Consider the following 56,540-nt stretch of genomic DNA (forward strand, 5'->3'; position numbering starts at 1 on the left):
GCTCCGAAGAACCACCGCGCGCCATCATCGAGCACCCACATCTGTCGGCTGTTAGTTTTTAAAGAACATCCGCTAAAAGCTGCTGCTTTTTCGCGTCCCCGTCGTTTGGAGAGGCCGAATTATGCGGGGGTCCATAGGGCCTGTCAAGAACTTATTTCGCGGAGCCTTAAAAAATTGCGGCGCCACTTTCTTAGGCAAATCACACTCTTCTCGCATTCGCGAAACGCAGACAAAAAACGCGCGGGACAACCGCGCGTTTTTTCAACAAATGTACTGCCGATACCGCAAGCAAGCCGACTCAAGCTGCCCGCATACAGAGCATCAATCACGAGCCGACGTAACCCGGAGGCGGATTCACGTTGCTCCTAGCGACACTCGCATTGTTCGACACAACATAAAGAGGGGCTTCCGTTAGATTCAGCTTCAACGTACCGTCCGTGTAATTCATGGTCATCGGGTTACCCATCATGTCGACCACCTTGACAGTACCACTCGTACCGGGTGCATCCACGACGAGGTTGTACGCGACGCTATACGTCGAACTGAAGCCGGCACTCGCATTCCACGCGCTATTGTTGTGCGTCCACAAAGCGGTGATTACCGAACCATTGTTGAGCTGCTGGAACGAGTACGCATAGACACCCGACGGCGTATTCTTCACGGGACCAAGCGTATTGGTGCCATCGAGGATACGCGTCATCGCGCTCATCACCATGGCAGCCGGCTTCGGACTGATGTTGGTCGCACCGAACGAGCCTTGAGCATTCGACAGATCGAAGAACGTGCCGTATCCCACTTCATCCGGATAGTCCGCGCCGTAAAACACGTACGAAACGTCCGCGCCTTCGCCGAGCAGGATGATGTGCGTGCGTGCCACCACTGCGCCCTGCGCAAATAGAACGTTACCCGTCGGGTAGTTCGCGCCATATGACGAGCCGAGGTCATAGCTGATGCCGACTTCCGTCTGATACAGCTTCATGCCCGAGCGGTACTGGTTGAGCATCGTCGTGCGCAGCGTGCGTATCGAGTTGTTCAGCGCATTCGCGGCCGTTGCCGGATCAGGATCGGTCGCGAGACGCTCAGGCGGATGCGAGGGAGAAGTGCCCGCATCGTAGTAACCATGTGTTGCGACACCGTCGATGTACTTGCCAAATCCAAGCGACGCGATACGTTGCAGCCGTTCGTTCGTGAGACTCGGGAACGCATCCGTCGGTCCCATTACGAATGCATTCGGATCGGTCGAGTGAATGCCCTGATAGACCGACTGGTACAGCGACACGAAATTGGCATCCGTATCCGTCCAGAACTGATTTGGCTCCCACGTCACCTGATAGAAATTCGCAGACTGCTTCGGGAAGTACTTTTGCCGGATCGCGTTCGATTCGGTGCCGACACGGCTCATGTAGTTCTGCAGATACGACATGTCTTTCGGCAGCGTCGTGAAGTCCTGGAATGCACCCGTCGAAGATGCCCAGCCAGGCAGGCCATCGAGACGAATAAGGCGCATCACATTGCCCGTCGTATAGAACGAATCCAGATTGCTGGCCGACGGATTGAAAGTATTCGGACCGTTCGGCTCCATCGTCGACATCTGACGGTCATCGATGATTTGCGTAATGCCGAGGCCGGCGAGCACCGCTGCGCGATCGTTCTCACCTTGCATGCCGAAGCGGTGCTGCTCCTGCTTCATATACGTGACGGCGGGCACGACGCTCGACAGATCGGGGATCACGCCGAACGTTGAAATGCCCGTGGGGCGCGTACCCGCTTGCGGCAGAGCACCACCGGCCGTCTTCAGGCTCGCAGACACTGCGAAATAACCCGCGAGCGTCGACTTGCATGTGAGTGTCGTTTGCGACGCGCTGCCCGGCACATCGAAGCTCCCGCTTGCCGCAACCCGGCCCGTCGTATCGGTAATCGACCAGTTGAGGGTATCAGCATTGCCCGCGTTCGTTGTGAATGCGAGCGGAAAGTTCGCTCCCGACGCGAACATGCGTGTGCCGTCGCTGCTCGGCGTGTCCGCGAAAATCTGCGTGCCGCCCGCTGCTGCGCTCGCCTTTACAGGCGAGGCGCAACTGATGCTCCCCGCCGTGTTGCCGTTGACCGTCGCATTGGCGGCCGACGTCCCCGGCTGCTGGGAAACGCTGTTCGTCGATGCACTCGTCGAGCCCGTGCTTGTGGAAGATGCGTTGGTGGAAATCGGCTCGTTGCTGCCGCCCCCGCCGCCGCAGCCCGCGAGAACGATTGCTATCGAAGAGGAAACAAGAAGGGAATTGACTTTCATGAAATGCGGATGGGCAATCGAAATCCGTCCGAAAACGACTGGCAAAAATGCCCGAATTCAGACATTGGATTTCAAGGTTGGCTTTCTTGCACGCCGAGTCGTTCTTACTCCGTCGACTATGGGTGCGACGCGGTGCCGGTAATTTCGAGCGACGCATTTCCTGCATGCCCGCCGCTTCTTTCCGCGCGAGTGAGGCCGTGCTCAACCGATTGCAACGAGATGTAACTGCAAGATGGAATCCGGATATTGCAGATGCTCAGGTGTCACGAAGGACATATTGCACGGCATTTCAGTCAGAACGTCCGCCCACCCTGCTCCTGAAGTGTCACATCAAACCCCGTGACATCCGACTCCATTTTGCAAGGCCGAATGCTACCGAATGGAAGCGCTTACGTCTGCCGAAACCAGGTAACACTTTGTAACGTATGAAGATTTACGGATATCGATGTGCATGTATCCGCAAAGAGATGATAAGGGACACATTAATGCGCTTTCGCCGCGACGACGACGCGAACTTACCTAATGCATCCGGACACTTATTCAATGGCTCGCGTACTGGCGCAAAACCACTAGCGAATTAATCGCCATTTAATTTTGATTTTTTAAAGTCCAGACATCATCTCGCGACTTCATTTCGATGGCATTTTCTATTGCCTGCCTGGGTCGCTTGAATCTTCATATCTATCCGACAGTAGAAAACCGCGCAATTCATTGCGACGACCGCATGACTTCATTCCTTCCCGCGCAAACAACATTTTTTGAAACCAATAGCGCACTTCCATTGACCTATTGATCAAGCTGACACATATTGCTGACAGACCATTGCGATCACGCGCGAGATGTATCGCGCCGTGACCTGGCCACATCCTGCACACAATGGTTGCCAACGAGAAGAATGTGCGATGCCGTCTGCAATGCCGGCATGGGAGTCCACCATGGACACGATTCGCAAGCGTCCTGCAATGCCGCACGAGCAATGCGACAAGGCGCCGGAGACGAACCTTGTGGTGCAGCGCGATCTTCCTGCGCGCCCACTCGACCTGCTATTTCCCCTCGACGCTTCAGCGCCTGACAATCCCGCATCGCCGTCGACCGACGAAGCGCGCGCACTGAACTCCACGCCTTCGCCACTGTTCCGGCGGATCGCACCGAGACCGCGCCGCATCGCTGCGCCCGCGTCGGCGGGAACGCCGGACTGGAGTCTGAGCGCTGGTGCAGCCGTTGTGCTGCTCGGCTTTGCAATCGCGTTCGGGACATACGTTACGTTGACGCAACGAGACGCGATGCAAAGCCGTTTGCGTCGCATCGTGAGCCAGAATGAATTGCGGGCAGCTTTACATCGCGATCGCCCGACGATCGGGGAACGCACCCAGGAACTCGCGCGTACGCTGCGCGAGCAAATCGAAGCGCTGCGCAGTCTCGATGTCGCGGACGCTGCCGCGATTGCAGGCACGGCAGCCATCCCGCCCGCCAACGCGCACAGCAGCACGCTCGCAAGTAGCGCGCCGAGCCTGCCGTCCCGATCGACACCGCCTGCCTCGAATAAAACATCCGCAAGCCAGATCGCCGCGAAACCGCTTGCGCCTCCGTTGCCCCAATCTGCGCCGCCCGCGCATCAGGTTGCAAGCACCGAGCCGCCGCGCGCGCGTGCCGTCGCGACAACAACACCACACGGTCACAAGGTGAGCGCAAAGCCCTCGAAGTCCGCTAATCCCGACGCTGATCCGGAGTGCGGGACACGCGCGCCGTGTGTCGAGACGACGGCGCAAAGCGCGCGCAAGCCCGTCAAGACGACTCCCGCAGCGCCGCAGCAGGACGTCAAGGCACACACTGCCGCCGTGCGAAACGTCGCTGCAAAGGCGCCCGCCACACCTGTGCCGCACACGGCGCCTCCTCCCACCGTGCAGGCCTTTGTGCAGCCCGATATCGTGCCCGCCGCGCCTCCCGTCAGCGACAGCAGACAGCTCTATCGCCAGCACTAGATCTTGTCGGGCGCGGCCGCTCATCGGCGCGGTCGACAAGCAATTGCACACATCTGGCGGAAATAGACGAAGCGATGTCGTCCCATCCCGCGCCGACGCTCTTAACATGGAAGGATTGGCCGCGCCGCGAAGAAGAAGAGCGCGCCATGCCACTATGCGGGGGCGCTCATTCGGGCGCGAGGAGACTGGCATGCAGCCATTGCATTCAGTATCGCGCGATCATGCGCGCCTTCATTCGTCGCAACCGCCCTTCTCCACGTTCTCCTGCCTTGGCAAGACGACTGCTGCGCTGACACTCGCGCTCCTGTGCACCGCGTGCGGCAATGGCTCGTCGAACGGCGACAGCACGAACAGCTCCAGCACAACCGGCAGTTCGGGATCGGGTTCGAGTTCCGGTTCTGGATCGGGCTCTGGCTCAGGTCCGGGTTCAGGCTCAGGCTCCGGCTCTGCGTCCGGTGCAGGCAACGGCACATCGGGATCTGCCTCCGGCGCTGGCAACAGCACGACGGGTAGCACGACAACATCATCGTCCGCCGTCGCGCTCGCCACCGACGTGCTGATGCATCACAACGATCTCGCGCGCACCGGGCAAATGCTCGCCGAAACGACACTCACGCCATCCAGCGTCAATTCGGCGTCGTTCGGCAAGATCGCCTTTCTCGCGGCCGATGGCAAGGTCGATGGTCAACCGCTGTCGGTGACGAGCCTGTCGATCAATGGAACGACTCACAACGTGATCTATGTCGTCAGCGAACACAACAGCGTCTATGCGTACGACGCGGACAACCAGGCGCTACTGTGGCAAGTGTCGTTGACGGGTGCGAACGAGACATCCAGTGACGATCGCGGCTGCGGCGACATCACGCCCGAAATCGGCATTACGTCGACGCCCGTCATCGATCGCAGCCGCGGACAGCACGGTGCGCTCTATGCTGTCGCGATGACGAAGGATGCGAGCGGCGGCATTCATCATCGCCTGCATGCGCTCGATCTGGCCAATGGCGCAGAACTGTTCGGCGGCCCGAGCGAAATCGCCGCGACTTATCCGGGCACGGGCGGCAACAGTGTCAACGGCGTGCTCACGTTCGATCCGTCGCTGCATACCGAGCGCGCGGCGCTCACGCTCGTCAACGGGAACATCTATATGGGGTGGACGGCGCATTGCATGTCAGGCCCATACACGGGCTGGATCATGAGCTACAGCGCCGACACCTTGAAGCAGACGGGGGTCGTCAACATCGCGCCGAACGGACATCAGGGCTCGGTCTGGATGGCCGGTTCCGGCATGGCGTCGGATGGCGCGTCGATCTATGTGGTCGACGGCAACGGCACGTTCGGCACGAACCTCGATGCGAACGGATTCCCCGTCGATAGCAACTACGGCGACTCGTTCATGAAGCTCTCGACAAGTCCGCTCAAAGTCACCGACTACTTCGCGCCGCTCGACGTCGTGCAGCTCGCGAACAACGACAACGACTTCGGCTCCGGCGGCGCGATGCTGCTGCCCGACCAGAAGACAGCCGACGGCACGGTCAAGCATCTCGCCGTAGCGGCAGGCAAGGACAACAAGATCTACGTCGTAGATCGCGACTCGATGGGCAAGTTCAGCCCCACGTCGAACAACATCTGGCAAGTGCTCACGGGCACGCTGGCGGGCGGCATATGGGGCTCGCCTGCCTATTTCAACGGCACCGTGTACTACGGCGGCCTGAACGACAGCATCAAGGCGCTGCCCATCACGAATGCGATGCTCGCGGCGACTGCCGCGTCGAAGAGCCCGACGACATTCGCCTATCCGGGCACCGTCCCGGCAATTTCGGCGAACGGAACGACGAACGCCATTCTGTGGGCCGCCGAAAACGGCACCACGGGCGCACTGCATGCCTACGACGCCACCAATCTCGCCCGCGAACTCTATAACAGCAACCAGGCCGGCACGCGCGACCAGTGGGGCGCAGGCAACAAGTTCATCACGCCGATGATCTCGCGCGGCAAGGTCTATGTCGGCGCGACGAACGGCGTCGCCGTGTTCGGGCTACGGCAATGATCACACTGTGACGTAGATCGCGCTGCAGCACGGAAATTGGCGACGAATGGCGTGCTTCTGGCGTGCCTCGCCGCTGCAACGCGATATGCTGGAATAGCAACCTTCCGGCTTGCGATGGCCTGACGGCCGTTTGCCATGGCTCACAACGTGGCTTCGCGCGCGTTTCGCGCCGCGAATCCGCGCCGACAAGATCAATACTTCGCCAGGGAGTCCGCTAGCCCATGAGACGCTTCACCCATGCAGCCATTGCGCTGCTGTTCATCAGTGGCGCATCCGTCGCGCAGCAGCCGATGACCGTTCCCGGACGCAGTCAGAGCCCGGGGCAACAGACCATCGATTCGGCACTGTGCTACGCAGACGCAAACAAGACGACGCACGTGAACATGGCGCGCGAGTCGCAACGTCCGCCGCCGCCCAACCAGGCCGCGCAGACACCGCCGCGTCCCATCGTCGCGCCTGCACCCGTCAACCCGCCGCTGCCTGCCGCCATGGGGGCATCGGGCGCATCCGCTGCGGTGGCCGCTTCGGCTGCGTCCACGCCCGTCGTTGCGAGTGGCGCGACGGCCGCAAGCGGCGCCCGCGTCGCGAATGCGGCAAGCGCGGCAAGCGGCGCGCCGCCCACGACGGTCGCGGCGGCGTCGGGTGCATCGGGCGCCGCAGCGGCATCCGGCGCGGAAGCCGCATCGGGCGCCAGCACGCCGATGCCGGCATCGCCATCGCTGGCCGAGATGCCGCCGCCACCGCCGCCCGAACCGCCGATGGTCCGCTATTGGGCCGCTTACTCGAAGTGCATGCAGCAGCGCGGCTACTACACGCGCTAGCGCGTGCCGACAGAGCAGACGCGACCTCAGCGATTCGACAAAACGCAGACATCACGCATGCGAGCAGAACGCATGCGTGCCGTTCGCATTTCCCCATCGACGGGCCGCGCATTTCATCCTCATGCAGCAATCGCTTTACGCATCGTCGAACGATGCGATGCGCACGCGGCATCGGGGAGCGCGGTTAAAAAACGGGCATTGACCTAGACTTATAGGTTCCCGATAACACGCGAACTCAACGGACGAAATCATGAAAGGGATATTGATCGAGAAGCAGGACAGCGGCAGCCACGCGTCCGTCACGACAATCGACGAAGCGAATCTGCCTTCCGGCGACGTGACCGTGCGCGTCGAATGGTCGACGCTCAACTACAAGGACGCGCTCGCGATCACGGGACGTTCGCCTGTCGTGCGCAGCTTTCCGATGGTGCCGGGGATCGACTTCGCGGGCGTCGTCGAGTCGAGCGAGCATGCATACTGGAAAGCCGGCGATCAGGTGATCCTGAACGGCTATGGTGTCGGCGAAAAGCATTGGGGCGGCCTCGCGCAACGCGCGCGCGTGAACGGCGACTGGCTCGTGCGCACGCCCGCTCCGCTGACGTCGCGCGATGCGATGGCCGTCGGCACGGCAGGCTACACCGCGATGCTGTGCGTACTCGCGCTCGAACGTCATGGCGTGACGCCCGATCAGGGCAAGGTGCTCGTCACGGGTGCGGCGGGCGGCGTCGGCAGCGTCGCGATCATGCTGCTCGCGAAGCGCGGCTATCAGGTGATCGCGTCGACGGGCCGGCCGAATGAAGCGGCCTATCTGCACGAACTGGGCGCGCAGGAGATCATCGATCGCGCGGAACTGTCGTCGCCCGGCAAACCGCTCGCGAAGGAACGCTGGGTCGCGGCGATCGATGCCGTCGGCAGTCACACGCTCGCGAATGCGTGCGCCGGCACCGCGTATGGCGGCATCGTCGCGGCATGCGGGCTCGCGCAAGGCATGGACTTCCCCGCGAGCGTCGCGCCCTTCATTCTGCGCGGGGTGACGCTCGCGGGCATCGACAGCGTGATGGCGCCGCGCGCGCGCCGCGTCGACGCATGGCAACGCATCGCACAGGACCTGAACACCGAGCGCCTTGCATCGATGGTCAATGAGATCGGGCTCGACGAAGCGCTCGCGGCCGCGTCCGATGTGCTCGACGGCAAGGTGCGCGGGCGCCTCGTGGTCGACGTCAATCGATAGTGCGTGAAGTGTCGTAATCCGGCGTTACTTTTCTCGCAGCGCTGTAGCACCTGTGTCGTCCGTGCGCCCCTAGACTGAAGCCGTACTCAGTCACGCGCAACGATGCGCAGGGAGCAAAAAATGAAAAAGGTGATGCTTGGTGCAGCTATCGGTCTAACGATGCTGGCGGCTTCGGCGGCCGCTTCCGCGCATGTCGATGTCGCCGTCGGCCTGGGCGTACCGGGCGTGGTCGTACCGGCTCAACCCGTGTACGCTGCGCCCGCCCCCGTCGCAGTCGGCTATGTCGATGACGACTGGCGCGCGCGTCGCGCCTGGCGTGAGCATGAATGGCGCGAACATGAATGGCGTCGTCATGAAGCGTGGCGGGAGCACGAATGGCGCGAGCATCAACGCGAGCGCTGGGGCGGCTACTGATCGCGCACGCTCAACAGCGTCATGCGCTGCCGCCTCGCTCGCGGTCGATTCACGATCGACGGCAGCGAGGCGGCGTTTTTTAAAGCGTCTGATGTTCTATCCGATGCAAAAGGGTGAGCACAGTCCGCGTCACACGCCGGGCTTCCACGGCCATGACGGATACAAACGCCCGTTGCTCTCGACGCTCTCGCGTTGCTGCTCGCCCGGCTCTTCCGCCCGCTCGACGTCGGCTGTATCTGCGGAATCGGCAGAGGGCATGTCTGCGTTTGCGGACTCGACTGTCTGCGCAGTCGGCTCCGCATGCGCGGGCAATGCATCACCGAACCATTCGACTTCGCGCTTCATCGCATCGAGATAAGCACGCCAGCCCGCCGCATCGTCCGCAAACAGGTTGTCGCGCACGGCAAGCGCGAGTTGCGCGTAATCGACCTGCTCTTCGAGCAGTTGCGCAGGCCACGCGGCAAACGATGCAGTCGCCTGCTTCGCGAAGTGCGCTGCCTTCGTCGCCGGCGAGATGGCTGCGAGCCATGCGTGTGCAGCAAGATCCGCGTGAGCGTCCAACAGATCGCGCACCGTGTCGCGCGTCGCATCCGCGGCCAGCGCCGCATCGATTGCATGCAGCGCGTCGCCGAGATGCAGCAGCAGCGCGCGTCGTTCAAAAGCGTCTTTCATCGAAACATGTCCGTGCGTAAGTCCATCACGCCATTTTAGAGGGTGCGGGACGCAAAACCAGCATGGCGCGCAAGCAGCACGTCATGAGCGAACGCCGAAAAAGCCCTGCCACAACGAATCGAAAAGACTCGCCGCGCGCGCTTCGTGCGAAGGCTTATCGTGCTTCGCGGTAGCCGATTGACTTTGCGATGGCGAGCGCGCGGCCTGTTTGGCCTGCTCGGACGGAATATCGGCGTCGGCCGCGTTCGACGTGTGGTCCGCATTGGCGAACGAGTCCGCATGCGCTGTTTGCCCGTCGTGCTCCGCGCGCCGCGACACCTGTAGCGCCCACACGCTGTCGGCGATACGCTGCGCCACGTCGGCATTGCAATTGCGGCCGAGCAGCACGCCGAACAGCACGTCGCGGTTATGGCCTTCGTCGGCAAAGCGCATCGCGATGCCGACCATCTTCGCGTACTCCGCCTGCGCGGCGGCTTGCGCCTTGCGCACGCGCTCCGCTTCCTTTTCCTGCTGACGCTTGTGCAGCGCCTCCCAGCGCCGCATTTCCTGCTCGTAGACCGCGTCGTAGACCTTGCGCTGGTTTTCGTCGGAGAGAAGCGCATACGCGTCCTTGATCTCCTGGAACGTCGCGCGCGCGGCGTCTTCGTGGCCGACGTTGCGATCGGGATGCCACTTCATCGCGGCCTTCCGGTACGCCCGTTTGATCTCTTCCAGGGTGGCGTCTTGAGACACGCCAAGCTTCGCGTAAAGGGTTGCCATGTCGCGTTGGATTCACGGTTTGCAGTGGACGGTCGCGTTCATCGTAGCACGCGACGATCCAGCCCGAAGTCGGCGCGCGGCATCGGGCTGCATCGGGCTGCATCGCGCTTTCATGCGCCGGCATACTGATTGCGCGCGCATCGATGACGGATGCGCGTGCGAATGTGCGCCAACACACATTGTGGGCGGCTCATGAGCGCGCGCCGTCATATGTTCGACACACGCGTCACGCACCATCGGCCCTCGGTAATGAAGAAGTAACAAACCTTGCGTCCGGGTTGCATCCCCCCGCTTTCTCCGTTCGCACTCCCGGCACTGCCCTCGTCACGTTGCTCCTTTCAAGGAACATTTCCGTGCTGCGCTCACGACTCTTCGCCCGCACCATGCTCGGTGCCATCGCATCGCTCGCGGCGCTTGCCGCTGCCCCCGCCGCTCACGCCACTGTCGATCTGATCGCGATCGGCAAACTGGACGGCAATCTCCTCGACAAGTCGAAAGACACGGCAGGCACGCTCGAAAACGGCGTGCCCGGCAATCTGCTCGGTGGCATCGGCTCGGGCATCGGCTATGCAGGCTGTCACACGTTCCTCGCCGTACCGGATCGCGGGCCGAATGCGATTTCGTACAACGCGGCCATCGACGACACCGCGTCGTACATCAACCGCTTCCAGACGTTGCGCCTGCATCTGAAGGAAGCGCCGAAGGGTTCGTCGCTGCCGTTCACGCTGACGCCGAAGCTCCTCGACACGACGCTGCTGCACACGTCCGATCATCTCGTCTATGGCACAGGCGCCGCGTACAGCGTGCCGAACGGCGCACCGAAACTCAACAGCCAGAACCATACGAACTACTTCACGGGACGCTCGGACAACTTCGATCCCGCGCACCTGTCGACGTATCCGCTCGACGCGCGCTTCGATCCCGAAAGCATCCGCGTCGCGAACGATGGCGACAGCGTGTTCATCTCCGACGAGTACGGCCCCTACGTGTACCGCTTCGACCGCAAGAGCGGCCGCCGCATCGCGACGTACAAGCTGCCCGAGACGTTCGCCGTATCGACGCTCTCGCCCGTCGGCAACGACGAGATCAGCTTGAACGCGTCGGGCCGCGTGGCCAACAAGGGCATGGAAGGCCTCGCGATTTCGCCGGACGGCACGACGCTCTTCGGCGCGATGCAAAGCCCGCTGATTCAGGACGGCGGCACGAACGGCGCATATACACGCATCGTGAAGATCGATATCCGCACGGGTCGTACGACGCAGTACGCGTACCCCCTCACGAACATCGGCACGACGGCCAAGCCGAAGTACCCGACGATCAGTGACGTCCTCGCGATCAACGATCATGAACTGCTGATGGACGAGCGCGACGGCAAGGGCCTCGGCGACGATTCGACGGCTGCGTTCAAGCAGGTCTTCCGCATCGACCTGACGGGCGCGCAGGACGTGAGCCAGGCGAGCGGCCAGAGCGGCCTCGCGCCCTATGCGCTGAAGAAGACGCTGTTCCTCGATGTCGTTGCAGCGCTCACGTCGCATGGCTACGAGCCGACCGACATTCCCGCGAAGCTCGAAGGCCTCGCGTTCGGCCCGGACGTGACCGTAGGCGGCGTGAAGAAGCACACGCTCTTCATCGCGAACGACAACGACTTCCTTGCGACCGTCACCGACACGAACCATCCGTCGGGTATCGCGAATCCGAACCAGTTCTTCGTGTTCGCCATCGATCGCGCCGATCTGCCCCATTATGTCGCGCAGCACCTGCCGGGCGTATCGAACGACGACCACGGCCACGGTGACGTGTGCGGCCGCGATGACGATGACGACCATGGTCATGATCACGACCATGACGGCCACGGTCATTGACCACTGACATCATGATCCGGGTTCCTGCGTCCCCTGACGGACGTTGAGATGGGCCGGCCGCAGCGATCCGCGTGCCGGCTCTCTTTTTGCCCTCGACAAAGCGAGCCTCTGCACGCGTCGCTTCGCGCGTATAGAATCGACGCATGAAGAAGCCCGCGTCCCCAGGCTCGTCGTCAGTCGTCGTTGCAGCGTCCGAGTCCGAACTGCCGCTCTGTGCGCCGAGCGTCGCCTCGGTTGCGCTGGCCGGGTCGATTGCGCTGATCGCATGGTGCGCGTTTGCCGCGCAAACCGACATCACCGTGCACCGGATGCTCATGCGCGGCTTCGGCGTGATCGACGGCATCGAGCGGCTCACCAGCTATCTGACCAATCTGACGATCTTCACGTGCGCGCTCTGCTTTACGTGCGTCGGATTCTTCGAGCAGCGCGGCCGCGTGCCCGTCATGCCCTTCGTCCGCTTCTTCCGCAAGCCGACAGTCGTGACGGCCGTGACCGTGTATATCGTGTTCGTCGGCATCGCGTACAACGTGTTGCTGCGCCATAGCTGGACGCCGTCAGGCTGGCGCGTGCTGCTCAACGAAAGCCTGCACACGATCGTGCCCGTGCTCGCCGCGGTGTACTGGCTGCTGTTCGTGCCGCGCTTTCTTCTGACGCTGCGCCATCTGCTGTGGTGGCTCGTCTATCCGCTCGGCTATCTCGCGCTGACGATGCTGCGCGGCGCGTTCTCCGACTTCTATCCGTATCCGTTCATCGATGTGGGCGAGCTCGGCTACGAACGCGTGATGATCAACGCGAGCCTGCTCGTGCTCGCGTTCCTGATGCTGATGGCCGTGTTCGTCGCCATCAATTATCGGCGGCCCATGCCGTCGATATCGCTTGCACACCTTCCTCACCCAGCAGAGAACCATCATGACAACGACCCGGCGTGAGTTCATCGTAGCGGCCAGCCTGTGCGCTGCGTTCGCCGCAAGCCGCGACGCCCGCGCGGAGGACAAACTGAGCGAATCCGATCCGGCTGCAAAGGCCGTCGGCTATGTCACCGTCGCAGCGAAAGTCGACAAGGCGCGCTTTCCGAACTACAAGGCAGGACAGACCTGCAGCAACTGCTCGCTCTTTCAAGGCAACCCGACGGATGCATGGGGCGGCTGCACGCTCTTCGGCGCGAAACAGGTGGCAGGCGGCGGCTGGTGTAGTTCCTATACCAACATGTAGCCGACATGTAGTGATGTTGTAGCGCCGCTTTGTCGCGTGAGACTGCACGCGTCGCGCGCGTCCCGTTCGGTTAGTATTCGCACGTACGTGCGGTTGTACGCATAAGCGGCCCGTTCGTCGATGGCATTCCGCCCGACATCGGCAGCACGATAACGTTGCAACTTCATAGAAAGATCTGCCGATGCCAGCGTCCGTCACGTCATGTCGTCCGTTGCGCCGTTTTCGGGTTTATGCATCGCATGGGATGTTCTGGTTCGGGTCGAGCGCGATCAGCGTCATGTTCAGCCTCGCGCTCTTCGTTGCGCCCGGTCTCGCGACGCCTGCCCACGCGCAAGGCTCCGTCACGCTCTACGGTCTGATCGACACCAGCATCGAAGTGACGAATCCCGGCAGCGGCTACGTCGCGCGCATGGACTCCGGTGCCTGGCGCGGTACGCGTGTAGGGCTGCGCGGCAGCGAGCCGCTCGGCAATGGCAACAGCCTGATTTTCACGCTCGAGAACGGCTTCGATTCATCGAGCGGCGAGTCCTCCGTGCCGGGCAGCATCTTCAACCGGCAGGCATGGATCGGCGCGCACGGTGCATGGGGTGAGTTGCGCCTCGGGCGCCAGTACTCGCCGATCTATATCCCGTTCAAAGGGCAACTCGATGCATTCGGCGCGGGCACGATCGCGTCGGGGCTGAACAACCTGTCGAAAATCACGCCGTACACGGACAACGCGCTCGCCTACCTTTCGCCGACCATCTGGGGATTCAGTGCGACAGGCATGTATGCGCTGCGCGATCCCGGCGACGGCAATGGCATCGGCGGGTATTACGTGACGGCCGACTGGGCGCTCGGCCCCGTGAAGCTCCTTTACGCGCATCAGCAGACGCACGGGAGCGGCGCGCTGCGCGCCAATTTCGCGGGTGCTTCGTACCAGTGGGGGGTGTTGACCGGATACGTCGCGTACTTCAACGGCGATGGCGGCACGCCCCGTTATCACGACGATGGCCTGTCGCTGTCCGCGTTGTGGCAGATCACACCGCAGGCCAGCGCGTCGCTCGGCTATGCGCATGCGCGCGATCACAGCGGCGGCAACAACGATGCTGACCAGTTCAGCTTCATGTTCGACTATCAGGTGTCGAAGGCGCTGTCGCTGTATCTGAGCGCCGCCGACCTGGAGAATCGCGGCGAGGGCACATTCACGCTGCGCGGCGTCAATGTGGTGGGACTGCCCGTTGCCTATCCGGGCGCACCGGTACGCGGAGTGCAGGTCGGGATGATCGAGCGGTTCTAGCGCGGTGCAGTATCTTGCATTGAACTGTCGTGCCTTCTGCCATCGCGCCTTTTGCCGCAACTCGCGGTAGATGGCACATGCATTGCGGATTTCGTCGGTGTATCGAACTGCACCTATGAGAACTGCACGATGAACCTGCACCAGACTGCTTTTCCTTTTTTCGTTTATCCGGTCAACCAGCGGCTGCATACGCCGACGCCACCCGACGTCGATCCCGATCCGGCGCCGGACGACGATCCCGATCCCGGCCCTGACTCGCCGCCCGTTCCCGAGCGCGATCCCGACCGCATGCCACCCGCCGAGGAGCCGCCCGCGGGTGATCCTCCCAAACACGAGCCGCCGATGCGCGCCGTCCGCACAAAGCCTCGCGGGGCCCGAGCCACTCGGACGGCATGCGCCGCCGCGCGTCAAAGCTGCGGATCGAGCAGCGACACGACGCGATCGACGACTTTTTCCATCCACGGCCGCCGCTTCCAGTCGTCGAGCGTCACGCGCTTCGACTTCGCGAGATCGTCAGCGAAGATCTGTGTCTGACGACGTGCGAACGCTTCATCGTAGAGATTGAGATTCGCCTCGTCGTTGAGCTTGAACGAGCGCGAATCGAAATTCGTCGAGCCGACCGACACCAGATAGTCGTCGACGACCAGCAGCTTGACGTGAAACATCGTCGGCTGATACTCGAACATCTGCACGCCCGCTTCGAGCAACGGTCCCCAGCATGCGCGCGAGGCTTCGCGCACGGTATGCGTGTCGATGCGCTTGCCCGGCGTCAGGATCTGCACGGCGACCCCGCGTTTTGCCGCCTCGACGATCGCGTTGACCGTCAGCCTGTCGGGCACGAAATAGGCGCTCGCAAGGTGAATCGAGCGCGTCGCCGCCGTGATGGCCATCAGGTACATCAACTGCATGTCGTCGCTGCCGCCCGACGGCGAGCTGCTGAACATGTGCGCGAGCCCCTCGCCTTCGTCGTCGGGCTCAGGAAAATAGTCGGGCCCATGCAGTACATTGCCGGTCGCCTTGATCCAATTGTCCATGAAGACAGCCTGCATATGACCGACAACAGGACCCGTGACGCGGAAGTGGGTGTCGCGCCAGTGCATCTCGTCCTGTGCATGTCCCGTCCATTCCTGCGCGATGCCGACACCGCCCGTAAAGCCGATCCGTCCGTCGATGACGAGCAGCTTGCGGTGCGTGCGGTCGTTCATGCGGCCAAGCCCCGTCCAGTGCGGCTTGTGGAACTGGACCACTTCCGCACCGGCCTCCTCGAGCATGTGCAGATAACGCTTGTCCATCTTCTGCGAGCCGACCCAGTCGAGCAGCACATGCACTGAAATGCCTGCACGCGCCTTCTCCGACAGCGCGACCGCGATCCGCTCGCCGATTGCACCCGACCAGTAGATGAAGGTTTCGAACGTGATGGTTTTCCGTGCGCTCGCGATGCCTTCCAGCATCGATGGAAAAATCTCGTCGCCGTTGAGCAGCACATCGAAGCGGTTCCCGGATACGACGGGCGGCCCGAGCAACAGGCCCATCGACCGGATGAACTGAGGATCGTGGCTGCCATACAGACGCTCGATTTTGTGCTCGATCTTTTTTTCGCCTGTCGACAGATTGGCGATCACGAGCACGACGACGAGCGTGACGACGGCCGTGAGCAGTGTCGTCAGCATGCGCCGCGTTCAGCGGTGTTCAGGCTTGGGAAGCGCGCCGAACAGCAAAAGCTGCACCGGCGCGCCAGGGAAGATGCATTGCGGGTGTGCTGGAGATGCACTAAACGCGCACTACCAGTCCGGGTTGTTCACTTCCTGCCGATAGCCGTACAGGTTGTTCAGCAGGCGGTACGGACGTCCGCCTTCCTGCATTGCTTCGCGCCAGCCGCATAGCGTCGCTAGCGAATCGGTATGCAGCACTGCGTATGGCTTGCTGGCCACGCCGTCGCCGGCCGCCGCGCCTGGAAACAGTTCGATCGCGTCGTCGTCGACCGTGCACAGCATGCGTACGTCCGCCTGCAGAATCTGCATTTCATACTGGGAAGCAGGTGTCATGGCGCGTCTCCTTGGTGCATCGGAATTGTTCTGGACCGTGAATGCCGAGCTGACGATTGACGGGCTGGCGAAGACGGTTTTCGAAGAATCGGGCTTCACATCGCTTGCGACGGACGAAGCCCAGCCGCTACCTGTACGCAAGTCGCATTCCCGATGCATCTTCGAGACGGCGTGCGGGTGACGCGAGACGGCCGGTCGGCGCTTTGAAAAAAGCGCCAACGGAAGGAGTGAAAATTACGCGCCGCTGCTCGCGGGCCTGCGCCGAGAGGCGCGCCAGCGTATCGCGAGAATCAGCGTTGAGGAGTCAGTCGAGGGGAAGCTGATCGCAGGCGTTGGTCGTCGTCGATGCGCAGATGAACGAGTAGTCGCCGCTCCAGCGCACGGCAGTGGCACTGGCGTGCACGGCCTCCTGGAAACCGGGCGACGATTCCCACGCGATATAGCCGGAACACAGCACGGCGGACATCACGACCAGCGAGAAGGCAATTTTTTCAAAAATCTGAAGACGGGGCGGCATGGCATTTCTTCCTTTAACGCCGCATTCTATCGCAATATCAGGGTTTTTACCTAGACGAATCGCGGCTCTGCAACACGCCGTCGTTTGTCCGCATGCGTGTACGCGCCCCGCCGTCTCGTTGGAACCGCGAAACAGCAGCATCACAACGCGCATGAATCCGACATTAGACACCTCGATGCAGTCCGGCTTACCGGCTATCGGCAGCAGCATATGACGTGAAGTGCACGCGCCAGCAAGCGGGGCAATCTTCTATGACAGGAACGAATGGGATCGCCGGATTCTTTATCCGGCGTAGGTGGACGAAATAACGCTGCGCAGGCTGCGATCGCGATGAAGCCGGCTGCATGTGCATCGCAATGCCGCATGTCAAGACAGCCGCGACTGCAGCCGAACGCCAAGATGCACCAAAGGCTGTAGGGCTATCCAGTGCAGCGATGTCCATCACGCGTCACGCCGAGCCGATTCATGCATGTGCCCATGCCTGCCCGCTCTTCCTGGCCGGTTGCTGCGCCACCTTGACGCCCGCTTCTTCGAGCACGGCCCGCGAGCGCTCGCGCAAATCTTCCGCAGCCAGTTGCGCGTCGGTTCCGCTCACCCACACGGCGATGCGCAGTGCCGCGCCACCGCCCTGCGGATAGTCCGACGCCGTGACCATCGGCGCGAGCGTCGTGCCGCCCAGCACGCGGGGGTCGTCGGCGATCAGTTTCTTCAGTGCGTCGATTGCGCCCGCCACGTCCTGGCGTTTCGCAATCCCGACTTCCGCTTCGATGCGCTGCGTTCCGCCGCTGGAGTAATTGATGACGGGATTGCTCCAGATCTGGCTGTTCGGCACGAAGACGGCGTTGCCGTCGCTGCGTTCGATGCGCGTCGTGAAGAGCCCCACTTCACGCACGATGCCCGCCGTCGCGCCCGTGCCTTCGATTACATCGCCGGCACGAAACGGCCGCAGCAAAAGCAACATAATGCCGGCTGCAATATTTTGCAGCGTGCCCTGCAACGCGAGGCCAATGGCGAGGCCGGCGGCGCCGAGCACGGCCAGCACGCTCGCTGTCGCGACGCCGACTTCGCTCAGCGCCGCGAACAGTACGAGCACGCGCACGGACCAGGCACCGATCGCGTTGATCATCGGCGCGAGCGTGGGGTCCGCGCGCGTGCGGGCCAGCCCTTTCGACAGCAGCGCGCCAGTCCGGTTGGACACCCACCAGCCGACGATCAGGATCAGGATCGCAACCGCCGCATGCATCAGATCATGCGTAAGCGTGACCATCAGCGAGGGTTGCAGGTGAAACACGCGATTGAGCAAGTCATCCATGGTTGTATTGCAGTTCTATGGGAATGGGACGTGACGCCAATGCGGCGCAAGAAAGGCAACGTCACGCAATGGACCGACGCGATTCCGCCACGAAACGGCAAGCGAAAGCGACTTGCTCTACACTGGCGGCCCGACGATGCCCCGGCTCGACACATCGTTGCGTCGAGCTTCTTTCAACTGCGCGTGCAAATGCGGTGCCTGACACCTACGCACGCAGACGACGGCCCTTTATCTGGGACGCCCATTCATTTATTGATGAAAACACGATCCGCCGGCAACAACGACGAGAAGACCTTCGACGCGCTCGTCGGCGAGACATATCGCGAACCTGAAATCAGCCTGCCGCGTCAGACGCCGTTCCAGCGGTTCTGGTGCACGCGCGTGCTGTCGTCGCTGTCGTTTCAGATGCTCGCCGTCGCGATGGGCTGGCATATCTATGCGCTCACGCATAGCGCGTTCGCGCTCGGCCTCGTCGGGCTCGCGCAGTTTCTGCCGATGTTCGTGCTGACGCTCGTCGTCGGCCAGGTCGCGGATCGCTACGACCGGCGGCGCATTGCGGCCATCTGCCAGGGACTCGAATGCGCAGCCGCCGCCGTGTTCGCGTGGAGCACGTTTGGCGGCTGGATCAGCGCGCCCGTGATCTATGTACTCGCCGCATGCGTCGGCGCGGCGCGCGCGTTCGAATCCCCCGCCGTCGCGTCGCTGTTGCCGGGCGTCGTGCCGCGCGCGCAGCTGTCGCAGGCGACGGCCTGGGCGACGTCCGCGAACCAGGCCGCGCAGATCGGCGGCCCAGCGCTTGGCGGGCTGCTCTACGGCATCGGTCCCGGCGCGGCGTATCTCGCGTGCACGTTGTCGTTCGCGCTCGCGTCCGCGGCCGTCAGCACGATCCCCCTGCGCAGGAAGCCCGTGCCGCGCGCGCCCGTCACGCTCGAATCGGTGTTCTCCGGCGTGCGCTTCATCCGCAGCCAGCCGGTCATACTCGGCGCGCTGTCGCTCGACCTGTTCGCCGTGCTGTTCGGCGGCGCAACCGCGTTGCTGCCAATCTTCGCGCGCGACGTATTGCATGCCGGACCACTCGGGCTCGGCCTGCTGCGCTCCGCGTCGGCCGTCGGCGCGCTCGGCGGCACGATCTGGCTCGCGCATTTTCCGCTGCGCAACCGGCCGGGCGCGGCGATGTTCGGCGGCGTAATCGCGTTCGGCCTCGCGACGCTCGTATTCGGGTTGTCGCATTCGTTCATCGTGTCGTTGCTGGCGTTGATGGCGCTCGGCGCATCGGATGTGATCAGCGTGGTCGTGCGCCTGTCGCTCGTGCAGCTGCGCACACCCGACGACATGCTGGGCCGCGTGAGCGCCGTCAATTCACTGTTCATCGGCACGTCGAATCAGCTCGGCGAGTTCGAGTCCGGCGTGACCGCGGGATGGTGGGGCGCGCAGGCCGCCGTGCTCGTCGGCGGTTGCGCGACCATCGCGATCGCGCTGCTGTGGATGCGGCTCTTCCCCGAATTGCGCCGCACGCGCACGCTTGAACGCGAAGAACACGGCGGCGCCGCAGGCGCATGACGCCGATGCGTATCTATCGATGCAGAATAATGCAGTGAATCAGGCGCGTCGATTGCATGTTCGCTTGGCAGACGGGCTGCAAAAAATGGTGCGGCCATCCATTCCGACGTCAGCGCCGAGGAGACGCAGATGCGCGATACACAACACCACCATCGAATGCCCGCGGTTCGTCGAATCAGCGCGATCGCAGTCATCGCGTCGACGGCGTTGACCCCACTAGCCTCTCGCGCCGACGATGCGCCCAACCCCTGCGCCGCGCTCAAGCGCATCGTCGCAGCCGCGCCGACGGGATTCTCGCAACTGACGCCCGACGACGGCAAAGGCGTCGCACAACCATACGGCAACGACGCGCAATGCGGCGCGACAAAAAGCGCTTACGAATGCATGTGGACACCGACGGGAGGCGCGGGATCGAGCACGGCGGCCTTGCAGGCCGTCGCCGCGGACATCGCGTCGTGCCTGCCCGACGCGACGCACGACGTGAACTCGCCGGCACGCCAACACTTCTACATCGGCCCACGCGACGCGCGCACGCAGATCACCGCGATGCCCGCAGGCGCGAGCAGGCTGAAACTGATCGTGTCGGGCAAGTAGCGCGGCATCCGCGCGGCACGATCACGCGGCCGCGCTATCGCGAACTATTGCGCGCTATTGCGTGCGATACCAGACGCGAATCCCCGAATACCAGTGGCTCACGCTTGTATCATCGCCGGAGCCGAACGTCGACAGGCTTTCGACGTTGATCACATCGATGTTGTGCTCGGCAATCCACGCATTCGCGCGATCGACGAGCGCGGCTGCGTTTTCGTACACGTGCCCTCGAATCACGTGGCGTTGCGTGACTTGCCGTTCGAAATCCTGGAATGCGATCTTGCTCATGTGTTGCCTCCGCTGGTCAGGCTGTTCTTGATGGGGCGCCCTCGCGAAAGAGTCTAGCAACGGCGGGACGGGAGCGGCAATTGCTTGAGGGAAAGCGGTTATTGTCAAAGGGAGCGTCTCATGAGCAACGAAAAGCAGCGCACGGCGACTACGAGTCCGGGCAGCGACGTCCAACATCCGAAGCACCCTGTCCACAGCGATAACGAAAAGAGCAAGATGCCCGAGCGCGACGACGAGGCCCGCAAGCGCTCGCCAGCAGATCGTCCGGGCAAGAAGCCGGGCGAAGGCGAGCCCTCCGTCGGCTGACGCAAAAAGCGAGCGGCGGAAACCGTTCGCCGCAGAAAATACGGCTGCCTGCGCGCGGCGCAGCGCAGCCGCTTTTTTCAGTGCAATCCGCGCATTGTCCTGCAACAGGGACGCATTTTTGGCGGAATTATTTCTCGTTATTTTTTTTCATCGTTCATCTACCTTGCTCGCAGCAGCGAAAGGTTTCGTCATGTGAAGCGCTGGCTGCGACCACATTGGAGCGAGGTGGAAAACAATGACGACATCCAGCAAGGTTTCCATTTGCGTGCCGACGTGCAACAGGCCGGCGTTGATCGTCGAGTGTCTCGACTCATGCCTGGCTCAAACGCACACGAACGTCGAGATCCTGATCGGCGACGATTCCAGCGACACCCGCACGCAACGCCTGATCGAAGCGCGTTATGCGCACGATGCGCGCATCCGCTACGTGAGGAACGAGCCGCCGCTCGGGCAGGCGCGCAATGTAGCGAGCCTCTTCGCGCGCGCGAGCGGCGACAAGATCTCGTTGATTCACGACGACGATTACTTCGCGAAGGACGGCATCGAAAGTCTGCTGGCGTTGTGGCAGTCGCATCCGCAACTCGAAGTCGCATTCGCGGACCAGTACGAGGTCGACGCGCCAGGACACGTCGACCCGTCGAAGAGCGATGCCCTCAACGCGGATTTCCATCGCATCGCGTCCGCGCAAGGCATGCAGCAGCAGCCCGGACGCACCGGGCTCGTGCAGATGTTCCCGAACAACGGATGGATGGCGAATGCCGATCTCGTCAAGCGGATCGGCTATCGCGACGACGTCGGCATGTGCTGCGATTACGTGTTCGGGTCCGAGCTTTGTCTGGCGGCATCGCAGGTGTATTACCTGCATCGGTACGTGTCGTACTACCGCAAGACCGACACGTCGATTTCGCGCAGCACGCGCGGCTCGACGTTCGCCGCGTCGTTGACGGCCTTCGAGTTCGTATCGGGGCTGTCGCTCGATGCATCGCTCGAACCGGCGCGCAAGCTCGCGTTGCGACGGCTCGCGCCTATCGTCGTATCGCTGTATGCGAAGAACGATGCGCCCTGGGCCGCGCTGCGCGTCGCGCTCGGGCATCTGTATGCGTATGGGTATGGTCGCGATGCGCGGCTCTACTACCATCTGTCGCTGATCGCGCGCGCGTTCGTCTCGATGAGATGGCGCGGTCTGCCGCCTTCCGCGCCGAAGTTTCCGTAAAGCGCAGCCGGAAAAAACAGCGCAGCAAAAGTAAAACGGCCCTGTTCATCGAACAAAGCCGCTTGTTGCATCACATCGGGTCAGGGCGAGCGCATCACGGTTCGTTGCGCAGATATCCTTCCTTCGACGGATCGCGCATGCGGAACGACACCAGTCCCGCAATTGCGCACAGAGCGGTCACGTACCAGTAGAACGACGATTCACTGCCCGCCTGCTTGAGCCACAGCGCGACGTATTCCGCCGAGCCGCCAAAGATCGCATTCGCGACTGCATACGACAGACCGACGCCGAGCGCGCGCACTTCCGGCGGGAACATTTCGGCCTTGATCAGGCCGCTGATCGACGTATAGAAGCTGACGATGGCGAGCGCGGTCACGACGAGCGCAAATGCCGCGAAGGGACTCGTCACATCCTTCAGCGCATGCAGCAACGGCACCGTGCCGATCGTCGCGAAGAAGCCGAACAGCAGCATCGAGTTGCGGCGGCCGATACGATCCGACAATGCGCCGAACAGCGGCTGCATCACCATGTACACGAAGAGCGCGGCCGTCATCACGTTGCTCGCCGTCTTTGCATGCATGCCCGCCGTGTTGACCAGGTACTTCTGCATGTACGTCGTGAACGTGTAGAAAATCAGCGAGCCACCTGCCGTGAAGCCGAGCACGGTGAAGAACGCGCCCTTGTGCTGCCACATCCCGCGCAGCGTGCCCGCTTCCTTGCGCTGACGCATTTCCGCCGTCGTCGTCTCGTCGAGCGAGCGGCGCAGATACAGCGCGACCAGCGCCGAGAGCGCGCCGACCACGAACGGGATCCGCCAGCCCCATGCCTTCAGCTCTTCCGTCGTCAGCACCTGTTGCAGGATCACGAGCACGAGCAGCGCGAACAGCTGGCCGCCGATCAGCGTTACGTACTGGAACGACGCGAAAAAGCCGCGACGCCCTTGCAGCGCGACCTCGCTCATGTACGTTGCGCTGGTGCCGTACTCGCCGCCCACGGACAGGCCCTGGAACAGACGCGCAACCAGCAGCAATAGCGGCGCGAGCGCGCCGATCTGCGCATAGGTGGGCACCACGGCGATCACGAGCGAGCCGCCGCACATCATGAACACCGACACCATCATTGCGAAACGCCGGCCGCGCTTGTCAGCGAGACGCCCGAAGAACCAGCCGCCGATCGGGCGCATCAGGAAGCCCGCTGCAAAAACGCCCGCCGTGTTCAGCAGTTGCGCCGTCGTGTCGCCCTTCGGAAAGAACGCGGGCGCGAAGTACAGCGCGCAAAACGAGTAGACGTAGAAATCGAACCACTCGACGAGGTTGCCCGATGATGCGCCGACGATTGCGAAGATGCGTCGCCGGGTGTCGCCAGGAGTGAAGACGGTCGTGTCGGTCATGCTGGAGTCGGTCCCTTCTGATAGGTTTTAGCGGTCGTGACGCCGCCTTGTATTGCGCTGAAGCCAGTTTGCAACCGGGTTTCGGTCGCGTTGCAACCAGGTTTCAGCACGCGTGCGAGATTGTAGAGAAACGTAAGCTTTGACGCGGTCGGTATCTTAACGGATATCCATGGATAACGGCGCATGGACGCGCATCTTAAGCGCTCTGTGCATGGCGTGGCGGCGCGGCCTGCGGGCGCGAGCGCGCTGCGCGGGGCGCGCACAAAAAAAAGCCAGCCCGGAGGCTGGCTTTCATCACGGTTGCTGCGCGGGGCCGTCAAACGCGCATCCAACATGCGTCAAACACGCCTCAAGCGCGTGTTAAAGGCGCGTCAAACGCACCACAGGGTCATACCCGGATCGTGGGCGCCGTATAGCGGCACTCGTAGCGCTTTCTGACCGTCCCGTTTTCGTCGACGCTTTCCAGGTACACGTCGAACTGCCACAAGCGCGCCATGTGCTTGAGCACTTCGTCGCTGTCGTTCGACAGATGCCGGTTGTCGCTCATGAAGTGGCGCAGCGTGAGACTGCGGTCGCCGCGCGTATTCACCGAATACACCTGGATGTTCGGCTCGCGATGATGCATGTCGTACTGACGCGACAGCGCCTGACGCACATATTGATAGCCGCTGTCGTCGTGGATCGCGGAGACTTCGAGCGCATCGCGCATGTCGTCGTCGAGTACCGAGAAGAGCCGCATTTCGCGGATCAGATGCGGCGACAGGTACTGCGCGATAAAGCTCTCGTCCTTGAAGTTGCGCATCGCGTAATGCATTGCCGGCAACCACGGACTGCCCGCAAGTTCGGGGAACCACTTGCGGTCCTCTTCTGTCGGGTTCTCGCAGATGCGGCGAATGTCGCTCATCATCGAAAAGCCGAGCGCATACGGATTGATGCCGCTGTAGTACGGCTTCGTGACGGGCGGCTGATAAACGACGTTGCTGTGCGAATGGAGGAACTCCATCATGAAGCCGTCTTCCAGCTTGCCTTCGTTGTACAGCGTATTGAGCAGCGTGTAGTGCCAGAACGTGGCCCAGCCTTCGTTCATCACCTGCGTCTGACGCTGCGGATAGAAGTACTGCCCGATCTTGCGCACGATGCGGATGACTTCGCGCTCCCACGGCTCCAGCAGCGGCGCGTTCTTTTCCGCGAAATACAGCAGGTTTTCCTGCGGCTCCGGCGGATAGCGCTCTTCGACTTCTTCTGGCATGGGCGTATGACGCGTCGGCAGCGTGCGCCACAATTCGTTGACCTGCGACTGCAGATACGCTTCGCGTTCGCGGCGCGCTGCGAGTTCTTTCTGCAACGACAGCTTCTGCGGACGCTTGTAGCGGTCCACGCCATAGTTCATCAGCGCATGGCACGAGTCGAGCAGTTCTTCGACGCGGTCGAGCCCATAACGCTCCTCGCATTCCGCAATGTAGTTCTTCGCGTAGACGAGGTAATCGATGATCGCGTGCGCATCCGTCCACAAGCGGAACAGATAGTTGCCCTTGAAGAAAGAGTTGTGGCCATAGGCCGCGTGCGCGATGACGAGTGCCTGCATCGTCATCGTGTTCTCTTCCATCAGATACGCAATGCATGGATTCGAGTTGATGACGATTTCATACGCGAGGCCCATTTGGCCGCGTCGGTAGCTCTTTTCGGTAGCGAGAAAGTGCTTGCCGAATGACCAGTGCCGGTAGTTGACCGGCATGCCGACGGACGCGTACGCGTCCATCATCTGTTCGGCGCTGATCAGTTCGAGCTGGATCGGATAGACATCGAGTTCATATTGCTCCGCAACATGCGCGATATGAGTGTCGTACTCTTCGATCAGTTCGAAGGTCCAGTCGGACGGACACGGCAATGGCCTTCTGTCGGCAACGTTCATACGGACTTCCCTTTGCCCTTCGGTGGGCGCCCCGGTGGGTCCTCGTGCTGCAGCTGCGTCAGGCGCTACGCCTGCCCCGGCATCGGGCGCACGCGTATCCTTCACGTGCGCCGTGTTCGCCTCGGCATGCCCGGCCTCACTTCGCTTCGGCACGCCTTTACGACGCTCGGGCTGATACCCGCGCGCCTCGTTGTGCAGGTGGCGAGTCGTCATGCCGCTTCCACCTGCTTCTCAAACAGCTCTCGGAACACTGGATAGATATCCGCAGCCGTCTCGACCTTCTTCATGGCCAGATGCGGCACCATTTGAGCAAGCTGCGCATATTCGAGCCACAGGTTCTGCTCTTCAGGCGTTACCTGAATGTACGCAAAATACCGCACCTTATCGAGAATGTCATCCGAGAGGATCTTGCGGCATTTCGGCGAGTCGTCGGTCCAGTTGTCGCCGTCCGAAGCCTGCGCGCCATAAATGTTCCATTCAGTCGGCGAGTAGCGTTCGTCGAGGATCTTCTGCATCAGTTCCAGCGCACTCGATACGACCGTGCCGCCGCTTTCCGTCGAATGGAAGAACGTGTCTTCGTCGACTTCTTCCGCGCGCGTGTGGTGCCGGATGAACACGACTTCGATCTTCTCGTAGTTCCGCTTGAGGAACAGATACAGCAGGATAAAGAAGCGCTTCGCGAGATCCTTGCGCTGCTCGTCCATCGAACCGGACACATCCATCAGACAAAACATCACGGCCTGACTCGACGGTTGCGGCTGCTTCACGCGGTTCACGTAACGCAGATCGAACGGGTCGATAAACGGAATGCGCCAGATGCGGCCGCGCAAATGGTGGATGTCCTCTTCGAGCAGCTTGATCTCTTCGCGACGGTCGGCGGGGTCCGCCTTCATCTCTTCGAGCTGCTTTTCGAGTTCATGCAATTCGTTGACGAGCGGCGCGCCCAGCGCGATGCGCCGGCCGAGTGCGCTGCGCAACGACCGCACGACGTCGATGTTGTTCGGCGTGCCCTCCGCCGCCCAGCCCGCGCGGATGCTCTTCCACGTCGGCACCGCGAGCAGATGCGTTTTGACGAGACGCGGCAATTCGAGGTCGTCGAAGAAGTACTGCATGAATTCTTCGCGGCTGAGTTCGAAAACGAAATCGTCCTGCCCTTCGCCTTCGTTGCTCGCGCTGCCGCCTCCGCCACTGCCGCCGCCCCCTTGCGGGCGGGGTATCTTGTCGCCGCGTATGTAGTCGGCGTTACCCGGGTGCACCATTTCGCGCCTGCCGCCCGGCCCGTGCCGGAACGACGGCTCGGCGATGTCCTTGCGCGGAATCGTGATGCTCTGGGTGTTCTGAATGTCCTTGATACTTCTGTCGCGCACCGCTTCGGACACTGCGCGACGAATATATCCCTTCACGCGACGCAGAAAGCGTTCGCGGTTTGCAATGCTCTTGTTCTTGCCTGCCAGCCTGCGGTCGATGATTTGATGAAGCACATCCGGTCTCCCGCTCCGATTTGGAATACGCGGGGCGCAAGTTGCGCATGCAATGTTATGTCCATGCGACTTGCGCCTCGCAGGAGGCCCGCGCCAACCGGGTGAAGCGAACCCGTTCGCGCGGGCTTTGCGCTACGCGTTTCATGACGACTTGCGCACACGCAGATACCAATCGCACAAGAGCCGCACCTGCTTCGGCGTATAGCCCTTGGTGACCATCCGGTTGACGAAGTCCTCGTGCTTGCGCTGTTCCTCCGCCGACCCTTTCGCATTGAACGAGATGACGGGGAGAAGTTCTTCCGTATTCGAGAACATTTTCTTTTCGATCACGACGCGCAGCTTTTCATAGCTGATCCACGCGGGATTCTTGCCCCCGTTCGCAGCACGCGCGCGCAACACGAAATTCACGATCTCGTTGCGGAAGTCCTTCGGGTTGCTGATGCCGGCAGGCTTTTCGATCTTCTCCAGTTCGGCATTCAGCGCCGCGCGGTCGAAGCTCTCGCCTGTGTCGTGGTCGCGGAACTCCTGGTCCTGAATCCAGAAGTCGGCGTACGTCACATAGCGATCGAAAATGTTCTGCCCGTACTCGGAATACGACTCCAGATACGCGGTCTGAATCTCCTTGCCAATGAATTCCGCATAGCGCGACGCGAGCACGTCCTTGATGAACGACAGGAACTTCTGTTCGGTTTCCGGCGGGAACTGCTCGCGCTCGATCTGCTGTTCGAGCACGTACATCAGGTGCACCGGGTTCGCCGCGACTTCCGTCGTATCGAAGTTGAACACGCGCGACATGATCTTGAACGCGAAGCGCGTGGACACGCCCGTCATCCCTTCGTCGACGCCTGCAAAGTCGCGATACTCCTGATACGACTTCGCCTTCGGATCGGTGTCTTTCAGGTTCTCGCCGTCATACACCTGCATCTTCGAAAAGAGGCTCGAATTCTCCGGCTCCTGCAAGCGCGTGAGCACCGAGAACTGCGCCATCATCTTCAGCGTGCCGGGCGCGCACACGGCATTGGCCAGCGACGAATTGCGCAGCAGCTTCTCGTAGATCTTCATCTCTTCCGAGTAGCGCAGACAGTACGGCACCTTCACGACGAAGATACGGTCGAGCAATGCTTCGTTGTTGCGGTTGTTGCGGAACGCTTTCCACTCCGACTCGTTCGAGTGCGCGAGGATGATGCCGTCGAACGGAATCGCGCCGAAGCCTTCCGTGCCCTTGAAATTGCCTTCCTGTGTTGCAGTAAGCAACGGGTGCAGCACCTTGATAGGCGCCTTGAACATTTCGACGAATTCGAGCAGGCCCTGGTTTGCGAGACACAGGCCGCCGGAATAGCTGTAGGCGTCCGCATCGTCTTGCGCATACTGCTCGAGCTTGCGGATATCGACCTTGCCGACGAGGGACGAAATGTCCTGATTGTTTTCGTCGCCCGGCTCGGTCTTCGCGATCGCGATCTGCCGCAACACCGACGGATAGCGCCGCACTACGCGGAACTTGCGGATGTCGCCGTTGTACTCGTGCAGACGCTTGACCGCCCACGGACTCAGAATGCTCTTCAGGTAGCGTCGCGGTATGCCGTATTGCTCTTCGAGGATGGGACCGTCCTCGTCATAGTCGAACAGGCCCAAAGGCGATTCGTTGACGGGCGAGCCCTTGATCGCATAGAACGGCACGCGTTCCATCAGCTGCTTGAGCCGCTCGGCAATCGACGACTTGCCGCCGCCGACCGGGCCCAACAGATAAAGAATCTGCTTCTTTTCTTCGAGCCCCTGGGCGGCATGCCTGAAGTAGGCGACCACCTGCTCGATTACATCTTCCATTCCGTAGAACTCACGGAATGCGGGGTATACCTTGATGACCTTGTTCGCGAAGATACGCGAGAGACGCGGATCGTTGCGTGTGTCGATCTGCTCAGGTTCTCCTATTGCCGACAGCATGCGTTCGCCAGCGGTGGCGTACGCGGCGGGATTGTCTTTGCAGAGCGCGAGATACTCCTCGAGCGAGAATTCCTCCTCTCGCGTTTTCTCGAAGCGGGTCGCGAAACTGCTGTAGATATCCATGCTACCTCCTCGCCGAAGTCTGGGACGATGTCGTGCGCGGCGCGCTATCAGGAAACGACATCGCTCGAATTCATCCTAAACCCTTTTAAATTTTTTTTCACGAACTACGTTGTGAAAATCGCGCCACAGCTAGCGCTCAGCCCCACTCGCTTGATGACGCAAATTCGCTCACCTACAATCATTGCCCACACCTCGCGAAAATCTTCGCCAGCGCTGCTGCATTGCATCTTGCGTTCCTTCCCCACGCTGTCCTTCACATGCATCGTTTGCACGCGGCATCGCGTGGCGTTCTGCACTTTTCCGCACCTTCGCAAACACCCGTGTAGCACGCTGTCTGCCTGACCACACTAATGCGACACATTACTTCGTCTCGCGCGTGTCTGCAGTGCATGCGAGCCAGTGCATATGGCCTGCCTCATCTGCTTCATCTGCTTCATTGCAATCAACAACCGCTGCGCAGGGACACATTGCCAACCGTTCCGCGCCTTCTGCTCTTTCTGCCATAACGCACGCATGGATGGTTGCGACGACAGCTCATCCGCTGTGTTACATGTTTTGCATGTGCGCGAGCGCGCATTCCTGCCGTTCGTCCGCGCGTGCGCCAAATCGTTCAACGCAATAGGGCCTATGTACAGGCACGCATGAACCGGCGTGACGCGCGCCGTCTGTCTTTTGACGCCATGCCCATAGGACGGCGCACGCGACGCGCATCTGAATAGGTAGATGTAGCCAGGTGTTTGCCCTTTCGCCCTTTATCGATGCGCTTGGTGGGTAGGCTGTCGCAAATCGCAGAGGAAGAAGCGGTGGGGACGAATGAATGCATGCGGATGCGACGGCAGTGCAGGCCGCCGCATGCGCATGCAGTGTGATGATGGCGCCGCAGCGCGACGCCTGGTGGGGCGCTTGATTCGGCCGTATCGGGCCGTGTATTGGACTTCAGGTACTTAAGGGGGTTAGGAGGTGGTTTACGTCAGTTCGACTTCTACTTCGCCGAGTCCGTCGATATGACCATACACGCGCCCCGGCCCATCGACCCGATGCGCGCCGATATACGAGCCTGTCGTGATCGTCCATTCGGGCTCGATGGTGATACCCATGGCGGCGCAGTGGTTGACGAACCACACGAGCAGTTCGCGCGGGTCGCCGGCGGGATTACCCGTCGATTCGGGCACGAGCGACTTGCCGTCAAACGTCAGCTCGAGTTCGGGCGATACGAAGTCGAACGCGCGCGCGAGCGACGCGTACGGCTGCGCATGGCCCGTCACCAGCGCGCCATTGTTCTGCGCATCGGCGAGCTGGGCGAGCAGCGCGACGTTCGGCCACTCGGCGAAGCGGCTGTCGACAATTTCGATCGCGGGCAGCACCGAGCCGACGCGCGCCAGCACTTCATCGCGTGCATAGGTCTCGCCGTGCGGCTCGATGGGCTCCGCGAAGCGAAACGCGATTTCCAGTTCGAGCAGCACGCGGAAAAACGAGCCGTGTTCGAGGCGCGCGGGCGAGGCGACCGTCAGCGCCGCAGGAATCGGCGCGCCCGAGGCCGGACCGCCCGGAGCTTTGGCACCGATTTTCCAGGCGCCCGTCGAACCGCCCAGCCCCGCGATGACCGCCTGCTGGATCGCATAGGCTGTCGCGGCGTCGGGCGGGAGGGTGTCGAGCGGGAGCGTGTCGATTGCGCGGTGCTGGCGGCGCGCATCGACGAGGCGTTGCGCGAGGTCGTGATCCGTCATGTCGTTTCCCTTTTGGCTTCCTGGACTGTCCTGATCTGACGTGGGCTGATGCAACGGCAATGCGATTGCAGCAAGCGATGGCGTCTCGCGGCGAACAGGCGCGTGAAGCCGTCCCTTCATACGGCTCGCGCGTGCTGTGATGCGGCATGAGTACAACGGCACTTCGCCGCCGCGTTCGTTCGTTCGTTCGTTCGTCCGTCCGTCCGTCCGTCCGTCAATGTACCGGAACATTGGCGTGCTGAGTCGGATCGAGTGGTCGGAAACGCGAAGATGGCTATCTCGCGGCATCCGGCATCGCGCAACGGCCGCGCGCGCATGCAGTTGTGCGCGAACGGCGGACTTCATTCAGGCGTTCGTCACTGTCGCCCGTACCACACAGTGAAGGCTGTGGTGCTTCAAACCGGCATTTTCAAGCCCGCTTTTGGTGCGTCGGGCACGTGTTTGGAGCAGGCCGGGCCCTGTCCTGCCGATGTCCTGTTCATACGCGGAAGCGCCGAAGCGCCCCGTCGCCTGACGAACCCTGTGGCCGTCGTCCGCCTGTAATTGTTACAAGCGCCGGGGAAGAACGGCAGGGGCGGCCCGCCACGTGGCCCGCCACAAATAACAGGCGTCCAGGAAGGAAAGGAAGGAAACGCTTCAGGCCCCTTCGATTTCCGCGCGGGTCGGAATCGATGGCTGCGCGCCTGCGCGCGTGACGGAAATCGACGCGGCGCGCTGCGCGAAGCGGATCGCGTCCGCCACGCTCGCCCCTCGCGCCAGTTGCGCGGCAAAGCCGCCGATGAAGGTATCGCCCGCCGCGGTCGTATCGACGGCCCGCACGCGCGGCGCGTCGAAATGCCGGGGCGGCTCGCCGCTCGTCGCGGCCACCACGCCCTGCGCGCCGATCGTCACGATCACGTTGCGCGCGCCCGCGTTGCGCAATGCATCGGCGGCCAGCATCGCTTCTTCCGGCGACGAAACGGGCAGACCCGTCAGCGTCGCCGCTTCGAGCTCGTTCGGAATCAGATAGTCGATAAGCGGCAGCCAGTCGGCGGGCAACGGGCCCACGGCGGGCGCCGGATTCAGGATGACGGTCTTGCCGAGCCGGCGCGCAGCGCAGAGCGCCGCATGAACGGTCGCGGGCGGCGTCTCCAGCTGGCAGATCACGACCTGCGCGCGCGCCAGCGCCGCTTCGTGGCGCGCGACGGTATCGGGTGTCACTTCGCCGTTGCTGCCCGCAATGATGACGATCGCATTCTGGCTGCCATCATCGACGATGATGAGCGCGACACCCGTCGGCGCGGTCGCGCTCGTTTCGAGCGCCGTACAGTCGATGCCCTCCGCTTCGAGGCCCGCGCGCAACTGCGCGCCGTTTGCGTCAGCGCCGATGCAGCCGAGCATCGCCACCTGCGCGCCCAGACGCGCGGCGGCCACCGCCTGGTTGCCGCCCTTGCCGCCCGGGACCTGCGCGAACGCATGGCCGGCGAGCGTCTCGCCCGGCTGCGGCATGCGCGGCGCGCGCGCGACGAGATCCATGTTCAGACTGCCGACCACGGTCACGTGCCCGCGCGCGTCATTCGTTGCCACAACTGCCTCCATCGTCTTGCCTGTCGGCGCGCATGACCGGCGCGGCCGCTCTCTCTCGTCCAGCAGCGTCACGCTGCCTTGATATTGCGCCGCGCTCCCGCAAACGCGGCCGTCGACTCGCGCAGGATCAGGCGAGGCGCGATCACGCGGCGGCGGAACGTCGAATCCGCTGCCGTGCCGTTGATCCGCTCGATCAGCGTCTGCGCCGCCATTTCGCCGAGCGCGCGCACCGACTGGCCGACCGTCGACAGCGCCGGATAGGTGAAGCGCCCCAGCTCGATGTCGTCGAAACCGATGACCGAGCAGTCCTGAGGCACGCGCAGGCCGCGCTCGGCCGCCGCGCGCAGCGCACCGATGCCCATCATGTCGTTGCACGCGAAGATCGCCGTCGGCTGCACGGTGTCGAACAGCTGGCCCGCCGCGCGGTAGCCGCCGCTGCCCGAAAAGTCGCTCTCGACGATGCCGTTCGGCGCGATCTCGATGCCGCGCTCGGCCATCGCGCGAATGAAGCCGTGCACGCGCATCGCGCTGACGGCCGTTTCAATCGGGCCCGTGATGCAGCCGATCTTCGAATGCCCCAGTTGCAGCAGGTGCCGCGTCGCCAGATAGGCGCCCTTCTCGTGATCGATCTGGACCAGATCGGCGGACACCCCTTCGATATTCCGGTCGACGATCACGAGCGGCTCGCGCGAATCGGCGAGCGTCGTCGCAAGCGTCGCATCGTCGCCCGCCGACGCGACGATCAGCCCGTCGATGCGCTTTTCCTGCAACACGCGCAGATAGCTGCGCTGCTTCGCCGGATCGTCGTCCGAGTTGCAGAAGAACACGCAGTAGCCATTGCGCGCGCAACCGTCCTCGATGCCGCGCGCCAGCTCCGCGAAGTACGGATTGGTGCTGTTGGGCACCACGAGCCCGATCGTCGCCGTCGAGCGCGCCTTGAGCGACCGCGCGACTGCGGACGGCACGTAGTTGAGCTGGCGGATCGCCAGTTCGACTTTCGAGCGCACGTCCGCGGACACCGGCCGCGTATTGTTCACGACATGCGACACCGTAGTGAATGACACGCCGGCGATGGCCGCCACATCCTTGATCGTCGCCATAAACTAAAACCCCTTGCCTGTTCTTACTGCTGGCCAATGCAGCTCATGCTGCATCCGCGGTGCTCTCGTTAAGTTATTCCCAGCGCGGCCGCCGTCCCGCGCCACGGCGGCCGCCCCGCTTTCAATTACGCTTGCGACGGCTGCGGTACGTATCCAGCACAACCGCGATCACGATCACAGCACCCGTAATGATGCGCTTGGTCGGTTCGTTCGCGCCGATCTGCGCGAGGCCCGCCGCGAGCACCGATATGATCAACACGCCAAAGAACGTGCTGATGACGGAACCGCGCCCGCCCATCAGACTCGTTCCGCCGATCACGACAGCCGCGATTACCTGCAGTTCCAGCCCCGCGCCCGCATTCGGGTCGGCCGCTTCGAGACGCGAAATCTGGAACAGCGCCGCGAGCCCCGACAGCGCGCCCATCAGCGCGAACACGATCACCTTGTACGGCTTCGGGTTCACGCCCGCAAGCCGTACGGCTTCCTCGTTCGTGCCAATGCCGACCAGATAGCGGCCGAACACCGTGCGCGTCAGCACCAGCTGCGCGACGATCATCACGGCCACCGCGATCAGGAACGCCGGCGAGATACCGACGGCGATCGGGTTCGACAGGAAATCGAACGCGTCGCCGATATACGCGGTGCGCGAGTTCGTCATCTGATACGCGAGGCCGCGCGCCGCTTCGAGCACGCCGAGCGACACGATGAACGACGGAATTCGCCAGCCGACCGTCACGGCGCCCGTGATCGTGCCCGTCAGCGCCGCCGCGGCGAGGCCGAGCGCGGCCGCCACGATCGGGCCGAGCTGCCACTTGAGCGACGCGACGCTCACGACCGACGCCCCCAGCGCCAGCACCGAGCCGACGGACAGATCGATGCCCGCGATGATCAGCACGAACGTCATCCCGACCGACATCACGACGAGATCGGGGATCTGGTTCGCGATGGTGACGAACGTCTCGAACGTCAAAAAGTGCGAGCTCAGCACCGAGAACAGCGCGATCATCGCGACCAGCGCGCCGACGAGCCCGAGGTAGTTCGAAAAGCCCAGGCGCGTGCCCGCCGGCTTGCCGCTCGCGAGCGGCGCCGAGGGATCGGCTGCATGATCGGCTGCTTGAGCGGCGGCATGATCGGCGGCATGAGCGGCCGTCGCCGTCACGCCGGCGGGCGCGGCCGCCGGTTCCTTGCCCGCGCCTCCCGTGATCCGTTGATCGGTCATGACTGAGTCTCTCCTTCGTGCACCTCATGCGGGTGCAACAGGGCTTCGCGATTGCGATAGCCGGCGAATGCCGCGGCGAGCAGCCCATCCTGCGTCCACTCGTCCCGCCTGAATACACCCGTCATGCGCCCCGCCGACATCACGCCGATCCGGTCGCAGATCAGCATCAGCTCGCGCAGGTCGCTCGACACGACCACGAGCGCGCGGCCTTCGCGGGCGAGCGCGCCCATCAATCCATAAATATCGAACTTCGCGCCGACATCGATGCCGCGCGTCGGTTCGTCGAACAGCAGCACCTTGCAATCGCGCGCGAGCCACCGGCCGATCACCACCTTCTGCTGATTGCCGCCCGACAGCTCGCCGACCAGCTGCGCCGGCCCCGACGTGCGGATGCGCATCGCGTCGATCTGCCGCTTCGCGAGCGCGTTCTCGCGCTTCGCGTCGACGATGCCATGCCGCGCGACGCCGCGCAGATTGCCAAGCGACACGTTCGCCGCAATCGGCTGCGGCAGCAGCAGCCCTTCGCCCTTGCGGTCTTCCGTAATCAGCGCGATGCCGTGCTTCACCGCGTCGGAAGGCGTGCCGATCTGCACGGGCGTCGGCGCCGCGCCCGGCGTCGCGGCCAGCGACACGGTGCCGGCATCCTTCTGGTCCGCGCCGTAGATGAGCCGCATCAGTTCCGTGCGGCCCGCGCCGATCAGGCCGCTCACGCCGAAAATCTCGCCCGCCTTCACCTCGAACGACACGTCGCGCACGACGGGCGCGCGGGTCATCCCGTCGACCTTCAGCAGCGTCGCGCCGATGTTGCGCGTGCCCAGATCGATGCGCTCGCCAAGCTCGCGGCCGACCATCAGCGTGACGATCTGGTCGCTCGTCAGGTTCGCCATCGCATCGACGCGCACCAGCCTGCCGTCCCGCAGCACGGCCACGCGCTCGGCGACGCGCGCCAACTCTTCGAGCCGGTGCGAGATGTAGATGAGCGCGACGCCGCGCGCCTTCAGCCGGTCGATCTGCTCGAACAGCAAATCGACTTCGCGCGCCGTCAGCATCGCCGTCGGCTCGTCGAGGATCAGCACGCGGCAGTCGCCGATCAGATTGCGCGCGATTTCGACCATCTGCTGATGACCGATGCCCAGTTCGCCGACGAGGGTATCGGGGTCGATCGCTTCGAGTCCGACCTGGGCCATCGCCTCGCGCGCGTCCTCGCGCAGCTTGCGGCGATCGATCCAGCCGAAGCCGAGTCTGCCCGCGCGGGGCAGCCGGTTCAGGAACAGGTTCTCGGCAACCGACAGCGTCGGCAGCAGATTCAGCTCCTGCATCACCATGCGGATGCCGAGCGCTTCCGCTTCCGTCCGGCTCGCGGGGGCGTACGGCTCGCCCGCAAGCTGCATCGAGCCCGTCGTCGGATCGACGAGCCCGCCGATGATCTTCGACAGCGTGCTCTTGCCCGCGCCGTTCTCGCCCGTCAGCGCGAGCGCCTCCCCGGCGTGCAACGCCAGCGAGACGTCCGCCAGCACGGGCTCGGCATAGGTCTTCCCTATCCCCGTGACGGACAGTACGGCAGGCAATGCGTCTTGGTCGGTTGATGCCATCGTGATCCAGATCTCGTAGCCGCCGCTCAGCGCCGCAGCGGACTGCGCCTCGTGCGCCCGTCCGTCATGCAGCGCCGCCGCGCGGCTGCGCCAGTCATGCGGACAGCCGGCCCGAGGCCGTGCGCATCCCGAAGATACGGCTTTTCGGGCTGCGCCCCGTCCGTCTGCTCGCGGGCAGGCCGCCGTCATGACGCTTACCTCTGGCATAACGGCGGCGCGGCGATTTTCTTGAGCGCTCGTTTACCTCGACGCGCGAACCGTGTGCGCTGAATGTTGCCGCACGGCCCGCGCGCACTCCTTACTTCGTGACCAGATCGACGGGCGTTTCGACGACGCCCGACAGGTCCGCCTGCTTCTTGTGTCCGGAAATCGCCTTCAACGCGACGTCGATGCCGAACACGGCCTGCTTCGCCGCGTACTGATCGGCCGTGGCGAGCACGCGGCCGTCCTTCAGCATCGGCTTGATCGCGTTGATGTTGTCGTAGCCGACCACGTAGACCTTGCCCTGCTTGCCCGCCGCGCGCACGGCCGACACCGCGCCGATCGCCATGTTGTCGTTGCCGCACAGCAGCGCCTTGATGTTCGGGAAGGCGTTGAGCATCGACGACGCGATCGCGTTGCCCTTGTCGATTTCCCATTCGCCCGACTGCACCGTGTCGACCTTCGCGCCGACCTTCTGCATCGCCGCCTTGAAGCCCGCGGTGCGCTGCTGCGCGTTGGTCGTCGTCGATACGCCTTCGATGATGCCCACCTCGTCGCCCGACTTCAGCTTCTTCGCCAGATAGTCGCCGACCTTCTCGGCGCCCTTCGCGTTGTCCGGACCGACGAACGGCACGTTCAGATCCTTCGACTTGAGCACCTCGGGGTCGAGCCGGTTGTCGATGTTCACGACGATGATGCCGGCGTCCACCGCCTTCTTGACCACAGGCACGAGTGCCTTCGAATCTGCCGGCGCGAGCACGATCGCATCGACCTTCGAGACGATCATCTGCTCGACGATGCGGATCTGGTTCGCCGTATCCGTCTCGTCCTTGATGCCGTTCGTGATCAGGTCGAAGGTGCTCGCGTTGTGCTTCTGATAGTCCTTCGCGCCCGTTTCCATCGTGAGGAAGAACTCGTTGGCGAGCGACTTCATCACGAGCGCGACTTTCGGTTTTTTGGCGGCTTGCGCCCATGCCGACGAGAACGGCACGGCAGCGGCCGTGAATGCGACAGCAGCCATCAGGACGCGGCGACGAATGCGGTGGTTCATGCGGTATCTCCAGTTGTTGGACTCGGAGCGAGTCCGTTTTTGTTTGTGCGCAAACGTTTGCGAGCGATATTCTCGACGGTGCCTGTTCGCGATGTCAACGATGGGCGGTGCTGCGCTGCACATCGCGCCGTCGCGCGCGACGCATGCCGTGCGCAAGGCCCGGCGCCTCTGGACGCACGTATTGCCGCGAAACTTCGGCGGTGCTTCGAATGACGTCGTGGCACGGATCGCTCGCTTGGTTCTGCCCGTTGATCGGCCTGTGCGATGGGAGCCGCCTGTTGCCAGAACGCGTCCCACGCGCAGCGGCGCTCGTGATGCCCGGCGATGCAACGCGCCGGTAATGCCTTGCTGCTCCCTGCCCCCGCAAGCCGCTATTACCGCGGCGGGCAGGACGCCTATGCTGGCCCCTTCTTGCGCGCGCGGCAAGGGAAAAGAGGCGAAAAGCCACGGCCGTCGTGATCGGCGCAACAGGTGCGATGTGCGTATCATGGGCCGATGGTTCGTATGGGATGGTTCGGATGGCCGCGTCTTTGGCTCGCGATGTGTTCGTCCCGACGGTCATGCGGATGCAACAGCTATTAACGTGGAGTCGTCATGCTCGGCATCAGCCAGTTCCCGCTCTTTCTCGCCGCCGTCACGGTGCTCAATCTCACACCCGGACCCGACATTGCGTATGTCGCCGGTCAAAGCATCGCGCAAGGACGACGAGCGGGACTGTTGTCGGCCGTCGGCGTTGCGTTCGGCGGCTGCATGCATACGCTCGCGTGCGCGCTCGGCATCACGGCGCTGCTGGCGGCGTCGCCGGGCGCGTTCAACGCGATCAAATGGATCGGCGCTGCGTATCTGATGTATCTCGGCTTGAGAATGCTGTGGCCGACGGCTGCCGCCGCCGCGAAGGGCGATGCGCCGCCCGACGTGCCGCGGCTCTCGCGCGGCACGCTGCTCTTTCGCGGCTTCGTGACGAATGCGTCGAACCCGAAAGTGCTGCTCTTCTATATAGCGTTCTTCCCGCAGTTCGTCAGCGTCGACAGCCCGCACAAGACGTTGGCCTTTCTCGTGCTGGGCGCGGTGTTCGTGACGCTCGGGCTTATCAACGACTGCGTGGTCGCGTGGCTCGCCGCGACGGCCGCGCGCGCCGTGCGCTCGCAACCGGCCGTGCGGCGGTGGATCGACCGCGTGGTGGGCGCGGGGTTCATCGGCCTGGGCGTGCGGCTCGCGCTGACGAAGCGTTGATGACGCGCTGACGACGCGCCGAGATGCGCTGACGAAACGCTGAGACACGCGACGCGCCCCGGCCTCTGCGCGCTTACAGCCAGTTCGCCCTCTTGAAGCCCCGGTACAGCGCGAAGTCGATCAGCAGCATCACCAGCAGGCAGATGGGATAGCCGTACCTGAAGTGCAGCTCGGGAATCTCCTGGAAGTTCATCCCGTAGATGCCGGCGATCATGGTCGGCACGGCGAACAGCGCGGCGAACGAGCCGAGACGCTTGGTCACTTCGTTCTCAGCGAGCGAGATCATGCCGAGGTTGACCTGAATGGCCGTGACGATCATTTCGCGGCGCCCTTCGATGGTCCGCACGATGCGGTCCAGGTGATCGTAGACATCGCGGAAGTACGCCTGCATCCCGGCGCAGATCGACGGAATGCGTCCGCCCGTGAGTTTGCTGATGCCTTCGAGCAGTGGCGAGATGTGATGCTGGAGCATAACGAGGCGGCGCTTTAACGAGTACAGATCTTCGATGATCGCGCGCGACGCGGCGAGGTCGTGCTTGTCGAAGATGCGGTCTTCGATTTCCTCGATCTCAGTGCCGATCGCTTCGAGAATCGGGAAGTAGCGGTCGACGACATTGTCGGCGAGCGCATACAGCACGAACGCCGCGCCCTCCTTCAGCAGCTGCGGTTCGCGCTCGCAGCGCGCGCGGACTTCCTGGAAGCCGTGACGCGTGCCGCGCCGCACCGATAGCACGTAATTCGCGCCGACGAACACATCGACCTCGCCGATCACGAATTCGCCATCGTCGTCGGTTTCGATCGTGTGCATGACGGCGAACAGCGAATCGCCGTACTCCTCGATCTTCGGACGCTGATGGCCGTGACGCACGTCTTCGACAGCCAGTTCGTGCAGCGCGAATTCGTGCTTCATCACTTCGAGCTCGCCAGGGCCCGGGTCTTTCAACGCGACCCAGACGAAGCACTCGGGTTTGGCGACATAGACGCTGATGTCGTCGATCTCGATGTCGGCCAGCTTGCGGCCATCCTGATACGCGGCGCAGTTGATCAGCATGATTGAATACCTTGAAAACGATTCGGCTTCGCGGATTGAAAGCGGTGAGTCGCGATGGGCGGTTGTCCTGTTCGTGTGCCGCCGGATCGCGACGCAAAGCCGGCATGAGCGCGGCGTGCGATACGAGTCCCCGATGTTACGTCGGCTCGCGCCGGCGCGGTGTGTCGAATTGTGAATGTCGCGTCAAGGCCGCCTGTCGGCCTGTCTTTCAATTGGCGACGCGCCGCAGCATGATGCGGTGATCGTCGTTGAACGACACGCTGGCGCGATTCGAATAGCGCGTGTCCGCCGTGACGAAGAAGCCGATCTCCACGACAGGGTCGAACTGTGTCGACACCGCGATGCGATGCGTGCCGGGCGTGAGCCAGAAGACGATGTGCTCGCCGTTCATGATGTCCGCGACGCGTTCGCCGTCGACATACACGAGGGCATCGCGAAAGCGGACGATGACGTTGTCGGTCCGCTCGCGCCGCAGGTCGACGGCCACCTTGCCGGAGCCCGTTTGCGTGACCGCCGGCTTGACGATGCGCTCGGCGGGCACGTCCTTGAACGGCACCTTGTCGGCGGGTGTCGACGCGCAACCGGCGACGAACGACATGGCCATCATCGCCGCCACCAAAAGCGTGAGCGACGGGGCCTTGCGTGCCGGCGCGGCGGCGCGCGTCGCCAGGCCTTGCTTGCGTCTCATCGTTCGTCTCCCTGTCGCACCGGCCGCGCCGCTGCCCCGTTATTCTTCCGCCTGCTGGAACGGGTTCAGCACCCGCGCGCCCGTTCCGTCGAAGTCTGCCACGTTGCGCGTCACGACGGTCAGGTTGTAAATCAGTGCCGTCGCCGCGATCATTCTGTCGAGCGAGTGCTCGGCGTGCGGCACGCGCAGATGACCCCACGTTTGCGCGACGTCGGTGCCGACATTCAGGATGTGGCTGCTGAACGAATCGATGATCGTATCGAGCCATCCTTCCAGCCGCAGCGCCTGGAATTTGTCGCCGCGATGCCGGATCAGATCGACGCCGCGCCGCAACTCGCCCACGGTCACGACCGACAGATACAGGCGATGCCCCTCATCTCTCGCTGCTTCGAAAAAAGCCTGAACGCCAGGATTGGCGCGGCTGCTCTTGCGCATTTCGCTGATTACATTGGTATCAATCAAGTACACCCGGTCCCTCGCTTTCGTCAGTTGCGTCATGCAGGCGCTCGAAGTCGGCGTCTTCGCCGACGTCCGGCATGCTTATCAGCAACTCAGTAAAGCTGAGCTTCTTAGGCTGAAAGAGCGCCTGCGCCAGGATTTCCCGATGTTCTGCTTCGACGCTGCGCCCGTGAGACGCGGCCAGCTCACGCAGGCTCTGCACCAACGCATCGTCCAGACCTCGGACCAACAAATTTGCCATTTTCATTCCCCGGTACACGTGTGATATCAATGATATCATCAACCATCGCGCAGTCAACCCGGCCGAATGGCATAGGGGTTGCGACATGCCGCCGTCGCGTTCAAGATCGGTTCAAGGGCGGCGCATGGACCGCGGCGTTCACGCGCAGGCAAGCGGCGCGGTGCTTCAAGGGAGGCTTCGATGTGGTACTTCAGCTGGATTCTGGGCATTGGCGTGGCGCTGGGCTTCGGGATCATCAACGCGATGTGGCTCGAAGCGAACGGCACGTTCACCCGCGATGACGCGCCCGCCCCGACACCTTCCAGCACCGAGGACTCATCCACGTGACGCATCTGGTTTTTATCTGTGGCCACGCGGGCACCGGCAAGACGACGCTCGCCAAACGGCTGATCGGCCCATTGATGAAGGCGACGGGCCATGCCTTCTGTCTGTTGGACAAGGACACGCTCTACGGCGCGTATAGCGCGGCCGCGATCGGCGCGCTGACGGGCGATCCGAACGATCGCGACAGCCCGCTTTTTCTCCAGCACTTTCGCGACCCCGAATATCGCGGCCTGTTCGATACGGCCGCTGAGAATCTGCGGCTCGGCATCGGCGTGATTGCCGTCGGGCCGCTGTCGCGTGAAGTGCGCGAGCGCAAGCTCTTCGATCGCACGTGGCTCGGCGTGCCGAAGGACGTGAAGATCGGCGTCGTGTGGGTCGCGACATCGGAAGAGGCTGCGCGCGAGCGCATTCTCGCGCGCGGCAATCCGAACGACGCGTACAAGCTCGCGCATTGGGACGAATACCGGCAGCGCCGCTTCGTGCCGGCGGGCGATCAGTGCGAAGGCCTGCTGATGTTCGACAACACCGCGCCCGTGCCAGCCGATTACGACGCGCTGCTCGCGCAGATCGCGCAGGCGCCGCAACCTGCCGGCGCGATGCTGCCGCCGATGCCCGTCTGACGCGCGCGCCGTCGCGCGGCTTCAGGCGAGCACTTTCGGCACACACCCTTCGGCACATATCTTCAGCACGCGCCCGACAACAAAAACGGGCGTTCGGCCTCTTTGGTCGAACGCCCGCTTCCTTATTGCCTCCAAGGTGGCTCTCTGCGGGGCCTCATCCGTTCACGCCGGCCCCCGGTTCCGCTGTCTGCCGGATCGGACGGTCAGACCGTCGCCATCGCCTCCAGCGCGCGGCCTTCGTACAGTTGCCCGAAACGGTTCGCGAGAAACTCGCGCAGCGACACCTGCTCCTGACGCACGAACCCGCTTTGCGGCAGCTTCTTTTCGCGGAACAGGTCGAGCACCGCGCACATCGCGCCCGCCGTGGTGATCTGGATCGCGCTCATCGGCACGCCGCAGACGGTCTTCGCGAAGATCTTGCGCGTGAACACTTCCTGCACCAACTGGCCGTCGCGCACGCCCGTCACCGTGATGAAGACGAGCACGACATCCTGGGCCGTCGACGGCACCGAGCGTCGCATGATCGTCTTCAGCGTGTCGCGGTCGGTCGCAAGACGCAGATCTTCGAGCAGGAACTGCATCAGGTCGCGATGCCCCGGATAGCGCACCGACTTGTAGTCGAGCGTCTCGACACGGCCCGCCAGCGTCTCGCACAACGTGCCCAGACCGCCCGACGTGTTGAACGCCTCGTACTCGATGCCGTCGAGCGAAAAATGCTCGAGGCCTTCGAGCGGCTGCACCCACTGCGTGCGGCTGTCGCGGATCGCTTCGCACGGCTGGCAGTACTCGTTGATGAGCCCGTCGACGCTCCACGTCAGGTTGTACTTCAAAGCATTGGTCGGAAACTCGGGCAGCGCGCCGACGCGCATCTTCACGTCGCGGATTTCGCTGAAGCGGTTCGCCAGTTCGTGCGCGGCGATGCCGATGAAGCCCGGCGCAAGACCGCACTGCGGCATGAACGCGTGCTCGGCGTCGTCGGCGATCGCGCGGATCGCATGCGTCGCGCGCACGTCTTCCGTCAGGTCGAAATAGTGCACGCCTGCGCCCTTCGCGGCCGTCGCGACGCTCACCGCAAGGTAATACGGCAGCGCGTTGATCAGCGCGTCGAAACCCTGGATGGCGGCGCGCAGCGCGGCGGCATCGGCGGAATCGACGCGGCGCGTCGGGATGCCTTGCGCGGCCAGCTTGTCGAGCGCGTGCTGATCGCGGTCCATCGCGACCACTTCGTAGTCGCCTGTCTCGCGCAACATGTGCGCAATGGTGTGACCGATCAGACCTGCGCCAACGATGGCAACTTTCATGCGCTTCTCCTTTGTTCTCTGTTCGATGGATGCTGTCTCCAGCGTGAACGGCGCGCCGCAGCGAACCTCTGTAAAGAAGTTTAGGGAGAAGGCCAGTCGGTTTATAGGCGCAAAGTGCTGCGCAATGACCATGAACTTCGACGATTCGACGACACATTCCGACGATTCGTCGAAAGCGAATCAAAACCGCGTAAACGTGGGACGTATGCGGCGCTCAAGATGCGCGTGGAGCGAGCCCGCGCGCGTTCATCCGCCGATCATTCCGCGATCGATCTTGCGCGACAGGATGATCGACGTCGTCGTGCGCTCGACGCCCGCGAGTCCGCCGATCTGGTCGAGCAGATCGTTCAGGCGCTCCGGCGAATCGGCGCGCAGCCATGCGACGTAGTCGAACTCGCCGCTCACCGCGCACAGCAATTGCACTTCGGGCATCCGGTTCAGCTTCTTCTGCACGTCCGGTCCGTACTTCGGCGCGATGATGATGCCGACGTACGCATAGATGCTCGCGTCGAGCACATCCTGGCCGAGCCGCACGCTATAGCCGGCGATCACGTTGGTCTTTTCCAGCCGCGCAATGCGCGCGATCACGGTCGTGCGTGCGACGCCCAGCTGTCGCGCGAGATTCGCGACGCTTTCGCGCGCGTTGGCCTGCAGCAGCGCAACGAGGTTGCGGTCGAGTTCGTCGAGTTGATCGAGGCGCGGTGGTCTCATCGATTGAAGGTCAGCGTTGAGTGGAAGCTCGTCGCACGACGAGCCGCAGACGTGGAGTACGGGATACGCGGATTATGCACCCCGCGCCCCGCAGCGCGAATACATGCGGACTGCACATATCGTGCGTTGACATGCGGCGACGCGTCACGCGCCGAAGCGCTCGATCACGAAGTCGATGAACGTCGTGAGCTTCGGCGTCGGGCGCCTGTCGCGCGGATAGAGCAGATGCACGGGCGCGCCATCGGGCAGCCAGTCTTCGAGCACGCAGACGAGCTCGCCGCGCTCGATCTCGCGCGCGAGCAGCGCTTCCGGCTGAAGCACCAGACCGAAGCCGCGCAGCGCGGCCACCTTGAGCGCCTGGCCGTTGTTCGCGCGAAAGCGTCCCGGACGCAACTGGCACTCGGTCGCGGCATCGCCGTCGAGACGCCACAGCCCCTCCCGGCCCCAATGCAGAAAGCCGAGGCACTCGTGATTCACGAGATCGGCGGGCGTCTTCGGCGTGCCCATCCGCGCGAGATACGCGGGCGATGCGCATGCGCGCATCCGGTACGGCTTCAACGGCCTTGCGACGAGGCTCGAATCCGGCAGGCGACCGATGCGCACGGCGGCATCGAAACCCTCTTCGACAAGATCGACGATGCGGTTCGACAGATCGAGTTCGAGACTGACGTCGGGCCATGCGCCCAGATAGTCGGTCATCGCGGGCGAGAACACTTCGACGCCGTACGTGAGCGGCACCGTCACTTTCAGCGTGCCGCGCGGCGCGGACGTCATCGATTCCGCCAGCGACTCGGCGGCCTTCACGTCGGCGAGAATGCGCCGGCATTGCTCGTAATACTGGCGGCCGATCTCGGTGAGGCTTTGACGGCGCGTCGTGCGCGTCAGCAGCCGCGCAGAAAGCTGCGTTTCGAGCGAGCGGATGTGCTTGCCGACCATCGCCGACGACAGCTGGAAACGCTCGGCGGCCGCCGTCAGGCTGCCCGCTTCGACCACGGCCACGAAGATTTCCATGCTGGCGAATTTGTCCACCGGCTATTTTTCCCGATCGTTTCGGTTGTAAGCAGTTGTCGCAATGCAGTCGCAATGCGGCGATAACGTGATACTAATAGCACCCTGATGTGCGCCGCACGCCTATGCATAACGCTTCGTCAAGCTTCACTCTCATACGAACGGACAACAGGAGTCTCAATGAAAAAAACGCTCGCCATTCTCGCTTCCGCATTGTCGATGAGCGCCGCATTCGCACAGACGCCAGCGCCCGCAGGCGCATCGGCGCCCGCCATGTCGACGGCCGCTTCGCAGACGCAGGGCAAGGCGCGCCACGAGCAACGCGTCGAAGAACGGATCAACTACCTGCATTCGCAACTGAAGATCACGTCGGCGCAAGAGTCGCAATGGAACGCGTTCGCCGACGTCATGCGCAGCAACAGTGAAACGATGGGCAATCTGTTCGCGCAGCGCAGGGCGAATCCGAACATGTCCGCGCTCGACGACATGAAGGGCTACGCCGAGATCACGCAGGCTCACGCGGACGGCTCGAAGAAACTCGTCGACGCGTTCGAGCCGCTCTACACCAGCTTCTCGCCGGAGCAGAAGAAGCTCGCCGACGAGACCTTCCGCCGGCAGCCGGGTGAAGGCCATGCGCACCACCGTCGTTCGGGCAAGCCGGCCGCGCCTGCTTCGGACGCGACCGTCAAGCCGTAAAGCGCAGCGCAAGTTGCCGCATGTGTTTCGCAAGACGCCTGCCGTCACGGGCAGGCGTTTTTCATTGCATCCGCGCGAATCTGGCATCATGCGCGCCTGCACCGCGTTTGCACGTCCTTTGCACCTCGTTGCGCTTCATTGCGCTGACGTCGGCTCACGCGGCCCTGTCATCTGAATACGCTTCAAAGCCCATGCTCGAACTGAAGAACATCGACCTGCTTACCGATCCGGCCGCGCAACGCGTCGTCAAGGACGAAACCGTCACCGTGCAATTCGCTCAAGGTGACGGCGAACTGATGAGCCTCGAAGGGCCGAATCGCTATGCGCGCGGCGACGCGCTGATCACGGGCTCGACGGGCGATCGCTGGGTCGTGTCGCGCGAGCGCTTCGACGCGAAGTACCTGCCCGCCGACGCCGGGCTCGCGCACGGCGACGCCGGTTCGTATCGCAATCGCCCGGCCGTCGTGCTCGCGAAGCAGATGAGCGAACCGTTCTCGCTCGCGCGTTCGTCGCAGGGCGGCGACGTGCTCAAGGGCACGGCAGGCGACTGGATCATGCAATACGCGCCCGGCGACTATGGCGTCGTGCAGGCCGAGCGCTTCGCGAAGGTCTATCGGCTCGCGCACTGAGACGCTTCGCGCGACGCGCTTCCGTCCTTGCATCGCCTCGCGTGAGCGCTTCACCCGTCGGGCTCGCCGCGTTCAGGCGAACTCGTCGCCGAGCTCGACGGTCACTTCACGCGGCACGCTCTTGCCAGCCGCGTATTCCTCTTCCAGCGATCCCAGCGTCGCTTCGACATACGCGCGCAGCACCGCGAAGCTGCGGCCCCGCAGGCGCGGCGGCATCGCGCGATAACGCGCGAGCGCGGCCGGCGCGATCGCGACGATCAACACCATGCGGCGCGCCGTCGAGCCGAAGCGCATCGCGATCCAATGCACGACGATCTGCGGCACGCCGTTGTCATCGGGGCGCTCGATGAACTGTGTCTGCTCGGGAAAGAGATCGCTGATCACGCGCGCCAGTTCTTCGATGTCGGCGGTCGCGCACTCGTACTGATAGGCTTCCATGTCGATGGCCTCGGGCCTGTGGGTCTTGATGGACGATAGATTCTGCTGAAGCTCAAGCCGAGCGCGCGTGCATCCTGATCAGCACGGCGGCCACGGCAAGCGCCGCGACGGCATAGATCGCGTCGACGGCCACGAGCGGCAACAACCGCGCCTGCGACATCGCGGCGGGCACGTCGACGAGCGCATGCGCGGCGATTGCAACGGGCAGGATGGCGCGCCAGTCCGCACGCACGCCGCGCCACATCAGCACGGACAGCCCGATCTGGAACACGAGCGCGGCCACGCGTTCGAGCACGAAGAGACCGGCCATCGCAGGCGACAGGCTCGCGAGAATCAGATGAAGCCGCATCAGCGATGCGGGCGGGACATGGCCAAGATACGCATCGAGGTGGCCGCGATTTTCCAGCACGCCGAATGCGATCCACTGCGCCTGCACGATTACGCCGACCAGCCACGCTTCCGCGCCGCCATGTCCGAGCCCGTACGCAAGCGGCGTACCGTCACCCTTCGCATGGTTCGCCGTGCGCCGCGCCAGCCAGCGCATCGCGATGAAACGGCCCACTTCCTCGCAGATGCCCGCCGCCAGCACGCCGTAGACGACGAACGCGAGCGGATTCGACAGCCATTCGCTCGTCGCTGCGTTCTGACGCAGCAGATAGTCGTTGAGCGCGCGCTCGATCAGCATCGCGAACAGCGCGAACACGGCGACGCCCGCAATCGCGTCGCGCCGGTTCAGCGCGAACGGCGCGCGCCAACGGCGGTACAGGCCGATCGGAAGCCATGCAATGAAAAGTGTGGCGACAGCGAGAATCGCAAGCGTAATGGGTGAAACGGGCAAAGCTGGCATCGGGCAGCGCGGATCCGGTGACGAAAGAGAGACTTCGCCGCGCATTGTAAGCGCGTCGCCGTCTGAATGCCGAACGCGCGAACGATCAACGCGCCGTCGACGCGCGTTCGATCAGTTCGCCCGGCAGCAGGCAGTCGCGCGCGCTCGCCTGCGCGCCGTCGATGCGTTCGTGCAGAAATTCGACGGCCCGATAGCCGATGTCGTAGGTCGGCTGGCGAATCGTCGTGATGCCGGCGAGTTCGGCCCATTCGGGATCGTCGATCGACAGCAGCGCAACGCGCTTTTGCCAGTCCGCGCCATGACGCTGGTTCAGATGCCGCGCAAGCGCCAGCGCGACAGGGCCGTTCGCGGCAAAGAGCGCGACGCGTGGCCTGGTGGCCTCGCCTTCGCGTTTTTCGCCACTGTTTTCCCGGTTTGCAATCTCGGTATCGAGCGCGGTATCGATCTCGGCGTCGAGCACAGTCAGCGTCTGCGCCAGTTCATCCGCATCGTCGAGTTCCACTACGACCGTGCGGCCGCTCACCTGCGGATACTGGGTCAGCGCCCGATGAAACGCCGCTTCGCGCAGGCGCCGCGAACTGACGCGCTCGAACGGCTGCACGACGAACCACACGCGATCGAAGCCGCGCTCGACGAGATGCCGCGTCGCGACCGTCACGGCCGCCTCGTTGTCGAGCCCGACCATATCGGCGACGAGCCCTTCCACCGAGCGGTCCACCAGCACCGCCGGAATCCCGCCGCCGCCCACGGGACGCAACGTCTCCTCGCTCACGCCGAGCGCATTGACGATCACGCCTTCCACACGATACGTCGTCAGCAGTTGCAGAAAGCGCCGCTCCATGTCGACTTCGTTCGCTGCGTGGCAGATGAGCGGCATGTAGCCGAGCGCGTGGCAAGCCGCCTCGACGCCTTGCAGCACCTCGACGGAATACGGGTTCGTCAGATCGGCGACCAGCATGCCGATCAGGCGATTGCGGCCGCGCTTCAGGCCGCGCGCCATCTGGTTCGGCTGATAGTCGAGCCGTTCGATCGCGGCTTCGATACGCGCGCGCAGTTGCGGCGACAGCACGCTCAGCTCGCCGTTCAGATAGCGCGAGATGCTCGTCTTGCCCGTGCCGGCTTCGCGGGCGACGTCGCTGATGGTGGCGCGGCGCGGTGCGCCTGACGGCGGCGTGCTCATCGCGAGAGGACGTCGCGGTTGACGATGTTGATCCTCAGCGTGCCGTCGAGCGCGCTGACCAGGTTTTCCGCCGCGCAGCGCGCCATCGCGTGACGCGTCTCGTGCGTCGCCGAGCCGATGTGCGGCAGCGCGACCACGTTGTTCATCTTCAGCAGCGGCGAGTTCGCGTCGAGCGGCTCCTTGTCGAACACGTCGAGCGCCGCGCCGTGAATCGTGCCCGCTTGCAGCGCTTCGACCAGCGCGTTTTCGTCGACGGTCTGTCCGCGCGATGCGTTGATCAGAATCGCGCTCTTCTTCATCTTGCGCAGCTCGTTCGCGCCGATCATGTGACGCGTTTCGGGCGTGAGCGGCACCTGCAGGCAAACGAAATCGGAAGTGGCGAGCAGTTCGTCGAGCTCGACGCGGCGCGCGCCGTAGTGCTGTTCGGCTTGCGCGTTCGCGCTGCGGTTCGTGTACAGCACCTTCATGTTGAAGCCGAGCGCCGCGCGCCGCGCAACGGCCCCGCCGATGCGCCCCAGCCCGACGATGCCGAGCGTCTTGCCCTGCACGTCGACACCATACAGATCAGGCCCGATGCTCGCCTTCCACTCGCCTGCCTTCACCCAGTCCGCCAGCTCGACGACGCGCCGCGCGCTCGCCAGGATCAGCGAGAACACGGTGTCAGCCGTCGATTCCGTCAGCACGTCGGGCGTATGCGCAAGCACGACGCCGCGCTTCGTCAGATCGTCGACGTCGAAGTTGTCGTAGCCGACCGAAATGGTCGAGAGCGCCTTGAGCTTCGTCGCGCCTTCGAGCATCGCGGGCGTGATCTTCACGCTCGCGCCGATCGCGCCGTCGGCGTCCTTCAGCGCGGCGACGAACGCATCGTGCTGAGCGGCGTCCACCTGCACCACGTCGGCATGCTGCTGGAGATACGACAGCACATCGTCCGGCAGCGGCTTGTATGCGACGATCTTTCGCTTCATCGAATCACTTTCCTTGCAACGGAGTGGCGAGAGCCGCACCCTGCATGCGCGGCGGCTTGACGGCAAGCGTCAGCACGACGGCGGCGACGAGCGCGACGCTCATGAACACATATGACGCAGCAGGCGAGCCCGTCGCGCCGTTCAGATACCCGACCACATACGAGCCCACGAATGAGCCGAGCGCGCCCATGCTGTTGATCAGCGCCATTGCGCCGCCCGCGACGTTCTTCGGCAGCAGTTCCGGCACGATCGCAAAGAACGGGCCGTACGGCGCGTACATCGCGGCGCCCGCGATCACGAGCAACGCATACGACATCCAGAAGTGCGTCGAGCCAAGCGCATACGAAGCCGCGAACGCCGCCGCGCCGATCAGCAGGAACGGCCACACGAACGCGCGGCGGTTGTTGAGTTTATCCGACGCCCATGACGCCGCGAGCATCGCGATCGTCGCGGCCAGATACGGCAGCGCCGACAGCCAGCCCGTTTCGACCATGCCGAGCGTCGAGCCGTTCTTCAGAATGGACGGCAGCCACAGCACGAAGCCGTACACGCCGATGCTCCAGCAGAAGTACTGCGCGCACAGCTTGATGACGGCGGGCTCGCGGAACGCTTCGCCATAGTTGCGCACGGGCTTGATCGCGGCCTGCTCGGCGCGCAGCGTATCGGCGAGCTGCTTCTTGTCAGCGTCCGACAGCCACTTCACCTGCTCGGGTTTGTCCTTCACGATGAACCACCAGCAGACGGCCCACACGATCGCGGGCACGCCTTCCGCGATGAACATCTGGCGCCAGCCGAACGAATGCACGAGATAGCCGGACACGACCGACATCCACAGCACCGTCACGGGATTGCCGAGAATCAGGAATGTGTTGGCGCGCGAGCGCTCACGCTTCGTGAACCAGTTGCTGATGAAGATCAGCATCGCGGGCATCACGGCCGCTTCGACGATGCCGAGCGCGAAGCGGATCACCATCAGCGACGGAATGTTGCTGACGATACCCGTCAGCGCCGCGCAGCCGCCCCACAGCACGAGGCTCCAGAACACGAGCTTCTTGACGCTGCGGCGCTCGGCGTAGATCGCGCCCGGAATCTGAAAGAAGAAGTAGCCGAGAAAGAACAGCGCGCCGATCAGCGACGACAGCCCTTTGCTGATGCCGAGATCCTGGTTGATGCCGGCGGCGGCCGCGAAGCCGTAGTTCGCGCGGTCGAGATAGGCGAGGCTGTACGTGATGAACACGATCGGCATGATCGTCCACCAGCGGCGAATCGCGAGTGATGAGGGCATCGATGTCTCCTTTGTCAAACAGAGTCGGGGCTTGAACCCCTGACTCCCGTCCCATGCAAAAATTTGCTGGCGTGAGCCGGTTTCCCGGCTCGGTCTGTCGGTGTGCTGCCGCGTGCCCTGAATCGGATCGGACGCGCGGCGGGCACCTTCTTGTTGTTGTCGTGTTGATTGGCTGAACGCTGAAACGTCACGCGGCCAGCGCGGGCCGCGCCGGATCGCCACGCTCGAGTGCATCGAGTTCGGCGCGCGTCGGCAGTGCTTCGGAATCGCCGATCACCTGGATCGCCAGCGCGCCGATGCGGTTGCCTCGCGCCACCGCCTCCGGCAGCGCGCGCCCTTCGAGCAGCGCGCTCACCACGCCGACGGCGAAGCCATCGCCCGCGCCGACGGTATCGACGATGTTCTCGACGGGCTGCGCCGCGACGATGCCCGAACCGGCCGCCGTGCGGTAATACGCGCCTTGCGCGCCCAGCTTGACGATCACCCCCTTCGCGCCACGGTCCAGATAGAACTGCGCGATGTCGTCGGCGTTCGTGTAGCCCGTCAGAATCTCGCCTTCGCCGATGCCGGGCAGCACCCAGTCGGCGAACGTCGCGAGTTCGTTCAGCGCATCCGCCATCGCTTCACGCGACGGCCACAGCGTCGGGCGCAGGTTCGGGTCGAACGAGATCGTCTTGCCTGCGTTGCGCATTTCGCGCGCCAGATGGAACGCCAGTTCGCGCGAACTCGCGGAAATCGCGGGCGCGACGCCCGTCAGATGCAGATGGCGCGCGCCCAGCACGTAGTCCGCCACATAGTCGTCGAGCGACAGATGGCTCGCCGCCGAGCCCTTGCGGAAATATTCGACGGCCGGATCGCTGCCGTCGTCGTTCTTCGACTTGAGCTGAAAGCCCGTCGGATAGCGTTGGTCCGTCGTCACGCAACCCTGGTCGATGCCTTCCTTCGCCAGCGTGTCGCGCACGTACTGGCCGAACGAATCGCCGCCGACGCGGCTCATCCAGCCCACCTTGAAGCCCAGGCGCGACAGGCCGATCGCGACGTTCAGATCGGCGCCCGCGATGCGTTTCGTGAACTGGCCGACGCCCGCGAGCGGGCCCGTTTCGGCCGCGACAAACATCGCCATCGCTTCGCCGTAGGTGATGACATCGAGTATCGGATGCATGGCTTCTCCTGTTGATGCCGTCCGCGCTCGCCGCTTTCAGGCGGACGCGAGCCGCGCGACGTGATGCGACGCGTCCTCCGCGATCCGGTTCGCGTCGAACGGGAATTCGATGCCGCGTGGCACATCGCGCGGCAAAAGCGCCAGCGCGGCCGCGAAAATGCGATCGTCTTGCGCGGGCGCGACGGCGAAACGGCGCGCGCCTTCGCCCGCGACGGCCTTGCAATGGATGTATTCGACGTGATCCGCGAGCTTGCGAGCCGCTTCGACGGGATCGACGCCCGGCCACTGCCAGTTGCCGATGTCGAACGTCATGCCGAGCGCCGGCTTTCGGCCTTCATTGCACCCGTCTTTGGCGAGCGCATCGAAAAGCGCTTCGAACTGCGCGAGCGAGCCGCCTCGCTCCATCTGCCCGTTTTCGACGACGAGCCGCGCCGCAACGCCCTTCGTGCACTGCGCGATCGCCTCGCCGTACACGCGCCCCGCAAAACCGCCCAATTGCAGCTTGACGAAGCGCGCGCCGAGCGCCGTCGCTTCGATCAGCGCCTGGCGCAGCGCGGCTTCCTCGAGCGCGCCGTCCGGCGCGTAAAGTTCGATGGGCGTCGAGTACACGGACCACAGGTTTTGCGCGGCGATCGTCTTGCCCAGCGCGGACAGCGCCTCGGGCGTCGCCTCTGCTTCGAGCGCAAACAGCTCGCGACGCACCTCGAAGCCGGCCGCGCCCGCTTTCGCAGCCGTCTTCAGCCACGCGTGATGACCGTCCCTGCGGATCGCGTCGACTCCAAATGCACTCGCGACGATGACGATTTCCGACATGTGAAACACCTGCTCTTTGCTCGAAAACAGTCTTTGGAATCGGTTCCAAAGACGGGAATTAAAAAAGCGCGGTAGCGCTGGTTGCGAATACTGCGCTGCCCGGCGAGTGGGCGCCATAGTGGTAATCCCTAAACGGGAGAATTGGCCGCCGGCGGGCGAGCGTCGCCATTCAGGCACAGTTCGAGAAAGCGGCCGACGATGCGCGAAGGCGCGCTCGCATGCGGAACCAGGATCGAGAAACGGCGCGTGAGCGGCTCCGGACCGAGCGGCAGGCGGAACAGCACCTCGTCCTCGTGACGCATCGACATTGCGGACACGAAACCGACGCCCATTCCCGCGCGCACGGCCTCCTTCACGCCCTCGACGCCCGCGATCGCCAGCGCAACCCGCATCGGCACGCCGGCCCGAGCGAACGCGCGCTCGATCAGTTGCCGCACGCCTGAGCCTTCCTCGCGCAACACGACGGGATGCGGGCTCAGGTCCGCAAGCGTCACGGCCTGCAAGTCGGCGGCGGCGAGCGGATGCGAGCGCGGCATGATCGCGACGATCTCGTCCTCGTGCCATGGATGCACGGCCGTGTCGGGCGGCAGCTCGGCGCCCACATGCCCTTCGACCAGCGCGATATCGAACGAACCGAGCGCGCCGACGATATCGGCCGTATTGCCGTCGTCCGTGTGCACGGTGACGTCGGGATGGCGGCGTTGAAACGCGGCAATCAGATAGGGCAGCAGATAGCTCGCGGGCGTCGTGCTCGCGCCGATGCGCAGCGTGCCCTGCTCCATCCCGCGCAGCGCGTCGCGATACGCGTACGCCTGGCGGTACGTGTCGCGCAGACGCGCCGCGTAGCTCGCCAGCTGCTCGCCGGCGGGCGTCAGCCGCACGCCGCGACCGTCGCGCAGGTACAGCGGTTCGCCGAATTCGTCCTGCAACTGGCGCAACTGGCCCGACACGGCGGGCTGCGACAGATGCAGCGCGAGTGCAGCGCGGCTGATGTTGCGATGCTCGGCGACGGCGGCGAACGTTATAAGCTGGTCAGGGGTCATGGCGAGAAAAGTATCAGGCTGGCCGATACCACACATTCTAAATCACGATTTCTCATATCGATATATGTATTTTAGGATTAGGCCATCGAGTCAAGCCGCACCTGAAAAGGTTGAAGTCCATGTCCACCCTGTCCACCGCATCCACCCGTTCTGTTACTGCGTCATCGTCGACGCGCGGTCAGATCAACGGCATCCTGTTCGTCGCCCTGTTCGCCGCGGCCGTCACGCGCATTGCCGCGATTCCGTCGATCGCTGGCCTGGGCATCAGCCCGCTGATCGTCGGCATCGTCGGCGGGATGCTCTATGGCAATGCGCTGAAAGACGGGATGCCCGACAGCTGGGCCGCCGGCGTCAACTTTTCGGCTCGCAAGCTGTTGCGCATCGCAGTCGCGTTCTTCGGGCTGCGCGTGAGCATTCAGGAGATCGCGCAGGTCGGCCTGCCGGGCCTCGCCGAGTCCTTGCTGATCGTCGTCAGCACGCTCGCAATCGGCACGTGGGCAGGGATGAAGCTGATGAAGCTGGACCGCGACAGCGCGTTGCTGACGGCAGCGGGCAGCGCGATCTGCGGCGCGGCCGCCGTGCTCGCCTTCGAGTCGACGCTGCAATCGAAGCCGCACAAGAGCGCAATGGCCGTCGGCAGCGTCGTGCTGTTCGGCACGCTATCGATGTTCCTCTACCCCGCTCTGCTGCGCACCGGCGTCCTGCATCTGGATACGACGGGCGTCGGCCTCTTCTTCGGCGGCACCATTCACGAAGTCGCGCAAGTGGTGGGCGCAGCCAGCAACGTGAGTCCGGAAGCGACGCATATCGCGACCATCGTCAAGATGACCCGCGTGATGCTGCTCGTGCCCGTGCTGCTCGTCGTCGGCATGTGGGTGAGCCGCTCGGCGCGCGCCGCAAAGGGTCAGCACGGCGAAGCCGCTCATGCGCCGCGCAAGCTCGCCGTGCCCTGGTTCGCGCTCGGCTTTCTCGGCTGCGTCGCGGTGAATTCGCTGCACATCCTGCCGGAAGCCGCGACCAGCACGCTGAACATGCTCGACACTTTCGCGCTCACGATGGCCATGACGGCGCTCGGTATCGAAACGCGCCTCTCGCAGATCCGCGAAGCCGGTCCCCGCGCACTGACGACTGGCCTGATCCTGTACGTGTGGCTGTTCGCCGGCGGTCTGGGCATCACATGGCTCGTCCAGCATCTGCTCGGCTAAGCGGGCAATCCGATCACAGCAGCCTCGCCGCGCGCGAGGCTTTTGTGCTTTCAGCGTGCATGCAGGCGTCGCGCGCGCACGCATCGGTTCATTCCCGCACTGCGCCCGACACGCAAACTGCAAGCATCGCGCGGCATACTTCTAGCTCCCGACCGTGTGCAAGCGTGGCGTTCGACGACGCCACCGACAACCGAGTGAGGACCGATCGATGACTTATCAACTCTATTACTGGGACGGACTGCAGGGCCGCGGCGAATTCGTGCGGCTCGCACTGGAAGAAGCGGGCGCGGACTACGTCGAGGTGGCGCGCGGCGACGAACAGGACGGGCTCGGCACGGGCGCGATGATCGGCGTGATGGATAGCCGGACGGAACCCTACCCGCCGTTCGCGCCGCCCTTTCTGCGCGATGGCGACCTGATCGTTTCGCAGACGGCCAATATCCTGTTTTATCTCGGGCCCAAGCTGAATCTCGCGCCACAGGTCGAGAGCCTGCGCTACGTCGCGAACGGCCTGCAACTGACGATCGCCGACGTGGTCACGGAAGCCCACGACACCCATCACCCGCTCGCGTCGGGCATGTACTACGAGGAGCAGAAAGAGGCTGCGAAAATCCGCGCGACGGATTTCATCGACCATCGCATCCCGAAGTTCATGCGCTATTTCGAGCGCGTGCTGAAGCAGAACCCGGCCGGCGACACACACATGGTCGGCGACACGCTTACGTATGTCGACCTGTCGATGTTCCAGCTGATCGACGCCTTGCACTATGCGTTTCCGCGCGCGATGAAGCATTTCGGCGAGCACTACCCGCGCCTCGCCGCGCTGCACGACGCGGTGCTCAAGCGCCCGAACATCGCGGCGTATCTCGCATCGGAACGCCGTCTGCCGTACAACGAAACGGGTGTGTTCCGGCACTACCCCGAACTCGACAAGGACGTCCGC

At 63.5% G+C, this 56,540-nt stretch carries 55 protein-coding genes (1 of these 55 running past the window's edge); 22 read left to right on the forward strand and 33 right to left on the reverse strand.

Annotated features, from left to right (window positions below):
• Positions 1 to 325: 325 nt before the first annotated feature.
• Positions 326 to 1,993, reverse strand: a complete 1,668-nt coding sequence (locus tag AABE10_RS31815) for a hypothetical protein (RefSeq protein WP_342937079.1) — start codon at positions 1,991 to 1,993, stop codon at positions 326 to 328.
• On the opposite strand from AABE10_RS31815, the gene AABE10_RS31820 reads away from it, so the two are divergent.
• The 6 genes from AABE10_RS31820 (at position 1,992) to AABE10_RS31845 (ending at position 8,779) form a co-directional block, all read left to right on the forward strand.
• Positions 1,992 to 2,426: a hypothetical protein gene (locus tag AABE10_RS31820; RefSeq protein ID WP_342937080.1), complete on the forward strand. Its 435-nt coding sequence runs from the start codon at positions 1,992 to 1,994 to the stop codon at positions 2,424 to 2,426. The genes AABE10_RS31815 and AABE10_RS31820 overlap by 2 nt on opposite strands.
• 793 nt (positions 2,427 to 3,219) lie before the next feature.
• Positions 3,220 to 4,266: a hypothetical protein gene (locus AABE10_RS31825; RefSeq protein ID WP_342937081.1), complete on the forward strand. Its 1,047-nt coding sequence runs from the start codon at positions 3,220 to 3,222 to the stop codon at positions 4,264 to 4,266.
• A 190-nt stretch (positions 4,267 to 4,456) separates the two neighbouring features.
• Complete coding sequence (locus AABE10_RS31830; RefSeq protein WP_428983419.1) at positions 4,457 to 6,313, forward strand: pyrrolo-quinoline quinone; 1,857 nt, start codon at positions 4,457 to 4,459, stop codon at positions 6,311 to 6,313.
• A 221-nt stretch (positions 6,314 to 6,534) separates the two neighbouring features.
• Positions 6,535 to 7,134, forward strand: a complete 600-nt coding sequence (locus tag AABE10_RS31835; RefSeq protein WP_342937082.1) for a hypothetical protein — start codon at positions 6,535 to 6,537, stop codon at positions 7,132 to 7,134.
• Between the two features lie 247 nt (positions 7,135 to 7,381).
• Positions 7,382 to 8,365, forward strand: coding sequence for an MDR family oxidoreductase (locus tag AABE10_RS31840; protein ID WP_342937170.1), 984 nt, complete (start codon positions 7,382 to 7,384; stop codon positions 8,363 to 8,365).
• Between the two features lie 120 nt (positions 8,366 to 8,485).
• Entirely contained in the window at positions 8,486 to 8,779 is a 294-nt protein-coding gene (locus AABE10_RS31845; RefSeq protein ID WP_342937083.1) for a hypothetical protein, read from the forward strand.
• Positions 8,780 to 8,908: 129 nt separating this feature from the next.
• On the opposite strand, the gene AABE10_RS31850 is transcribed toward AABE10_RS31845, so the two are convergent.
• Positions 8,909 to 9,451, reverse strand: coding sequence for a hypothetical protein (locus tag AABE10_RS31850; protein ID WP_342937084.1), 543 nt, complete (start codon positions 9,449 to 9,451; stop codon positions 8,909 to 8,911).
• Between the two features lie 81 nt (positions 9,452 to 9,532).
• Positions 9,533 to 10,210, reverse strand: coding sequence for a J domain-containing protein (locus AABE10_RS31855; RefSeq protein WP_342937085.1), 678 nt, complete (start codon positions 10,208 to 10,210; stop codon positions 9,533 to 9,535).
• Positions 10,211 to 10,563: 353 nt separating this feature from the next.
• Between AABE10_RS31855 and AABE10_RS31860 the strand changes: the two genes are divergently transcribed.
• From AABE10_RS31860 to AABE10_RS31875, 4 genes are all read left to right on the forward strand, one after another.
• Positions 10,564 to 12,072 carry an esterase-like activity of phytase family protein gene (locus tag AABE10_RS31860; RefSeq protein WP_342937086.1) on the forward strand — a complete coding sequence of 503 codons (1,509 nt, stop codon included), beginning with the start codon at positions 10,564 to 10,566 and terminating at the stop codon, positions 12,070 to 12,072.
• A 143-nt stretch (positions 12,073 to 12,215) separates the two neighbouring features.
• Positions 12,216 to 13,001 carry a Pr6Pr family membrane protein gene (locus AABE10_RS31865; protein WP_342937087.1) on the forward strand — a complete coding sequence of 262 codons (786 nt, stop codon included), beginning with the start codon at positions 12,216 to 12,218 and terminating at the stop codon, positions 12,999 to 13,001.
• Positions 12,982 to 13,284, forward strand: coding sequence for a high-potential iron-sulfur protein (locus tag AABE10_RS31870; protein WP_342937088.1), 303 nt, complete (start codon positions 12,982 to 12,984; stop codon positions 13,282 to 13,284). The genes AABE10_RS31865 and AABE10_RS31870 overlap by 20 nt, the downstream gene beginning before the upstream one ends.
• Positions 13,285 to 13,561: 277 nt before the next feature.
• Positions 13,562 to 14,563: a porin gene (locus tag AABE10_RS31875; protein WP_342937171.1), complete on the forward strand. Its 1,002-nt coding sequence runs from the start codon at positions 13,562 to 13,564 to the stop codon at positions 14,561 to 14,563.
• A 407-nt stretch (positions 14,564 to 14,970) separates the two neighbouring features.
• On the opposite strand, the gene cls is transcribed toward AABE10_RS31875, so the two are convergent.
• Complete coding sequence (gene cls / locus AABE10_RS31880; protein WP_342937089.1) at positions 14,971 to 16,233, reverse strand: cardiolipin synthase; 1,263 nt, start codon at positions 16,231 to 16,233, stop codon at positions 14,971 to 14,973.
• Positions 16,234 to 16,344: 111 nt separating this feature from the next.
• Positions 16,345 to 16,608, reverse strand: coding sequence for a hypothetical protein (locus AABE10_RS31885; protein WP_342937090.1), 264 nt, complete (start codon positions 16,606 to 16,608; stop codon positions 16,345 to 16,347).
• On the opposite strand from AABE10_RS31885, the gene AABE10_RS31890 reads away from it, so the two are divergent.
• Complete coding sequence (locus tag AABE10_RS31890) at positions 16,607 to 16,789, forward strand: hypothetical protein (protein ID WP_342937091.1); 183 nt, start codon at positions 16,607 to 16,609, stop codon at positions 16,787 to 16,789. The two genes, AABE10_RS31885 and AABE10_RS31890, sit on opposite strands and share 2 nt — an antisense overlap.
• A 123-nt stretch (positions 16,790 to 16,912) precedes the next feature.
• Here the strand turns inward: AABE10_RS31890 and AABE10_RS31895 are convergent, their stop codons facing one another.
• Positions 16,913 to 17,335 carry a hypothetical protein gene (locus AABE10_RS31895; protein ID WP_342937092.1) on the reverse strand — a complete coding sequence of 141 codons (423 nt, stop codon included), beginning with the start codon at positions 17,333 to 17,335 and terminating at the stop codon, positions 16,913 to 16,915.
• Positions 17,336 to 17,588: 253 nt separating this feature from the next.
• Positions 17,589 to 18,437 carry a mechanosensitive ion channel family protein gene (locus tag AABE10_RS31900; protein ID WP_342937093.1) on the reverse strand — a complete coding sequence of 283 codons (849 nt, stop codon included), beginning with the start codon at positions 18,435 to 18,437 and terminating at the stop codon, positions 17,589 to 17,591.
• 255 nt (positions 18,438 to 18,692) lie between these two features.
• On the opposite strand from AABE10_RS31900, the gene AABE10_RS31905 reads away from it, so the two are divergent.
• Positions 18,693 to 19,997 carry an MFS transporter gene (locus tag AABE10_RS31905; protein WP_342937094.1) on the forward strand — a complete coding sequence of 435 codons (1,305 nt, stop codon included), beginning with the start codon at positions 18,693 to 18,695 and terminating at the stop codon, positions 19,995 to 19,997.
• Positions 19,998 to 20,153: 156 nt separating this feature from the next.
• A complete protein-coding gene (locus AABE10_RS31910) occupies positions 20,154 to 20,591 on the forward strand; it encodes a hypothetical protein (protein WP_342937172.1) in 438 nt (145 codons plus the stop codon).
• Positions 20,592 to 20,645: 54 nt separating this feature from the next.
• Here the strand turns inward: AABE10_RS31910 and AABE10_RS31915 are convergent, their stop codons facing one another.
• Positions 20,646 to 20,876, reverse strand: a complete 231-nt coding sequence (locus AABE10_RS31915) for a hypothetical protein (RefSeq protein WP_342937095.1) — start codon at positions 20,874 to 20,876, stop codon at positions 20,646 to 20,648.
• Between the two features lie 120 nt (positions 20,877 to 20,996).
• Here AABE10_RS31915 and AABE10_RS31920 point away from each other — a divergent pair, with 120 nt between their 5' ends.
• The gene (locus AABE10_RS31920; RefSeq protein ID WP_342937096.1) at positions 20,997 to 21,182 is read left to right on the forward strand and encodes a hypothetical protein; all 186 of its coding nucleotides are present in this window, start codon (positions 20,997 to 20,999) and stop codon (positions 21,180 to 21,182) included.
• A 235-nt stretch (positions 21,183 to 21,417) separates the two neighbouring features.
• Positions 21,418 to 22,395 carry a glycosyltransferase family 2 protein gene (locus tag AABE10_RS31925; RefSeq protein ID WP_342937097.1) on the forward strand — a complete coding sequence of 326 codons (978 nt, stop codon included), beginning with the start codon at positions 21,418 to 21,420 and terminating at the stop codon, positions 22,393 to 22,395.
• A 94-nt stretch (positions 22,396 to 22,489) separates the two neighbouring features.
• Here the strand turns inward: AABE10_RS31925 and AABE10_RS31930 are convergent, their stop codons facing one another.
• The 10 genes from AABE10_RS31930 to AABE10_RS31975 all read right to left on the reverse strand — a co-directional run bounded on the left by AABE10_RS31930 (position 22,490) and on the right by AABE10_RS31975 (position 37,698).
• Positions 22,490 to 23,785 (reverse strand): MFS family transporter, encoded by a 1,296-nt coding sequence (locus AABE10_RS31930; protein ID WP_342937098.1) that lies wholly within the window; start codon positions 23,783 to 23,785, stop codon positions 22,490 to 22,492.
• A gap of 388 nt (positions 23,786 to 24,173) precedes the next feature.
• Positions 24,174 to 25,910, reverse strand: coding sequence for a SpoVR family protein (locus tag AABE10_RS31935; RefSeq protein ID WP_342937099.1), 1,737 nt, complete (start codon positions 25,908 to 25,910; stop codon positions 24,174 to 24,176).
• The gene (locus tag AABE10_RS31940; RefSeq protein WP_342937100.1) at positions 25,907 to 27,178 is read right to left on the reverse strand and encodes a YeaH/YhbH family protein; all 1,272 of its coding nucleotides are present in this window, start codon (positions 27,176 to 27,178) and stop codon (positions 25,907 to 25,909) included. Before AABE10_RS31940 ends, AABE10_RS31935 begins: the two co-directional genes overlap by 4 nt.
• A gap of 141 nt (positions 27,179 to 27,319) precedes the next feature.
• On the reverse strand, positions 27,320 to 29,242 hold the full coding sequence (locus AABE10_RS31945; protein ID WP_087735276.1) for a PrkA family serine protein kinase: 1,923 nt from the start codon (positions 29,240 to 29,242) through the stop codon (positions 27,320 to 27,322).
• 965 nt (positions 29,243 to 30,207) lie between these two features.
• On the reverse strand, positions 30,208 to 30,969 hold the full coding sequence (locus AABE10_RS31950; protein WP_342937101.1) for a hydratase: 762 nt from the start codon (positions 30,967 to 30,969) through the stop codon (positions 30,208 to 30,210).
• A gap of 636 nt (positions 30,970 to 31,605) precedes the next feature.
• Complete coding sequence (gene rbsK / locus AABE10_RS31955) at positions 31,606 to 32,535, reverse strand: ribokinase (protein WP_342937102.1); 930 nt, start codon at positions 32,533 to 32,535, stop codon at positions 31,606 to 31,608.
• A gap of 68 nt (positions 32,536 to 32,603) precedes the next feature.
• Entirely contained in the window at positions 32,604 to 33,635 is a 1,032-nt protein-coding gene (locus tag AABE10_RS31960; RefSeq protein ID WP_342937103.1) for a LacI family DNA-binding transcriptional regulator, read from the reverse strand.
• A gap of 121 nt (positions 33,636 to 33,756) precedes the next feature.
• A complete protein-coding gene (locus AABE10_RS31965) occupies positions 33,757 to 34,854 on the reverse strand; it encodes an ABC transporter permease (RefSeq protein WP_342937104.1) in 1,098 nt (365 codons plus the stop codon).
• Positions 34,851 to 36,446 (reverse strand): sugar ABC transporter ATP-binding protein, encoded by a 1,596-nt coding sequence (locus AABE10_RS31970; RefSeq protein WP_342937105.1) that lies wholly within the window; start codon positions 36,444 to 36,446, stop codon positions 34,851 to 34,853. The genes AABE10_RS31965 and AABE10_RS31970 overlap by 4 nt, the downstream gene beginning before the upstream one ends.
• Before the next feature lie 298 nt (positions 36,447 to 36,744).
• Complete coding sequence (locus AABE10_RS31975; protein WP_342937106.1) at positions 36,745 to 37,698, reverse strand: sugar ABC transporter substrate-binding protein; 954 nt, start codon at positions 37,696 to 37,698, stop codon at positions 36,745 to 36,747.
• 594 nt (positions 37,699 to 38,292) lie between these two features.
• Between AABE10_RS31975 and AABE10_RS31980 the strand changes: the two genes are divergently transcribed.
• Complete coding sequence (locus tag AABE10_RS31980) at positions 38,293 to 38,931, forward strand: LysE family translocator (RefSeq protein WP_342937107.1); 639 nt, start codon at positions 38,293 to 38,295, stop codon at positions 38,929 to 38,931.
• A 73-nt stretch (positions 38,932 to 39,004) separates the two neighbouring features.
• Here AABE10_RS31980 and corA read toward each other — a convergent pair whose 3' ends face one another.
• From corA to AABE10_RS32000, 4 genes are all read right to left on the reverse strand, one after another.
• The gene (gene corA, locus AABE10_RS31985) at positions 39,005 to 39,982 is read right to left on the reverse strand and encodes a magnesium/cobalt transporter CorA (RefSeq protein ID WP_342937108.1); all 978 of its coding nucleotides are present in this window, start codon (positions 39,980 to 39,982) and stop codon (positions 39,005 to 39,007) included.
• 208 nt (positions 39,983 to 40,190) lie between these two features.
• Positions 40,191 to 40,670 (reverse strand): hypothetical protein, encoded by a 480-nt coding sequence (locus tag AABE10_RS31990; RefSeq protein ID WP_342937109.1) that lies wholly within the window; start codon positions 40,668 to 40,670, stop codon positions 40,191 to 40,193.
• 39 nt (positions 40,671 to 40,709) lie between these two features.
• Positions 40,710 to 41,138, reverse strand: a complete 429-nt coding sequence (locus AABE10_RS31995; RefSeq protein WP_342937110.1) for a type II toxin-antitoxin system VapC family toxin — start codon at positions 41,136 to 41,138, stop codon at positions 40,710 to 40,712.
• The gene (locus AABE10_RS32000) at positions 41,125 to 41,370 is read right to left on the reverse strand and encodes a FitA-like ribbon-helix-helix domain-containing protein (RefSeq protein WP_342937111.1); all 246 of its coding nucleotides are present in this window, start codon (positions 41,368 to 41,370) and stop codon (positions 41,125 to 41,127) included. The genes AABE10_RS31995 and AABE10_RS32000 overlap by 14 nt, the downstream gene beginning before the upstream one ends.
• Before the next feature lie 180 nt (positions 41,371 to 41,550).
• Between AABE10_RS32000 and cydX the strand changes: the two genes are divergently transcribed.
• The gene (cydX, locus tag AABE10_RS32005) at positions 41,551 to 41,697 is read left to right on the forward strand and encodes a cytochrome bd-I oxidase subunit CydX (protein WP_087735285.1); all 147 of its coding nucleotides are present in this window, start codon (positions 41,551 to 41,553) and stop codon (positions 41,695 to 41,697) included.
• Positions 41,694 to 42,314, forward strand: a complete 621-nt coding sequence (locus AABE10_RS32010) for an ATP-binding protein (RefSeq protein WP_342937112.1) — start codon at positions 41,694 to 41,696, stop codon at positions 42,312 to 42,314. The genes cydX and AABE10_RS32010 overlap by 4 nt, the downstream gene beginning before the upstream one ends.
• 203 nt (positions 42,315 to 42,517) lie before the next feature.
• On the opposite strand, the gene AABE10_RS32015 is transcribed toward AABE10_RS32010, so the two are convergent.
• From AABE10_RS32015 to AABE10_RS32025, 3 genes are all read right to left on the reverse strand, one after another.
• A complete protein-coding gene (locus AABE10_RS32015; protein WP_342937113.1) occupies positions 42,518 to 43,615 on the reverse strand; it encodes a saccharopine dehydrogenase family protein in 1,098 nt (365 codons plus the stop codon).
• A gap of 246 nt (positions 43,616 to 43,861) precedes the next feature.
• Positions 43,862 to 44,326 carry an Lrp/AsnC family transcriptional regulator gene (locus tag AABE10_RS32020; protein ID WP_087735288.1) on the reverse strand — a complete coding sequence of 155 codons (465 nt, stop codon included), beginning with the start codon at positions 44,324 to 44,326 and terminating at the stop codon, positions 43,862 to 43,864.
• 144 nt (positions 44,327 to 44,470) lie between these two features.
• Positions 44,471 to 45,355: a LysR family transcriptional regulator gene (locus tag AABE10_RS32025; RefSeq protein ID WP_342937114.1), complete on the reverse strand. Its 885-nt coding sequence runs from the start codon at positions 45,353 to 45,355 to the stop codon at positions 44,471 to 44,473.
• Between the two features lie 159 nt (positions 45,356 to 45,514).
• Between AABE10_RS32025 and AABE10_RS32030 the strand changes: the two genes are divergently transcribed.
• Both AABE10_RS32030 and AABE10_RS32035 read left to right on the forward strand, forming a co-directional pair.
• A complete protein-coding gene (locus AABE10_RS32030; protein ID WP_342937115.1) occupies positions 45,515 to 46,030 on the forward strand; it encodes a Spy/CpxP family protein refolding chaperone in 516 nt (171 codons plus the stop codon).
• Between the two features lie 191 nt (positions 46,031 to 46,221).
• Positions 46,222 to 46,659, forward strand: a complete 438-nt coding sequence (locus AABE10_RS32035; protein ID WP_342937116.1) for a PGDYG domain-containing protein — start codon at positions 46,222 to 46,224, stop codon at positions 46,657 to 46,659.
• Positions 46,660 to 46,731: 72 nt separating this feature from the next.
• On the opposite strand, the gene AABE10_RS32040 is transcribed toward AABE10_RS32035, so the two are convergent.
• The 8 genes from AABE10_RS32040 to AABE10_RS32075 all read right to left on the reverse strand — a co-directional run bounded on the left by AABE10_RS32040 (position 46,732) and on the right by AABE10_RS32075 (position 54,392).
• Complete coding sequence (locus AABE10_RS32040; RefSeq protein WP_342937117.1) at positions 46,732 to 47,097, reverse strand: DUF3022 domain-containing protein; 366 nt, start codon at positions 47,095 to 47,097, stop codon at positions 46,732 to 46,734.
• 52 nt (positions 47,098 to 47,149) lie between these two features.
• Positions 47,150 to 47,944 (reverse strand): YhfC family intramembrane metalloprotease, encoded by a 795-nt coding sequence (locus AABE10_RS32045; RefSeq protein WP_342937118.1) that lies wholly within the window; start codon positions 47,942 to 47,944, stop codon positions 47,150 to 47,152.
• An 85-nt stretch (positions 47,945 to 48,029) separates the two neighbouring features.
• Positions 48,030 to 49,124, reverse strand: a complete 1,095-nt coding sequence (locus AABE10_RS32050; protein ID WP_342937119.1) for a LacI family DNA-binding transcriptional regulator — start codon at positions 49,122 to 49,124, stop codon at positions 48,030 to 48,032.
• The gene (locus tag AABE10_RS32055) at positions 49,121 to 50,089 is read right to left on the reverse strand and encodes a D-glycerate dehydrogenase (protein WP_342937120.1); all 969 of its coding nucleotides are present in this window, start codon (positions 50,087 to 50,089) and stop codon (positions 49,121 to 49,123) included. Before AABE10_RS32055 ends, AABE10_RS32050 begins: the two co-directional genes overlap by 4 nt.
• Before the next feature lie 4 nt (positions 50,090 to 50,093).
• Positions 50,094 to 51,374, reverse strand: coding sequence for an MFS transporter (locus AABE10_RS32060; RefSeq protein WP_342937121.1), 1,281 nt, complete (start codon positions 51,372 to 51,374; stop codon positions 50,094 to 50,096).
• A 187-nt stretch (positions 51,375 to 51,561) separates the two neighbouring features.
• A complete protein-coding gene (locus AABE10_RS32065; RefSeq protein WP_342937122.1) occupies positions 51,562 to 52,536 on the reverse strand; it encodes a sugar kinase in 975 nt (324 codons plus the stop codon).
• 36 nt (positions 52,537 to 52,572) lie between these two features.
• Complete coding sequence (locus AABE10_RS32070) at positions 52,573 to 53,349, reverse strand: sugar phosphate isomerase/epimerase family protein (protein ID WP_342937123.1); 777 nt, start codon at positions 53,347 to 53,349, stop codon at positions 52,573 to 52,575.
• A gap of 128 nt (positions 53,350 to 53,477) precedes the next feature.
• Entirely contained in the window at positions 53,478 to 54,392 is a 915-nt protein-coding gene (locus AABE10_RS32075) for a LysR family transcriptional regulator (RefSeq protein ID WP_342937124.1), read from the reverse strand.
• A gap of 119 nt (positions 54,393 to 54,511) precedes the next feature.
• Here AABE10_RS32075 and AABE10_RS32080 point away from each other — a divergent pair, with 119 nt between their 5' ends.
• Both AABE10_RS32080 and AABE10_RS32085 read left to right on the forward strand, forming a co-directional pair.
• Positions 54,512 to 55,597, forward strand: a complete 1,086-nt coding sequence (locus AABE10_RS32080) for a YeiH family protein (protein ID WP_342937125.1) — start codon at positions 54,512 to 54,514, stop codon at positions 55,595 to 55,597.
• A 208-nt stretch (positions 55,598 to 55,805) separates the two neighbouring features.
• On the forward strand, positions 55,806 to 56,540 hold the 5' portion of the coding sequence (locus AABE10_RS32085; RefSeq protein ID WP_342937126.1) for a glutathione S-transferase. Its footprint extends 3 nt past the window's final position; only the first 735 of its 738 coding nucleotides appear in the window; the start codon lies at positions 55,806 to 55,808; its stop codon lies off the right edge, out of view.

The sequence above is a fragment of the Paraburkholderia diazotrophica genome (genome assembly GCF_038900755.1).
In the GTDB taxonomy this organism is placed as follows: domain Bacteria; phylum Pseudomonadota; class Gammaproteobacteria; order Burkholderiales; family Burkholderiaceae; genus Paraburkholderia; species Paraburkholderia diazotrophica_A.

Excerpts from the sequence above, each read along its gene's own strand:
- AABE10_RS31875 (WP_342937171.1), top strand. The coding sequence starts at position 13,562 with ATGTTCAGCCTCGCGCTCTTCGTTGCGCCCGGTCTCGCGACGCCTGCC.
- AABE10_RS31920 (WP_342937096.1), top strand. The coding sequence starts at position 20,997 with ATGAGCAACGAAAAGCAGCGCACGGCGACTACGAGTCCGGGCAGCGAC.
- AABE10_RS32050 (WP_342937119.1), bottom strand. The coding sequence starts at position 49,124 with ATGAGCACGCCGCCGTCAGGCGCACCGCGCCGCGCCACCATCAGCGAC.
- AABE10_RS31930 (WP_342937098.1), bottom strand. The coding sequence starts at position 23,785 with ATGACCGACACGACCGTCTTCACTCCTGGCGACACCCGGCGACGCATC.
- AABE10_RS31895 (WP_342937092.1), bottom strand. The coding sequence starts at position 17,335 with ATGCTGCTGCCGATAGCCGGTAAGCCGGACTGCATCGAGGTGTCTAAT.
- AABE10_RS32070 (WP_342937123.1), bottom strand. The coding sequence starts at position 53,349 with ATGTCGGAAATCGTCATCGTCGCGAGTGCATTTGGAGTCGACGCGATC.
- AABE10_RS32040 (WP_342937117.1), bottom strand. The coding sequence starts at position 47,097 with ATGGAAGCCTATCAGTACGAGTGCGCGACCGCCGACATCGAAGAACTG.
- AABE10_RS31945 (WP_087735276.1), bottom strand. The coding sequence starts at position 29,242 with ATGGATATCTACAGCAGTTTCGCGACCCGCTTCGAGAAAACGCGAGAG.
- AABE10_RS32035 (WP_342937116.1), top strand. The coding sequence starts at position 46,222 with ATGCTCGAACTGAAGAACATCGACCTGCTTACCGATCCGGCCGCGCAA.
- AABE10_RS32000 (WP_342937111.1), bottom strand. The coding sequence starts at position 41,370 with ATGGCAAATTTGTTGGTCCGAGGTCTGGACGATGCGTTGGTGCAGAGC.
- AABE10_RS31850 (WP_342937084.1), bottom strand. The coding sequence starts at position 9,451 with ATGAAAGACGCTTTTGAACGACGCGCGCTGCTGCTGCATCTCGGCGAC.
- AABE10_RS31870 (WP_342937088.1), top strand. The coding sequence starts at position 12,982 with ATGACAACGACCCGGCGTGAGTTCATCGTAGCGGCCAGCCTGTGCGCT.
- AABE10_RS31960 (WP_342937103.1), bottom strand. The coding sequence starts at position 33,635 with ATGGCGACGATCAAGGATGTGGCGGCCATCGCCGGCGTGTCATTCACT.
- AABE10_RS32020 (WP_087735288.1), bottom strand. The coding sequence starts at position 44,326 with ATGAGACCACCGCGCCTCGATCAACTCGACGAACTCGACCGCAACCTC.
- AABE10_RS31825 (WP_342937081.1), top strand. The coding sequence starts at position 3,220 with ATGGACACGATTCGCAAGCGTCCTGCAATGCCGCACGAGCAATGCGAC.
- cydX (WP_087735285.1), top strand. The coding sequence starts at position 41,551 with ATGTGGTACTTCAGCTGGATTCTGGGCATTGGCGTGGCGCTGGGCTTC.
- AABE10_RS32080 (WP_342937125.1), top strand. The coding sequence starts at position 54,512 with ATGTCCACCCTGTCCACCGCATCCACCCGTTCTGTTACTGCGTCATCG.
- AABE10_RS31885 (WP_342937090.1), bottom strand. The coding sequence starts at position 16,608 with ATGACACCTGCTTCCCAGTATGAAATGCAGATTCTGCAGGCGGACGTA.
- AABE10_RS31975 (WP_342937106.1), bottom strand. The coding sequence starts at position 37,698 with ATGAACCACCGCATTCGTCGCCGCGTCCTGATGGCTGCTGTCGCATTC.
- AABE10_RS31915 (WP_342937095.1), bottom strand. The coding sequence starts at position 20,876 with ATGAGCAAGATCGCATTCCAGGATTTCGAACGGCAAGTCACGCAACGC.
- AABE10_RS31950 (WP_342937101.1), bottom strand. The coding sequence starts at position 30,969 with ATGACGGATCACGACCTCGCGCAACGCCTCGTCGATGCGCGCCGCCAG.
- AABE10_RS32045 (WP_342937118.1), bottom strand. The coding sequence starts at position 47,944 with ATGCCAGCTTTGCCCGTTTCACCCATTACGCTTGCGATTCTCGCTGTC.
- AABE10_RS32065 (WP_342937122.1), bottom strand. The coding sequence starts at position 52,536 with ATGCATCCGATACTCGATGTCATCACCTACGGCGAAGCGATGGCGATG.
- AABE10_RS31990 (WP_342937109.1), bottom strand. The coding sequence starts at position 40,670 with ATGAGACGCAAGCAAGGCCTGGCGACGCGCGCCGCCGCGCCGGCACGC.
- AABE10_RS31830 (WP_428983419.1), top strand. The coding sequence starts at position 4,457 with ATGCAGCCATTGCATTCAGTATCGCGCGATCATGCGCGCCTTCATTCG.
- AABE10_RS31820 (WP_342937080.1), top strand. The coding sequence starts at position 1,992 with ATGCGTGTGCCGTCGCTGCTCGGCGTGTCCGCGAAAATCTGCGTGCCG.
- AABE10_RS31905 (WP_342937094.1), top strand. The coding sequence starts at position 18,693 with ATGAAAACACGATCCGCCGGCAACAACGACGAGAAGACCTTCGACGCG.
- AABE10_RS31935 (WP_342937099.1), bottom strand. The coding sequence starts at position 25,910 with ATGACGACTCGCCACCTGCACAACGAGGCGCGCGGGTATCAGCCCGAG.
- AABE10_RS31925 (WP_342937097.1), top strand. The coding sequence starts at position 21,418 with ATGACGACATCCAGCAAGGTTTCCATTTGCGTGCCGACGTGCAACAGG.
- AABE10_RS32030 (WP_342937115.1), top strand. The coding sequence starts at position 45,515 with ATGAAAAAAACGCTCGCCATTCTCGCTTCCGCATTGTCGATGAGCGCC.
- AABE10_RS31855 (WP_342937085.1), bottom strand. The coding sequence starts at position 10,210 with ATGGCAACCCTTTACGCGAAGCTTGGCGTGTCTCAAGACGCCACCCTG.
- AABE10_RS31815 (WP_342937079.1), bottom strand. The coding sequence starts at position 1,993 with ATGTTCGCGTCGGGAGCGAACTTTCCGCTCGCATTCACAACGAACGCG.
- AABE10_RS31900 (WP_342937093.1), bottom strand. The coding sequence starts at position 18,437 with ATGGATGACTTGCTCAATCGCGTGTTTCACCTGCAACCCTCGCTGATG.
- corA (WP_342937108.1), bottom strand. The coding sequence starts at position 39,982 with ATGCTGATCAACTGCGCCGCGTATCAGGATGGCCGCAAGCTGGCCGAC.
- AABE10_RS32055 (WP_342937120.1), bottom strand. The coding sequence starts at position 50,089 with ATGAAGCGAAAGATCGTCGCATACAAGCCGCTGCCGGACGATGTGCTG.
- AABE10_RS31970 (WP_342937105.1), bottom strand. The coding sequence starts at position 36,446 with ATGGCATCAACCGACCAAGACGCATTGCCTGCCGTACTGTCCGTCACG.
- AABE10_RS31910 (WP_342937172.1), top strand. The coding sequence starts at position 20,154 with ATGCCCGCGGTTCGTCGAATCAGCGCGATCGCAGTCATCGCGTCGACG.
- AABE10_RS31890 (WP_342937091.1), top strand. The coding sequence starts at position 16,607 with ATGGCGCGTCTCCTTGGTGCATCGGAATTGTTCTGGACCGTGAATGCC.
- AABE10_RS31845 (WP_342937083.1), top strand. The coding sequence starts at position 8,486 with ATGAAAAAGGTGATGCTTGGTGCAGCTATCGGTCTAACGATGCTGGCG.
- AABE10_RS31980 (WP_342937107.1), top strand. The coding sequence starts at position 38,293 with ATGCTCGGCATCAGCCAGTTCCCGCTCTTTCTCGCCGCCGTCACGGTG.
- AABE10_RS32060 (WP_342937121.1), bottom strand. The coding sequence starts at position 51,374 with ATGCCCTCATCACTCGCGATTCGCCGCTGGTGGACGATCATGCCGATC.
- AABE10_RS32015 (WP_342937113.1), bottom strand. The coding sequence starts at position 43,615 with ATGAAAGTTGCCATCGTTGGCGCAGGTCTGATCGGTCACACCATTGCG.
- AABE10_RS31835 (WP_342937082.1), top strand. The coding sequence starts at position 6,535 with ATGAGACGCTTCACCCATGCAGCCATTGCGCTGCTGTTCATCAGTGGC.
- AABE10_RS31865 (WP_342937087.1), top strand. The coding sequence starts at position 12,216 with ATGAAGAAGCCCGCGTCCCCAGGCTCGTCGTCAGTCGTCGTTGCAGCG.
- AABE10_RS31965 (WP_342937104.1), bottom strand. The coding sequence starts at position 34,854 with ATGACCGATCAACGGATCACGGGAGGCGCGGGCAAGGAACCGGCGGCC.
- cls (WP_342937089.1), bottom strand. The coding sequence starts at position 16,233 with ATGCTGACGACACTGCTCACGGCCGTCGTCACGCTCGTCGTCGTGCTC.
- AABE10_RS32075 (WP_342937124.1), bottom strand. The coding sequence starts at position 54,392 with ATGACCCCTGACCAGCTTATAACGTTCGCCGCCGTCGCCGAGCATCGC.